Origin of the sequence: Embleya sp. NPDC020886 (genome assembly GCF_044333915.1) — a bacterium.
GTDB lineage: Bacteria > Actinomycetota > Actinomycetes > Streptomycetales > Streptomycetaceae > Embleya.
In genome coordinates this window covers 283,815-338,184 of record NZ_JBIRRX010000008.1, presented here as the reverse complement: position 1 = coordinate 338,184, position 54,370 = coordinate 283,815, and the positions used below count along the sequence as shown (strand labels likewise).

At 69.3% G+C, this 54,370-nt stretch carries 58 protein-coding genes and 1 pseudogene (1 of these 59 running past the window's edge); 27 read left to right on the top strand and 32 right to left on the bottom strand.

Features of this window, described 5'->3' with window-relative positions; translation table 11 throughout:
• Window positions 1-1,116 precede the first annotated feature (1,116 nt).
• Entirely contained in the window at window positions 1,117-2,010 is an 894-nt protein-coding gene (locus tag ACH4U8_RS27760; RefSeq protein ID WP_395780911.1) for an NADP-dependent oxidoreductase, read from the bottom strand.
• Between the two features lie 70 nt (window positions 2,011-2,080).
• Here ACH4U8_RS27760 and ACH4U8_RS27755 point away from each other — a divergent pair, with 70 nt between their 5' ends.
• On the top strand, window positions 2,081-2,713 hold the full coding sequence (locus ACH4U8_RS27755; RefSeq protein ID WP_395780909.1) for a TetR/AcrR family transcriptional regulator: 633 nt from the start codon (window positions 2,081-2,083) through the stop codon (window positions 2,711-2,713).
• A gap of 36 nt (window positions 2,714-2,749) precedes the next feature.
• Here ACH4U8_RS27755 and ACH4U8_RS27750 read toward each other — a convergent pair whose 3' ends face one another.
• Window positions 2,750-3,196: an ATP-binding protein gene (locus ACH4U8_RS27750; RefSeq protein ID WP_395780907.1), complete on the bottom strand. Its 447-nt coding sequence runs from the start codon at window positions 3,194-3,196 to the stop codon at window positions 2,750-2,752.
• Window positions 3,197-3,449: 253 nt separating this feature from the next.
• On the opposite strand from ACH4U8_RS27750, the gene ACH4U8_RS27745 reads away from it, so the two are divergent.
• Together ACH4U8_RS27745 and ACH4U8_RS27740 are read left to right on the top strand one after the other, a co-directional pair.
• Window positions 3,450-4,301 (top strand): helix-turn-helix domain-containing protein, encoded by an 852-nt coding sequence (locus ACH4U8_RS27745; RefSeq protein WP_395781021.1) that lies wholly within the window; start codon window positions 3,450-3,452, stop codon window positions 4,299-4,301.
• Window positions 4,302-4,310: 9 nt separating this feature from the next.
• Entirely contained in the window at window positions 4,311-4,502 is a 192-nt protein-coding gene (locus tag ACH4U8_RS27740) for a hypothetical protein (RefSeq protein WP_395780905.1), read from the top strand.
• A 75-nt stretch (window positions 4,503-4,577) separates the two neighbouring features.
• Here the strand turns inward: ACH4U8_RS27740 and ACH4U8_RS27735 are convergent, their stop codons facing one another.
• The 4 genes from ACH4U8_RS27735 to ACH4U8_RS27720 all read right to left on the bottom strand — a co-directional run bounded on the left by ACH4U8_RS27735 (window position 4,578) and on the right by ACH4U8_RS27720 (window position 7,196).
• Entirely contained in the window at window positions 4,578-5,084 is a 507-nt protein-coding gene (locus ACH4U8_RS27735; protein WP_395780903.1) for a hypothetical protein, read from the bottom strand.
• A 20-nt stretch (window positions 5,085-5,104) separates the two neighbouring features.
• Window positions 5,105-6,349: a hypothetical protein gene (locus ACH4U8_RS27730; protein WP_395780901.1), complete on the bottom strand. Its 1,245-nt coding sequence runs from the start codon at window positions 6,347-6,349 to the stop codon at window positions 5,105-5,107.
• Complete coding sequence (locus ACH4U8_RS27725) at window positions 6,346-6,789, bottom strand: hypothetical protein (RefSeq protein WP_395780899.1); 444 nt, start codon at window positions 6,787-6,789, stop codon at window positions 6,346-6,348. The genes ACH4U8_RS27730 and ACH4U8_RS27725 overlap by 4 nt, the downstream gene beginning before the upstream one ends.
• Before the next feature lie 164 nt (window positions 6,790-6,953).
• Window positions 6,954-7,196, bottom strand: a complete 243-nt coding sequence (locus ACH4U8_RS27720; protein WP_395780897.1) for a hypothetical protein — start codon at window positions 7,194-7,196, stop codon at window positions 6,954-6,956.
• Window positions 7,197-7,313: 117 nt separating this feature from the next.
• Here ACH4U8_RS27720 and ACH4U8_RS27715 point away from each other — a divergent pair, with 117 nt between their 5' ends.
• Window positions 7,314-7,874 carry a zinc-binding dehydrogenase gene (locus ACH4U8_RS27715; RefSeq protein WP_395780895.1) on the top strand — a complete coding sequence of 187 codons (561 nt, stop codon included), beginning with the start codon at window positions 7,314-7,316 and terminating at the stop codon, window positions 7,872-7,874.
• Here the strand turns inward: ACH4U8_RS27715 and ACH4U8_RS27710 are convergent.
• The 5 genes and pseudogenes from ACH4U8_RS27710 to ACH4U8_RS27690 form a co-directional block, all read right to left on the bottom strand.
• On the bottom strand, window positions 7,796-8,863 hold the full coding sequence (locus ACH4U8_RS27710) for a Zn-dependent alcohol dehydrogenase (protein WP_360322824.1): 1,068 nt from the start codon (window positions 8,861-8,863) through the stop codon (window positions 7,796-7,798). The genes ACH4U8_RS27715 and ACH4U8_RS27710 overlap by 79 nt on opposite strands.
• 241 nt (window positions 8,864-9,104) lie before the next feature.
• Complete coding sequence (locus tag ACH4U8_RS27705) at window positions 9,105-10,385, bottom strand: hypothetical protein (protein ID WP_395780893.1); 1,281 nt, start codon at window positions 10,383-10,385, stop codon at window positions 9,105-9,107.
• A gap of 153 nt (window positions 10,386-10,538) precedes the next feature.
• Window positions 10,539-10,871: a helix-turn-helix transcriptional regulator gene (locus ACH4U8_RS27700; protein ID WP_360322820.1), complete on the bottom strand. Its 333-nt coding sequence runs from the start codon at window positions 10,869-10,871 to the stop codon at window positions 10,539-10,541.
• Window positions 10,868-11,253: pseudogene (locus tag ACH4U8_RS27695) on the bottom strand (type II toxin-antitoxin system RelE/ParE family toxin). The gene ACH4U8_RS27700 and the pseudogene ACH4U8_RS27695 overlap by 4 nt, the downstream one beginning before the upstream one ends.
• 332 nt (window positions 11,254-11,585) lie before the next feature.
• Window positions 11,586-12,512, bottom strand: a complete 927-nt coding sequence (locus ACH4U8_RS27690) for a cyclase family protein (RefSeq protein WP_395780891.1) — start codon at window positions 12,510-12,512, stop codon at window positions 11,586-11,588.
• Between the two features lie 344 nt (window positions 12,513-12,856).
• Between ACH4U8_RS27690 and ACH4U8_RS27685 the strand changes: the two genes are divergently transcribed.
• From ACH4U8_RS27685 to ACH4U8_RS27675, 3 genes are all read left to right on the top strand, one after another.
• Complete coding sequence (locus ACH4U8_RS27685) at window positions 12,857-13,783, top strand: SDR family oxidoreductase (RefSeq protein WP_360322814.1); 927 nt, start codon at window positions 12,857-12,859, stop codon at window positions 13,781-13,783.
• 123 nt (window positions 13,784-13,906) lie between these two features.
• Complete coding sequence (locus tag ACH4U8_RS27680) at window positions 13,907-15,091, top strand: acyl-CoA dehydrogenase family protein (protein ID WP_395780889.1); 1,185 nt, start codon at window positions 13,907-13,909, stop codon at window positions 15,089-15,091.
• Window positions 15,088-15,873 (top strand): SDR family oxidoreductase, encoded by a 786-nt coding sequence (locus ACH4U8_RS27675; protein WP_395780887.1) that lies wholly within the window; start codon window positions 15,088-15,090, stop codon window positions 15,871-15,873. The genes ACH4U8_RS27680 and ACH4U8_RS27675 overlap by 4 nt, the downstream gene beginning before the upstream one ends.
• A gap of 16 nt (window positions 15,874-15,889) precedes the next feature.
• Here ACH4U8_RS27675 and ACH4U8_RS27670 read toward each other — a convergent pair whose 3' ends face one another.
• The gene (locus tag ACH4U8_RS27670) at window positions 15,890-16,192 is read right to left on the bottom strand and encodes a hypothetical protein (protein WP_360322808.1); all 303 of its coding nucleotides are present in this window, start codon (window positions 16,190-16,192) and stop codon (window positions 15,890-15,892) included.
• A 276-nt stretch (window positions 16,193-16,468) separates the two neighbouring features.
• Between ACH4U8_RS27670 and ACH4U8_RS27665 the strand changes: the two genes are divergently transcribed.
• The 6 genes from ACH4U8_RS27665 to ACH4U8_RS27640 all read left to right on the top strand — a co-directional run bounded on the left by ACH4U8_RS27665 (window position 16,469) and on the right by ACH4U8_RS27640 (window position 22,955).
• Window positions 16,469-17,650 carry an acyl-CoA dehydrogenase family protein gene (locus tag ACH4U8_RS27665; RefSeq protein WP_360322806.1) on the top strand — a complete coding sequence of 394 codons (1,182 nt, stop codon included), beginning with the start codon at window positions 16,469-16,471 and terminating at the stop codon, window positions 17,648-17,650.
• Between the two features lie 13 nt (window positions 17,651-17,663).
• Window positions 17,664-18,830 (top strand): CaiB/BaiF CoA-transferase family protein, encoded by a 1,167-nt coding sequence (locus ACH4U8_RS27660; RefSeq protein WP_360322804.1) that lies wholly within the window; start codon window positions 17,664-17,666, stop codon window positions 18,828-18,830.
• Window positions 18,827-19,354, top strand: coding sequence for a MaoC family dehydratase N-terminal domain-containing protein (locus ACH4U8_RS27655; protein ID WP_360322802.1), 528 nt, complete (start codon window positions 18,827-18,829; stop codon window positions 19,352-19,354). The genes ACH4U8_RS27660 and ACH4U8_RS27655 overlap by 4 nt, the downstream gene beginning before the upstream one ends.
• Window positions 19,351-19,824 (top strand): MaoC/PaaZ C-terminal domain-containing protein, encoded by a 474-nt coding sequence (locus ACH4U8_RS27650; protein WP_020549685.1) that lies wholly within the window; start codon window positions 19,351-19,353, stop codon window positions 19,822-19,824. The genes ACH4U8_RS27655 and ACH4U8_RS27650 overlap by 4 nt, the downstream gene beginning before the upstream one ends.
• Window positions 19,825-19,836: 12 nt before the next feature.
• Window positions 19,837-20,976 carry an acyl-CoA dehydrogenase family protein gene (locus ACH4U8_RS27645; protein WP_395780885.1) on the top strand — a complete coding sequence of 380 codons (1,140 nt, stop codon included), beginning with the start codon at window positions 19,837-19,839 and terminating at the stop codon, window positions 20,974-20,976.
• A gap of 884 nt (window positions 20,977-21,860) precedes the next feature.
• Window positions 21,861-22,955 (top strand): protein kinase family protein, encoded by a 1,095-nt coding sequence (locus tag ACH4U8_RS27640; RefSeq protein WP_395781019.1) that lies wholly within the window; start codon window positions 21,861-21,863, stop codon window positions 22,953-22,955.
• 179 nt (window positions 22,956-23,134) lie between these two features.
• Here the strand turns inward: ACH4U8_RS27640 and ACH4U8_RS27635 are convergent, their stop codons facing one another.
• The 3 genes from ACH4U8_RS27635 to ACH4U8_RS27625 all read right to left on the bottom strand — a co-directional run bounded on the left by ACH4U8_RS27635 (window position 23,135) and on the right by ACH4U8_RS27625 (window position 24,623).
• Window positions 23,135-23,326, bottom strand: a complete 192-nt coding sequence (locus tag ACH4U8_RS27635) for a DUF397 domain-containing protein (protein WP_395780883.1) — start codon at window positions 23,324-23,326, stop codon at window positions 23,135-23,137.
• 260 nt (window positions 23,327-23,586) lie between these two features.
• Window positions 23,587-23,763: a DUF397 domain-containing protein gene (locus ACH4U8_RS27630; RefSeq protein WP_395781017.1), complete on the bottom strand. Its 177-nt coding sequence runs from the start codon at window positions 23,761-23,763 to the stop codon at window positions 23,587-23,589.
• Between the two features lie 2 nt (window positions 23,764-23,765).
• Complete coding sequence (locus ACH4U8_RS27625) at window positions 23,766-24,623, bottom strand: helix-turn-helix domain-containing protein (RefSeq protein ID WP_395780881.1); 858 nt, start codon at window positions 24,621-24,623, stop codon at window positions 23,766-23,768.
• Window positions 24,624-24,920: 297 nt separating this feature from the next.
• Here ACH4U8_RS27625 and ACH4U8_RS27620 point away from each other — a divergent pair, with 297 nt between their 5' ends.
• Together ACH4U8_RS27620 and ACH4U8_RS27615 are read left to right on the top strand one after the other, a co-directional pair.
• Window positions 24,921-25,376 carry an ATP-binding protein gene (locus ACH4U8_RS27620; protein ID WP_395780879.1) on the top strand — a complete coding sequence of 152 codons (456 nt, stop codon included), beginning with the start codon at window positions 24,921-24,923 and terminating at the stop codon, window positions 25,374-25,376.
• A 148-nt stretch (window positions 25,377-25,524) separates the two neighbouring features.
• Window positions 25,525-25,956 carry a hypothetical protein gene (locus ACH4U8_RS27615; protein ID WP_395780877.1) on the top strand — a complete coding sequence of 144 codons (432 nt, stop codon included), beginning with the start codon at window positions 25,525-25,527 and terminating at the stop codon, window positions 25,954-25,956.
• Window positions 25,957-26,159: 203 nt separating this feature from the next.
• On the opposite strand, the gene ACH4U8_RS27610 is transcribed toward ACH4U8_RS27615, so the two are convergent.
• The gene (locus ACH4U8_RS27610) at window positions 26,160-26,543 is read right to left on the bottom strand and encodes a hypothetical protein (protein ID WP_360322788.1); all 384 of its coding nucleotides are present in this window, start codon (window positions 26,541-26,543) and stop codon (window positions 26,160-26,162) included.
• 747 nt (window positions 26,544-27,290) lie between these two features.
• On the opposite strand from ACH4U8_RS27610, the gene ACH4U8_RS27605 reads away from it, so the two are divergent.
• The 3 genes from ACH4U8_RS27605 to ACH4U8_RS27595 all read left to right on the top strand — a co-directional run bounded on the left by ACH4U8_RS27605 (window position 27,291) and on the right by ACH4U8_RS27595 (window position 29,311).
• The gene (locus ACH4U8_RS27605; protein WP_395780875.1) at window positions 27,291-27,884 is read left to right on the top strand and encodes a hypothetical protein; all 594 of its coding nucleotides are present in this window, start codon (window positions 27,291-27,293) and stop codon (window positions 27,882-27,884) included.
• On the top strand, window positions 27,881-28,627 hold the full coding sequence (locus tag ACH4U8_RS27600) for a hypothetical protein (protein WP_395780873.1): 747 nt from the start codon (window positions 27,881-27,883) through the stop codon (window positions 28,625-28,627). The genes ACH4U8_RS27605 and ACH4U8_RS27600 overlap by 4 nt, the downstream gene beginning before the upstream one ends.
• A 237-nt stretch (window positions 28,628-28,864) precedes the next feature.
• Window positions 28,865-29,311, top strand: coding sequence for a hypothetical protein (locus ACH4U8_RS27595; protein WP_395780871.1), 447 nt, complete (start codon window positions 28,865-28,867; stop codon window positions 29,309-29,311).
• 196 nt (window positions 29,312-29,507) lie between these two features.
• Here the strand turns inward: ACH4U8_RS27595 and ACH4U8_RS27590 are convergent, their stop codons facing one another.
• A complete protein-coding gene (locus tag ACH4U8_RS27590) occupies window positions 29,508-29,864 on the bottom strand; it encodes a winged helix-turn-helix transcriptional regulator (protein WP_395780869.1) in 357 nt (118 codons plus the stop codon).
• A 154-nt stretch (window positions 29,865-30,018) separates the two neighbouring features.
• Between ACH4U8_RS27590 and ACH4U8_RS27585 the strand changes: the two genes are divergently transcribed.
• Entirely contained in the window at window positions 30,019-30,687 is a 669-nt protein-coding gene (locus tag ACH4U8_RS27585; RefSeq protein ID WP_395780867.1) for an NADPH-dependent F420 reductase, read from the top strand.
• A 68-nt stretch (window positions 30,688-30,755) separates the two neighbouring features.
• Here ACH4U8_RS27585 and ACH4U8_RS27580 read toward each other — a convergent pair whose 3' ends face one another.
• A complete protein-coding gene (locus ACH4U8_RS27580; protein ID WP_395780865.1) occupies window positions 30,756-31,406 on the bottom strand; it encodes an HD domain-containing protein in 651 nt (216 codons plus the stop codon).
• A 70-nt stretch (window positions 31,407-31,476) separates the two neighbouring features.
• Here ACH4U8_RS27580 and ACH4U8_RS27575 point away from each other — a divergent pair, with 70 nt between their 5' ends.
• Window positions 31,477-32,460: a GlxA family transcriptional regulator gene (locus ACH4U8_RS27575; protein ID WP_395780863.1), complete on the top strand. Its 984-nt coding sequence runs from the start codon at window positions 31,477-31,479 to the stop codon at window positions 32,458-32,460.
• Between the two features lie 114 nt (window positions 32,461-32,574).
• Here the strand turns inward: ACH4U8_RS27575 and ACH4U8_RS27570 are convergent, their stop codons facing one another.
• The 3 genes from ACH4U8_RS27570 to ACH4U8_RS27560 all read right to left on the bottom strand — a co-directional run bounded on the left by ACH4U8_RS27570 (window position 32,575) and on the right by ACH4U8_RS27560 (window position 34,761).
• Complete coding sequence (locus ACH4U8_RS27570; RefSeq protein WP_395780861.1) at window positions 32,575-33,198, bottom strand: histidine phosphatase family protein; 624 nt, start codon at window positions 33,196-33,198, stop codon at window positions 32,575-32,577.
• Window positions 33,199-33,332: 134 nt separating this feature from the next.
• A complete protein-coding gene (locus tag ACH4U8_RS27565) occupies window positions 33,333-33,941 on the bottom strand; it encodes a TetR family transcriptional regulator (RefSeq protein ID WP_360322771.1) in 609 nt (202 codons plus the stop codon).
• A gap of 109 nt (window positions 33,942-34,050) precedes the next feature.
• Window positions 34,051-34,761: a DUF4232 domain-containing protein gene (locus ACH4U8_RS27560; protein ID WP_395780859.1), complete on the bottom strand. Its 711-nt coding sequence runs from the start codon at window positions 34,759-34,761 to the stop codon at window positions 34,051-34,053.
• 798 nt (window positions 34,762-35,559) lie between these two features.
• On the opposite strand from ACH4U8_RS27560, the gene ACH4U8_RS27555 reads away from it, so the two are divergent.
• The gene (locus tag ACH4U8_RS27555; RefSeq protein WP_360322768.1) at window positions 35,560-36,474 is read left to right on the top strand and encodes an MBL fold metallo-hydrolase; all 915 of its coding nucleotides are present in this window, start codon (window positions 35,560-35,562) and stop codon (window positions 36,472-36,474) included.
• A gap of 553 nt (window positions 36,475-37,027) precedes the next feature.
• On the opposite strand, the gene ACH4U8_RS27550 is transcribed toward ACH4U8_RS27555, so the two are convergent.
• Window positions 37,028-37,378: a hypothetical protein gene (locus ACH4U8_RS27550; protein ID WP_395780857.1), complete on the bottom strand. Its 351-nt coding sequence runs from the start codon at window positions 37,376-37,378 to the stop codon at window positions 37,028-37,030.
• Between the two features lie 1,373 nt (window positions 37,379-38,751).
• Between ACH4U8_RS27550 and ACH4U8_RS27545 the strand changes: the two genes are divergently transcribed.
• On the top strand, window positions 38,752-39,735 hold the full coding sequence (locus tag ACH4U8_RS27545; RefSeq protein ID WP_395780855.1) for a glutamate ABC transporter substrate-binding protein: 984 nt from the start codon (window positions 38,752-38,754) through the stop codon (window positions 39,733-39,735).
• Between the two features lie 439 nt (window positions 39,736-40,174).
• Here the strand turns inward: ACH4U8_RS27545 and ACH4U8_RS27540 are convergent, their stop codons facing one another.
• On the bottom strand, window positions 40,175-40,804 hold the full coding sequence (locus ACH4U8_RS27540) for a hypothetical protein (RefSeq protein ID WP_395780853.1): 630 nt from the start codon (window positions 40,802-40,804) through the stop codon (window positions 40,175-40,177).
• A gap of 177 nt (window positions 40,805-40,981) precedes the next feature.
• Window positions 40,982-41,542: a dihydrofolate reductase family protein gene (locus tag ACH4U8_RS27535; RefSeq protein WP_379989862.1), complete on the bottom strand. Its 561-nt coding sequence runs from the start codon at window positions 41,540-41,542 to the stop codon at window positions 40,982-40,984.
• Window positions 41,543-41,788: 246 nt separating this feature from the next.
• Here ACH4U8_RS27535 and ACH4U8_RS27530 point away from each other — a divergent pair, with 246 nt between their 5' ends.
• The gene (locus tag ACH4U8_RS27530) at window positions 41,789-42,718 is read left to right on the top strand and encodes a helix-turn-helix domain-containing protein (protein WP_395780851.1); all 930 of its coding nucleotides are present in this window, start codon (window positions 41,789-41,791) and stop codon (window positions 42,716-42,718) included.
• Window positions 42,719-42,760: 42 nt separating this feature from the next.
• On the opposite strand, the gene ACH4U8_RS27525 is transcribed toward ACH4U8_RS27530, so the two are convergent.
• The 3 genes from ACH4U8_RS27525 to ACH4U8_RS27515 form a co-directional block, all read right to left on the bottom strand.
• Window positions 42,761-43,906, bottom strand: coding sequence for an RNA polymerase sigma factor (locus tag ACH4U8_RS27525; protein ID WP_395781015.1), 1,146 nt, complete (start codon window positions 43,904-43,906; stop codon window positions 42,761-42,763).
• An 8-nt stretch (window positions 43,907-43,914) separates the two neighbouring features.
• Window positions 43,915-44,322, bottom strand: a complete 408-nt coding sequence (locus tag ACH4U8_RS27520; RefSeq protein WP_360313196.1) for a YciI family protein — start codon at window positions 44,320-44,322, stop codon at window positions 43,915-43,917.
• A gap of 175 nt (window positions 44,323-44,497) precedes the next feature.
• Window positions 44,498-45,277 carry an SDR family oxidoreductase gene (locus ACH4U8_RS27515; protein ID WP_360313194.1) on the bottom strand — a complete coding sequence of 260 codons (780 nt, stop codon included), beginning with the start codon at window positions 45,275-45,277 and terminating at the stop codon, window positions 44,498-44,500.
• Between the two features lie 356 nt (window positions 45,278-45,633).
• Here ACH4U8_RS27515 and ACH4U8_RS27510 point away from each other — a divergent pair, with 356 nt between their 5' ends.
• The 3 genes from ACH4U8_RS27510 (at window position 45,634) to ACH4U8_RS27500 (ending at window position 47,274) form a co-directional block, all read left to right on the top strand.
• A complete protein-coding gene (locus ACH4U8_RS27510; protein ID WP_395780849.1) occupies window positions 45,634-45,876 on the top strand; it encodes a hypothetical protein in 243 nt (80 codons plus the stop codon).
• Complete coding sequence (locus ACH4U8_RS27505) at window positions 45,834-46,307, top strand: MMPL family transporter (protein WP_395780847.1); 474 nt, start codon at window positions 45,834-45,836, stop codon at window positions 46,305-46,307. The genes ACH4U8_RS27510 and ACH4U8_RS27505 overlap by 43 nt, the downstream gene beginning before the upstream one ends.
• A 163-nt stretch (window positions 46,308-46,470) precedes the next feature.
• On the top strand, window positions 46,471-47,274 hold the full coding sequence (locus tag ACH4U8_RS27500; protein ID WP_395780845.1) for a class I SAM-dependent methyltransferase: 804 nt from the start codon (window positions 46,471-46,473) through the stop codon (window positions 47,272-47,274).
• 91 nt (window positions 47,275-47,365) lie between these two features.
• Here ACH4U8_RS27500 and ACH4U8_RS27495 read toward each other — a convergent pair whose 3' ends face one another.
• The 4 genes from ACH4U8_RS27495 to ACH4U8_RS27480 all read right to left on the bottom strand — a co-directional run bounded on the left by ACH4U8_RS27495 (window position 47,366) and on the right by ACH4U8_RS27480 (window position 52,016).
• Window positions 47,366-48,352, bottom strand: a complete 987-nt coding sequence (locus ACH4U8_RS27495; protein ID WP_360313186.1) for an acyl-CoA dehydrogenase family protein — start codon at window positions 48,350-48,352, stop codon at window positions 47,366-47,368.
• Between the two features lie 6 nt (window positions 48,353-48,358).
• The gene (locus ACH4U8_RS27490) at window positions 48,359-49,546 is read right to left on the bottom strand and encodes an acyl-CoA dehydrogenase (RefSeq protein WP_360313184.1); all 1,188 of its coding nucleotides are present in this window, start codon (window positions 49,544-49,546) and stop codon (window positions 48,359-48,361) included.
• 110 nt (window positions 49,547-49,656) lie between these two features.
• Entirely contained in the window at window positions 49,657-50,565 is a 909-nt protein-coding gene (locus tag ACH4U8_RS27485) for an SDR family oxidoreductase (protein WP_360313182.1), read from the bottom strand.
• A 182-nt stretch (window positions 50,566-50,747) separates the two neighbouring features.
• Window positions 50,748-52,016 (bottom strand): amidohydrolase family protein, encoded by a 1,269-nt coding sequence (locus tag ACH4U8_RS27480; protein ID WP_395780843.1) that lies wholly within the window; start codon window positions 52,014-52,016, stop codon window positions 50,748-50,750.
• Window positions 52,017-52,115: 99 nt separating this feature from the next.
• Between ACH4U8_RS27480 and ACH4U8_RS27475 the strand changes: the two genes are divergently transcribed.
• Complete coding sequence (locus tag ACH4U8_RS27475; RefSeq protein WP_395780841.1) at window positions 52,116-52,730, top strand: cysteine hydrolase; 615 nt, start codon at window positions 52,116-52,118, stop codon at window positions 52,728-52,730.
• A 90-nt stretch (window positions 52,731-52,820) separates the two neighbouring features.
• On the opposite strand, the gene ACH4U8_RS27470 is transcribed toward ACH4U8_RS27475, so the two are convergent.
• A protein-coding gene (locus ACH4U8_RS27470) for an AMP-binding protein (protein ID WP_360313176.1) crosses the window boundary here: on the bottom strand, window positions 52,821-54,370 show its 3' portion. It continues 13 nt past the right edge of the window; only the last 1,550 of its 1,563 coding nucleotides appear in the window; the start codon falls outside the window, past its right edge — the gene reads right to left on this strand; its stop codon occupies window positions 52,821-52,823.

The window sequence follows — 54,370 nt, the reverse complement described above, 5'->3', positions numbered from 1 at the left end:
AATGGGAGAGGCACTGGTTACGCGGATAAACCACGAATTCCTGCCGCCTGCAAGATTGATCGAAATTGTTATCGTAATTTCCACGGCCGACCGAACCACCGTCGAATTCGCCCACCGAAGCCCACGTCGATCGATTCGAGTCACACCCGAACCACATCGATCATCCCCATCCCGAAGCTCCCGCCCGGCCCCAGACATCGGCAACCCCAGTCTCTCCGAGGGGACTTGGCGAATCGGGCAACCCTGCTCGACCTCGCACCCGACCGCCGGCGAAACGTCCGAATGAAACCGCTATGTGACCACCTCTCCGACCCGGCGCGAAAACCGCGCCCTAGCGGCGGATCTTCCCCGTACCTCCGCAATCCCGGCATTTATGCCAGGTCGACGGACGCCCCATGATCTGGGACCCCGGCTCGTTGAACCCACCCCGCCCCCGACACGTTCGGCACTCGTTGGGTCCGAGTTTCCGAAAGCGCTCGATCAGTCCCAGCACAACGGCGATGACGATGATTGTCGGCCACCAGTCCGGCGGCCCGGTGCCTGCCATACCACCATGCTCACCCACACAGCGGACCTGTGATACGAAAACCCCCGAAACCCCCGAACAAGACCGCCCATCCCCAACGCCGAAGCTCCGGGCTCTGCTTGCCGGATGGCCGCCGGGCGCGACGGAGTGGGTGCGGCCTCGAACAGGGCTCGGAGGTGTTCCGGGGGTCGGCCGCCCGGGGTCGGGGCCGCCGTCGATCACCGGGGGCGGAGCGCTCGTGATGGCCGATGCGGCGAAGCGCGCGTCGTCCGCTCGTACTTCGCTCGCGTACTCGGCGCCGTGCAACAGGGCGCGCACCTCGGCCCGTTGCAGTCCGGCGCCGGCACCCACCGACTCCGGGGCCGTGGGTCCCGGCGATGTTCCGCCCCTTCGCGTGATACGCCCGGAGCAGGTCCTCCGGGACGACATCCGCCAGTTCGCGCCTCGCCGCCGAGGGCACCGGTTCGGCGTGCGTCGAACGTGCTCACCGGCCGCGCCGGGTGCAGGTTCAACTCCGGCCCCTCGCAGGCCCCTTCGGCCCGGAGCCGTTCGGGCGCCCGGGCGACGGCCTCGGGCGCCCGTGCGACGGCTCAGACGAGGATGACCCGGCGTCCGCGCGTGTGACCGGCCTGGCTGTCGATGTGTGCCACCGCGGCATCGGCGAGCGGGTACGACTTCTCGACCGGGATGTGCAGCCTTCCCCGCGCGATGAGCTCGACCGCCTCGGCAAGCGCGTCCGGCACGCTCCCGGCCACGCCGGAGAAGCGCACGCCGGCCTCGGGCGCGTCGAGGTCGGCGATGGAGATCACCTTCTGCGGATCCCCGGTCAGCTCGACCAGTTCGCGGATCACGCCCGTGCCGGCCAGATCGAGCGCCGCGTCGACCCGGCCGAGCCGACGGACCCGCTCGACCCAGCCCTCGCCGTACGTCGTGGCGAGGGCGCCCAGGCCACGCAGATAATCCTGGTTCGCCGCCCCGCCCGTGCCGATCACCGTGATGCCTCGGTCGCGGGCGATCTGCAACACCGCCGAGCCGACTCCCCCGGACGCACCGCTGACCAACAGCGTCTCCCCCGGTTCCACGCCGACCTCGCGGATGATGCGCAACGCGGTCTCCACCACCGACGGGTACCCGGCCGCCTCTTCGAACGTCAGCCCCTCCGGCATCCGGGCCCAAGCCGACAACACGGCGAACTCGGCGTAGGTGCTCGCCCCTTCGCCGAACACGTGGTCCCCGACCTCGACCCCTTCGACGCCCGCGCCGACCTCGTCCACCACCCCGGCGGCGTCCAGCCCGACCCCGGAAGGCAACTCGGTCGGATGGGCGCCCAGAACCTGACCTTCCCGCACCCGCCAGTCGACGGGATTCACTCCCGCCGCCCGCACGGCGATGCGCACCCGGCCGGGGCCCGCGTGCGGCTCCTCGGCGTCTATCAGTTGCAGGACATCCGGACCGCCGAACTCGGCGAAGCTCACTTTCTTCATGCGGCCGACCGTAACACTAACGGTTAGCTTTTCGAAACTGCTACGGCTTCATATCTGCTAGTGTCAACCCATGACCGTGCCCGCGCCGCCCGGCCGCCGTGAGCGAAAGAAGGCCGCGACCCGCCAGAAGATCGCCGACACCGCCCTGCGGCTTTTCCTGGAACGCGGGTACGACGCGGTGGGCATCCGCGAGGTGGCCGCCGAGGCCGACGTGGCCGTCACCACGCTCTTCGCCCACTTCGCCTCGAAAGAGGCCCTGGTGTTCGAGCAGGACGAGGACTTCGAACAACGCCTCGTACGGGCGGTCACCGACCGGGAGCCGCACGAGCCGCTGATTCCGGCCCTGCGCCGCGAGATCCTGGCCCTGGTGCGACATTGCACGGCGGAGGGCACCGCCCCGATCTGGCACATGATCGTCACCTCCCCCGCACTGCGGGAGTACGAGGAGTCGATGCGGCTGCGCCACGCGGAGTCGCTGGCAACCGCCATCGCCACCGATCCGGACCTGTCCCGGTCCGCAACGGCCTGCCGCACGATCGCCAGATTCGTGATCGACGCCTATTCACTGTCCCGCGAGGCGGCCACCCCGGAGGCAGCGGTGGACGAGACCTTCCGAATGGTCGAAGCAGCCTGGGAGGTCACCGGCCCGTCCCCGCGCACACCGGATGCGGATGCCCGCGGAGGCCGGGTCCAGACAGGCTGACAGCGGCGACAAGCGGAAATCGAGCCGCGCGACCGCTCAACGCACGAGCCCGAGCCCCACGACCACCGCCTTGCCGGACCCCGGACGCGGGATCACCGCCCACACTGCGGCCACTTCGTTCACCAACAACAATCCGCGACCACCACAGGTCTGCGGACCGGGATCCGCGATCGTGGGCCACCCCGCTCCGGGGTCGGAGACGGCGAGCCAGTGGTGCCCGTCGCCGGTCCAGAAGGCGACTTCGATCGAGGGATCGCCGCCGGCCTGCCCATCCACCGCATGTCGCACGGCGTTGGTGACGAGCTCCGACGTCAACAACACCAGTTCGTCCCGAAGTTGCGGCCGGCAATCGAACGGCAGCGCCTCGGCCACGGCATACCGCGCCCGCCGGACGGATCGGGGATGCGCGGGGAAGATCCAGTGGCACGGAAGGGCGGGAACGGCAGGCACGGGTTTCTCGGCCGGACAGGAAGGTCCGAACATGCGTCAACTCCTCGGCAACGCGGGCAATTGGGCACAACCCCACGGCGCCGGTGGCCTACCTCCCCGAGCGCGAACACCCCGTCCCGAAACAGGCGGGCATGCTTGCGCGGTGCACTTCCGGCATCGCTTTGCGTGGCTGGTGCAACACTCACGGTAGAGCTTTGGGAGCACATGTGCCACCAAATCCTCGGAGGCCGTTGGACCGTGATCCCAGCGCGCGGCAGACTGAGCCACATGTACGCAGGGGGTGCATGTGGCGCCGAGGAGTAACCCGACTGCCCGTCAGCAACGGTTGGGGGCCGAACTTCGCAAGCTGCGCGAGGGCGCCGGCCTGTCGACAGAGCAAGCAGCAGCGGTGCTGGCAACCAATCGAACGGTGATCACGAGCACCGAGGCAGGACGGCACGGCGTCAGTCCGGAACGGGTGCGCCGGATGGCCTACCACTACGACTGTACGGACCGGGAGTTGGTCGACGTCCTGGCCGGCATGGCCGCAGAACGCACAAAGGGCTGGTGGGAAGAGTTCCGCAACTTCCTGCCACCGACGTTCCTCGACATTGCCGAACTGGAGTGGTTCGCCCAAAGGCTGCGCATGACCACCCTGGCACACATCCCCGGGCCGTTTCAGACCGAGCCGTTCGCCCGCGCCCTCTTCGAGGCGGCCATTCCGCCGCTGCCCGAAGAGGAGTTCGAGGCCCGGGTCTCGCACCGCATCCAGCGCCACCGCGCGCTCGACCGACCGGGCGCTCCCACCTACACGGCCATAGTCCATGAAGCGGCGCTCCGCATCGAGGTCGGAGGCCGCGCCGTTCTGCGCCGACAGTTGGCACACATCCTGGAGATGGCGGCCCGGGAAAACGTCGTCGTCCGAGCGATCCCGTTCTCGGCCGGAGCATTCCCCGGCTCCGGACAGTCCTTCCTCTATGCCCACGGCCGCGTGCCGAGCCTGGACACGATCCAACTGGATCGCACCGGCGTCGCCGACTTCCTGCACACGAACACGCAACTACGCAAGTTCAGCCTTCAACTCGACCAGATGGAACGAATCGCACTGACGGAACCTCGAACCCGCGATTTGATCCACTCGCTCATGCGGCACCTCTAGGGAGAGCACATGTCCGACATCACCTGGGACGAACCCTTCTGCCAAGACTCCGGCAACTGCTTCCGCCTCGGCACCGACGCGGACGGCAACGGCTACATCGCGGTCGCCGGCCACGAGCACGAATACGTCACCGACACCCTGGACGCCCTCCGCACCCTCATCCGCGACATCAAAGCCGGCAAGGCCGACCACCTGCTGTAGCTCCACGTGATCGACGCCGCCGCCGATCACGCCCCACCCGAAGGCCATCCACGGCCCGCCAGGGCACAACGCGTTTCAGTTGAATGCGTCGACATACACGGAACAGTTTCCGGAGGCGAGGGTCTGCACCATGGCCGTCGTGTTCCATACCTGCGTATCGGTAGCGGCGGTCGTAGGGCCCGACTCCGGGCGCCAGCCGTGACTTTCCGCAAATCGACGGACCTTGTTGTCGGTACTGTCCACAGCCACCGGGACAGTGAGTTTCGCAGCCTCCATCATGGCCGGAACAGAATTACAAGGAATTTGATACGAGAGCTTCAACAGCGTCCCCATCGCGTTTCCCTTGACATAGTACCGAACATTGACCGTCCCTTCCGGGAGAGTGACTCCGGTCAACTTCAAGGATTCCTTGAGCGATATCTCGCTGCTCCCGGGATCGGCGCGAGAATCCCGATGAAAGGGCGCCCACGGATGCCGAAGGTAGAGCTGCAGTGCCCCGAATGCCAAGCCACCGAGAATCAGCATGCCGACCAGGAAGGCGCCCACCAGGAAGAAGAGCCTGCGAACGCCTGTCGTTTCCACGCTGCTGGAACCGGGGGAGGTCATGGGGCCGGAGCCGGAGCGGCGTAGAAAGTCGTGCTGCCCACGATGTCGAAATCATGGGCTAATCCCGTCTCATTGAGGCGAGCCAGGTCGTTCTGCGGGACACCTTCGATGTTGCTTCGGTGATCTCCGCCTTCCGGGTTGCCCCAGTTGTATCGTTTGTAGATATCAACCCGAACCTGCCCGACCGGCTGACCATCAACCATCTTGATATCCGATCCGACTATCCGATATTGATAGCCGTTCATGGTGTAATAAAAATCCAGCAACTCGCGCGGGACGGGGCCCTTCGTCATGTCGTCGGCCACCGTATTGCTTTTCCAGCCGGTATCAAAGTTTCCCGCCGGGCCGTTGGCCTTCAAAATTTCGTTCACCTTCTGCTGAAACGCAGGATTGGCGTTCACGAATTCACTTGCATTGAACTGGACATCCCGCCCGTTGCCTTCGAGCCAGTTCTTCATGTAGCTCGCCGCGCGGTCGTTGTCGAAGTACGCGTCCTGTCCGGCCACCATGGCCATGGCGGCCAAGCGTGTCGCCTGGTCCTTCGCGGTGGGGGCGGTCACGTTGAACTCGCGCTTGGGGCCCAGGTCTTCGCGGCTGACCGGCGGCTTCGTGAAGTAGGGCGGAATGAGGTACGAGCCCGCCGGGGTCATCGTGTTGCGGTCCGGCAGGTGATCGGCGAAGTCTCTGATCTGCTTCGCGAACGTCCTTGCGGATGCGTCGTGTTGCTTCTTCAGGCCCTCGGCGGCCTCGATGATCCGGTCGAGTTCGTCCTCGGCCTGGTTCACCGCCTGCTTCGCGATGTCGTGGCGTTTGAAGATGTCTTCCCGCTCCCGATCCGATCGACCGACGATGTCGGTGAACCCGAGGTCCGCCGCCGGGTCGGCCTTTGCCTGCTTCACGCGGGCTCGGGCCGCCACCGCCTGGGCCTCCAGGGCCGTCCGGGAGCGCTGGTACTCCGCCAGGAGAAACGACCATTCGCCGAGTGTGTGCTCGACCCCGGACAGGGCGTCGTGCATGATCCAGACGTCCGGATAGATGTGCTGGACGGCGTCGTGGCACAAACCGCCGGCCGCTCCGGTCCAGGCCCCGGCATCACGCAGCGTCGTCTCCAATTCGGCGCGCACGTTGCCCAGTTGCCCGGCCGCCTGGCGTACCTTCTCGGCGAGCGCACCGAGCGCCGGGACCAGCCCCGGAGCCGGATCGAAGCGCAGCCCCGGAAACTCCTTCGCGGCGGAGCTCATCCGAACACCTCCCCTATCCGGCTCGGCGCCGAAGCCGTGGGCGGAACCACCGTCGGCACCGACGAACCGTCGGGGTCCAGCACCGAGTGGAGCGGGGAGTCGACCGTCGGCGGCGCGGAGGCCGGCCGAGTGGATGCCGGAGCGCTCGGGGTGAGCCGAGCCATGGAGGTGGTCACATGTTGCTCGGTCACGCCGTACGTGGACTTGGACGTCTCCACCACGGCTCGGAACTTGCCGATGTCCCCCCGGAACTCCTTGACCCGCTTCTCCCACTTGCCATTGAAGTGGTCACATGCCCTGTCGAGATCCTTGTGCCCGGTCCGGATCGGTCCGGTCTCGTGCAGTGCGTCGAGCGCCGCGTCCGTGGCGCGGGTCGAGCCGTCGAACGCGGCGATCAACGCGTCCAACCAGCCGAAGTCCACCGAGAACCGTTCAGCCATCACACACCCCCCGGTCAGTGCGAAGAGCCGATTGTATCCCTTCGATTGCAGAGGGCAACGAAATCCGGGCAATCGCACGCGCTTTCGCCCACGGTGATCCGAGCCGACGGAGGTGGCACGGTCCGGGCACCGCTTCCGGCGGCACGCCGAAAGCGACAGGTCGCCTACGAGCCACCCGACGGCAGGCGGAACCCACGCGTGTCCATCGCTGCGGGCGGCGGCGGACGGCCGGGTCGCTGCATCCGGAAAGCCTCGAACAGGTAGCCGAGCAGGCGACGGGAGGTGGCCAGGGCGGCGTCCCGTGGTTGTCCGGCAAGGCGACTGTGCGCCGGCAGCAGCAGGGGGATGTCGGCCGGCTCGAAGTCGGCGCGCAGCCGTCCCCCCTCGCGAGCACGTCGAACCGGCAACGCCAAACGCTCCTCGACACAGGCATGTTCGTGTTCGTGGCAACGCCGCGACCGTGATCGAGAGCCTCGGGGAATCGGTGCACGAACACGGCGGCGAACCCGCGATCGGTCGCCTGCGTGGTGCACACCTTCTCCAGCAGCGTGTACAGACCCCGCCCGGGATCGGGGTCGGCGAGGGCCTCGTCGAAAGCCCGCGACCTGGTCTCGGACGAGGTACTCGACTACCGCACGACACCCCTGTCCGAACCGGGCCGCTTCGACGTGGTCCTGGACACCGTAGGCACCCGACAGCCCCACTTCCGCCGCCTGTTGGCGCCCGGCGGCCGCGTGGTCGCGGTCACCACCGACTTCACCAGGCCGCCCGCCGGCCTCCTCGCCTCGACCGTGAACGGGAGCGGACGCATACGCTTCTTCAGCGGCAACCCCGACACCACGCCGATGACCGAGATCACCCGCTCAGGGCTCACCCGCGCCCCACGCACACCGGCAAGCCTCGGCACACGCAGCCGGCCGCACGCGCGACGCGGCAAAGGCCGCGTCGCACGTGTCGACACGGCGCGCCTCTGGAAGCGCGAGGCGCGCCGTGGCCGGACTCGGGCTCAGAAGACGAAGACGCCTCGGGCGATCTTGCCCGCCTCGGCGTCCTCGACCGCGTGCTGGAAGTCGTCCAAGGCGTAGGTCTGGGTGACCAGTTCGTCGAGCTTGAGAGCGCCCGTTTGGTACAGGTCGGCGTAGCGCGCGATGTCGTACTGCGGGCGCGACGAGCCGTATCGGCAGCCCATGATCGACTTGTCCAGGAACAGCGAGGACACGTGGAAGGCCGCCTCGGCGTCCGACGGCGCGACGCCCAGGATGATCGCCTGGCCGGCCCGCCCGAGCATGTCGATCGCGTTGCGGATCACCTTGACGTGCCCGACGCACTCGAACGCGTGGTCCACGCCGCCCGGCACCAGGGCCTGGACCGCCTTGACCGAGTCCTCGACCGCGCGCGCGTCGACGAAGTCGGTCGCGCCGAACTCGCGCGCCACCGCCTCCTTGGCCGGGTTCGCGTCCACGGCCACGATCCGCACCGCGCCCGCGAGCTTCGCGCCCTGGATCACGTTGAGGCCGATGCCGCCGGTGCCGATCACCGCGACGGTGTCGCCGGGCTGTACCTTCGCCCGGTTCAGCACCGCACCCACGCCGGTCAGCACACCGCAGCCGATCAGCGCGGCGGACGCGAGCGGGATGTCCTTGGGGATCTTGACCGCCTGGACGCCCTTGACCACGATCTTCTCCGCGAAGACCGACAGGCCCGCGAAGTTGTAGACCGGCTTGCCGCCGCGGGTGAACGGCTGGTTGAGCTGGCCGAAGCTCTTGGCACACATGGTCGGCCGGCCGCGGTCACACTCGCGGCACGCGCCACACGAGGCCAGCGTGGACAGCGCCACGTGGTCGCCGGGCTTGACGTGCGTCACCAGCTCGCCGACGGCCTCCACGACGCCCGCGCCCTCGTGCCCGAGCACGACCGGAGGCGGGAAGGGGATGGTGCCGTTGATCACCGAGATGTCGCTGTGGCACAGGCCGGCCGCGCCGATCTTCACCAGGACCTCGTTGGCCCCGGGTGCACGCACCTCGAGGTCGTCTACGACCGAGGCTTCCTTGCCATCGAAAAGAACGCCCTTCACCGGTTCCTCCTCCATCGGAAATGGGCTGACGAGCCGGGGCGCTCGACGGCTTACCGGCCGGACCGGCTCCGGAGCTCAAGCGCGCACGCGTACCCGCGCGGCACTCTAGCCCGGAACTGATGAGCAGTCAGCCGGTTGTGACAGTCCTCTCGTCACACCACGAAACGACCTCTGAGCAGCCCGTCGATCACACACGTGTCGCATCGACATACGGTTCACCGGCCGTGCCACAGCGCCCACTTCACCCCTCGCGCGGCACCCCGGCGACGTCCAAAATCCGGTGCATCACCTCGACCGGCAGCGCCGGATTGCGCGCCGCGTGCGGCCCGAGTTCGGCGTCGTCCAAGAGCGCGACCAGCCGATCCACCGGCACCGCCGGATGCCGCGCGAGCGTGGTCCGCACACACCGCTCCGGATCGGCGAGCAGCCCGACCACCACCGCGGCCGGCGCCTGCGGGTCGAGCACGACCAACTCGCGCATGGCCGGATCCGGGTCATCCGCGAACCGGGCGAGCCCATGCGTGGGAAACCCGGGCCGGTAGGTCAGCCGCCACCGATTGCGACCCCGGAACTCCCGGTACGCGCGCAACAGATCCCCGCCCGGCACACCGGCCTGATGACGGCACGTCAGAACCCGTACGCCCAGGTCCGAATCACCCAGCAGCACATCCCGCAGCCGATCCGCCACCCCGGGAGCACACGCCGCGTACCGCCGCAGAACCGGGTGCCCGGACCGCGCGTGGCCGGCGACCGAGAGGGCCCCGGCCCGGTACGGATGCCAGGCGACCTCATCGAGATCGGTCAACTCCGGCACCCGATAGTCGATCGCGGCCCGCTCCTCCTCCGTCAGCTCCGGCCGGAGCGAGACCGCGTCCCGGACGTCCGGGTCCTCGTCCCGAGCCAGCACGGCCACCAGGTCCGGCGGCAGGTGCGGGTTCCCGGCCAGTGCGCTGCGGTAGTGATCGGGGCAATTCTCCCCTCGAACCACCCGCTCCATCGTCCCCCGTTCCACGAGCCGACCGGAGAAGACCCAACTGTGCCCCCAGTTCTCGGGATTCCAATCGATCTCGGTGTGGACATACACGTCGTCCTCGGCAGCCTTCCGCGCCTCCGCACGCACGTCCGGATCCGGGTCGGCCAGGAGCGCGGCCCGATCCTCGGCCGACAGCCCACCCACGAACCGTGCCGCGAACCGGCGCAGCCCCGGCTGGGGATGCCGGGCGAGGCCCAGCCGCAACCGATGCGGCATGCTCCGGCAACGACCCATCTCGTCCAACAGCGTCATTTCGTCGTACGGTTGATCCTGGCGCGCCGCATTCGCCCATTGCCGCGCGGCGAAGAACGCCTCATAGGCGGCGTCCGGCAGCGGCTTCGGCTCGCCGTCGGGATGTGCCCGGAATCCGAAGAGATTGGCGAGCACGACCCTGCGCCGATCGTGCACCAGCCGCCCTCGCTGCTCGGCATCGACATACGGATTCGCGGCAACGGCGGCCCGCACCCCCTGATCCGGGTGCGCAAGCATCACCTCGACCACATCCCGAGGCAGCCCCGGCGCATACCGAAAGCCCCGCCGCAGCTCCTCGTGCCCGGCAGCCGAAAGAACCCGAAGCAGCACCGCACCCGGCACCGCCGGATTCGCGACCACACCTTCCGCCAGAGATCGCGTCCCAGCCACTCAGGCTGCTCGCGGCGTGAAAACGACCGCCGAAGTCTCCCCGTCCAAGGCGATGTTCAGCGACGCGTCGAGTGCCTTCGCCAGGCGGGCCAGCAGCGGAAGGGTGGGTACGGTGCCGCCCAGTTCGAGCTTGGAGATCTGCGGTTGGGTCATGCTCGCTCGCTTGGCCAACTCGGTCTGCGAGATACCCAATGCCGTGCGCCGGTCGTACACCGCCTGCCCAAGCTCGAATGCCATGCGAATCTCCATACGCATGGCCGCGACCTCGGGCGACTCGGCCTCGCCGGCCACGAGCTTGCGATCACGAGCGAGCTTCCATCGGGCGTGACTCATGAGAATTCTCCTTTCGTGATGTCCCGAGTGAACTCCTGGTGTGCACGCTCGTGCTCGGCCTCGCAGGTCTTCCGCGCGGACCTTGCTCGATCGACCTCACCGTCTTCACGCATTCGCGTCTTGCGGAATACGGTCAACAGGACGATGCGTCGGCCGGGCGCAAGCCAATACGTCAGACGTATGGCGTTGCCGTCGTGGCCCAGGATGAAACGCAACTCGCGGAGTCCGTCGCCAAGGTGGCGGGCGAAGGGCTCCCCGAGGGTCGTGGGGCCGCCGACAAGCGTTCGGCAGCGTGCTCGGCTTGGAGGTAGTCGCGGTCGGACAGGGTGCACAGCCAACGCCGCACCTCCGGCTCGATCTCGATCACCCAGGGCTCGTCCATATACTCAAGTGTATATCGAGGGCATCACCCAGGCGCCGAGGCTGCCAGGTAGACGAATCGTGATCAGGACGGCCAAATCATTGGGCGCAAGGTGTTGACGCCTCGTCCGACACTGATCACCCTGAGTGTGGCGGTCGTTCGCGAGGGGACGACGAGGCACGCGGGCAGTGGCCCGGGGTTCCTCGACGAAGTGGGACCGCCGTCGTTCCGGGCCTCGTCGCGGTGCCCGGAGCGCACGCGGGCCCCGGGACAGGGCGATCCTGTCCGGGGCCCGCATGTCGTGCGGTCTACGCGTGTTCCCGGGCCGAGCCCGACCCGCGCGCCGACGCGAACTACTTGATCGCCACCGGGTTCACCGGCGTGCCGACGCCGCCCACGAAGGGCTCCGGCGAGGCTTCCAGGAAGAACTCGTACACGCCGTCCGCCGCGCAGTCCTCGGACAGCTCCTCCAGGTTCCAGTTCTGCCCCTGGAGCATGCCCATCTCCACCAGGTGCAGCGCGTGCACCGCCATGAAGCAGTCCTCGATCTCCGGCGGGAAGACCTCGAACGTCACGGTGTCGTTGGCCACCGCCGCGACATCGCGTGCGTGGAACCACTCGGGCGTGCGCACCGACAGGCCCGGGCCGTAGAAGTACATGTCCTTCTCGCCCGCGAAGTACTGCCGGATCTGCCCGGTCCGCACCAGCACGATGTCGCCCGCGCGGACCTTCACGTTGCCGAACTCCTCGGCCGCCTCCAGGTCGGCGGGCGTGACCGCGTACTCCGGCGGCAGGATGTCCACGCCCTTGGCCCGCGCCACGTCCAGCAGCACCCCGCGCGAGACCAGCGTCTTCACGTTGTGGATGCCCAGCTTGCACGCGCCGTCCTCGGCGGTGACCGTCTCCTTGGCCGAGTGGCCGTTGTACAGCCGGTCGTCGTAGGTCGCGTGGGTCAGCCCGTCCCAGTGCGTGCCCGCCTGGATGCCCATCACCACCGAGTCGTCGCTGGTGGCCACCGTGCCGGGGCCGAAGACCTCGTGGTTGACCAGGAACGTGGTGCGCTTGGGGTTGTCCCGGCCCGGGATCATCCCGTTCTGGATGCCGTCCTCGCGCAGTTCCACGGCCAGCGAGAAGCGCTTGCCGGTGCGTACGCAGCCCGCCGCGGCCTTGACCACGTCGGCCGTGATCAGGTTGACCGTCCCGATCTCGTCCTCCTGGCCCCACCGGCCCCAGTTGTTCACGCGTGCGGCCAGTTCATGGAACTCGGGGGGCAGCGACATAGGGGGGCCTCCTCCAGGCGGTGGTGACACGTGCCGATGAGCACGAATACCGACAGGCGCACTCTCGGAAGCCGAGGACCACGCTGTCAAGTGGGTGTGCGTGCTGTGTGCTGCGGCACTCTACCCAGGAAAACTAACGGATCGTCAGATAATGTCGAGAGGGCGTTCTCACAGACCGCGCACCTTGCGTCCGCAGGGCTGTGAAGCCTGCGTACGCCCGCACGAAGCGCGACACACCACGTCGAGCGCGGAGCGCGGAGTGCGCCACGACCGACCCGACCTGGGCCTCGGCCCTCGATTTCCGGGGCCTACCGACGAGGCCACCGACAAGGAGCGGACAACACATGGGTGACTTCCTCACGGGCAAGGTAATCGCGGTCACCGGCGCGGGCCGGGGCATCGGCCGCGCCGTCGCCCTCGCCGCCGCCGCGCACGGCGCCAAGGTGGTCGTCAACGACTACGGCGTCGCGATGGACGGCAGCGAACCGACCAGCGAGGTCGCCGACGCCGTGGTGAAGGAGATCGAGGCGCTCGGCGGCGAGGCCGTCGCGGTCGCCGACTCCGTGGCCACGATGGAGGGCGGCGCCCGCATCGTGAACGCCGGCGTCGAGAAGTGGGGCCGGATCGACGGTGTCGTCACCGTCGCGGGCAACCTGCGCGAGCGCATGTTGTTCAACATGACCGAGGACGAGTGGGACAGCGTCATCGCGACCCACCTCAAGGGCACCTTCACCGTCGTGCAGGCCGCGTCCAAGGTGATGAAGACCCAGGGCTTCGGCTCGATCGTCGGCTTCACCTCCGGCGTGTACGCGCTCGGCTCGGTCGCCCAGGCGAACTACGCCGCGGCCAAGGGCGGCATCGTCTCGTTCGTGCGCTCCGCCGCGCTGGGCCTGAACAAGTACGGCGTCAACGCCAACTGCGTCGCGCCGGTGGCCCGGACCCGGATGTCCGAAGGCGTCCCGCAGACGCTCAAGGAGATCGGCGACCCCGAGGACGTCGCCGAGCTGGTGGTCTTCCTGCTCTCCGACCACGCCAAGAACATCACCGGGCAGGTCTACACGACGGCCGGCCCCAAGATCGCACTGTGGGACCAGCCGCACGAGATCAAGACGATGTACGCGGCCGACCGCTGGACGGCCGAGGAGATCGCCGAGAAGCTGCCGACCCAGATCGGCCAGGACCCGATGCCGGTGCTCGCCCAGCTCAAGGAGTACGCGGCCGCCGCGGCGAAGAAGAAGGCCGCCGAGGCCGCTGCCGCCGCCGGCAACTGACGTAGCCCTCCGTGCACGCACCACGCGCGCGGGACGAGCGGTCGCCGATCCCGCGCGCGTGGCCGCCGACCCTCGCAAGGACGCGCTCGCGGGACGAGCTCGGAAGACGAGATTGGACACGCTGTGGATTTCCGGTACAGCGCCGAGGACGAGGAGTTCCGGGCCGAGGTCCGCGAATGGCTCCGGGAGAACCTCTCCGGTGAGTTCGCCGCGGCCGTCGGTACCGGCGGTCCCGGCAGCGAGCACGAGCACTTCGAGATCCGTCGGGCCTGGGAACTGCGGCTGGGCGAGGGCGGCTGGATCGGCCTGGACTGGCCGAAGCGGTACGGGGGCCGCGAGGCGTCCCTGATGCAGCAGGTGATCTTCGGCGAGGAGTACGCCCGCGCCCAGGCCCCCGGCCGGGTCAACCACATGGGCGAGAACCTGCTCGGCCCGACCGTGCTCGCGTTCGGCACCGACGAGCAGAAGGCCCGCTTCCTGCCCGCCATCGCGCGCGGCGAGGAACTGTGGTGCCAGGGCTACTCCGAGCCGGGCGCCGGTTCCGACCTGGCCAACCTGCGCACCACCGCGACGGTGGACCCGCAGACCGGCGACTGGCTGATCAGCGGCCAGAAGGTGTGGACCTCGCTCGCACACGAGGCGAACTGGTGCTTCGTGCTGGCCCGCACCGACCCCGCGTCGCAGCGACACAAGGGCATCACCTTCCTGCTCGCGCCGATGGACCAGCCCGGCATCGAGGTCCGTCCGATCGTCCAGCTCACCGGCACCAGCGAGTTCAACGAGGTGTTCTTCGACAACGCCCGGGCCGGCGCCGAGCACGTGGTCGGCGAGATCGGCGCGGGCTGGGGTGTGGCGATGGGCCTGCTCGCGTTCGAGCGCGGGGTGTCCACGCTGGCCCAGCAGATCGGCTTCGAGATCGAGTTGGACCGGGTGGTCGCCGAGGCCAAGGCCAACGGCGCGATCGAGGACCCGGCCCTGCGCGATCGACTGCTGCAGAGCTGGATGGACCTGAAGGTGCTGCGCTGCAACGCGCTGCGCACGCTCGGCTCGCCCGACCCCGGCGCCGCGTCGGTGGCCAAGCTGGTGTGGGCGGGTTGGCATCAGCGCCTGGGCACGCTCGCGATGGACGTGGCCGGCGCCGAGGCCACGCTGGCCGCCGAGGCCCCGTACGAACTGTCCGCCGCACAGCGCCTGTTCCTGTTCACCAAGTCGGACACCATCTACGGCGGGTCGAACGAGGTACAGCGCAACATCATCGCCGAGCGTGTTCTCGGCATGCCCCGTGAACCGCGAGGAGACGCCAAGTGAGCCCCACCCCCGCCCCCACCTACGTCGAGGGCCACGGCCTGCTGGCCGGCAAGACCGTGCTGATCACCGCCGCGGCGGGCACCGGGATCGGCTTCGCGGCGGCCAAGCGCGCCGCCGAGGAGGGCGCCGTGATCGCGATCAGCGACAAGCACGAGCGCCGACTGGGCGAGGCCGCCGACGAACTCGCCAAGCTGATCGGGTCGCGGCCGCTGGCCGTCCCGTGCGACGTCACCGTCGAGGAGGACGTGCAGAACCTGATCGACACGGCCGCGCGCGAACTCGGCGGCATCGACGTGCTGATCAACAACGCCGGGCTCGGCGGCGAGGCCAACCTGGTCGACATGACCGACGCGCAGTGGGACCTGGTCATGAACGTGACCCTGAACGGCACCTTCCGCTGCACCCGGGCGGCGCTGCGGCACATGCAGCCGCGCGGCAAGGGCGTGATCGTCAACAACGCCTCGGTGCTGGGCTGGCGGGCGCAGAAGGGCCAGGCGCACTACGCGGCGGCCAAGGCCGGCGTGATGGCGCTGACCCGCTGCTCCGCCGTGGAGGCGGCCGAGTTCGGCGTGCGGGTCAACGCGGTCGCGCCGAGCATCGCGATGCACGCGTTCCTGGCCAAGGCGTCCTCCGAGGAACTGCTCGACGAGCTGTCCTCGCGCGAGGCGTTCGGGCGCGCGGCCGAGCCGTGGGAGGTCGCCAACGTGATGGTCTTCCTCGCGTCGGACTACTCCTCGTACATGACCGGCGAGGTCGTTTCGGTCAGTTCGCAACGCGCCTGACCGCGACACCGCCTCGTCAAAAGCGGCGCCTGGGCCCGGGTATCAGTCCTCGCAGGGACCGACCCGGGCTTTCGCGCGCGCCGGCCCGATCCGGCCCACGACTGCCGCTCGCGAGGAAATCGAGAATGTCCGGCAGCAGTTCGCCGACCCGGTACGGCGGGCCCTCGGTGTCCTCACCGACCGGATCCGGCGGGTGGGGAGGGTCCGGATCGTTGTGCGCGAACGCCGACCACTCGACGTCGTGCAGTTCGGACGCCGACCATTCGGCGTCGCACCACGGGTGTTCCCGGCCACATTGCGGACAAGCATTTCCGCTCATGTCCACCCACGATAGGTGGTCGATCGCGGACGCGCCGTAACTTTTCCGGACTTGTCCCAAACCGATCCGTCGGCCGCGCCCCGGCCACGCCCGGCGCACACGCCGGGGCGAGCGTGGGCGAGACGGGGCCCACACCATCTATTGCCGACCGCCACTCGAAATGAACCCAGGCCGGTGTTACTTTGATCTGACTATCCGTCAGGTTCTGTGCCGGCTGCCTCACCTGCACGTACACAGGTGAGGCTGCCGGCATGGGCGCGCCCCGAAAGGCGACCCGTGGACTTCGACTTCTCCCCCGACCAGACCGCGTTCAGCGAGACGGTCGAGCGGTTTCTCGACGCCAATCCCGACTCCGAAGTGTTCGATGTCACCCGGGAGAACATGGCCCAGGTCGTCGACACCCCCGCACGCCGCGCATACATGCGCAAGATGGCCGACCAAGGCTGGCTCGGCATCACCTGGCCCGAGGAATGGGGCGGCCAGGACGGCGACGGGGTCTACGAATACCTGCTCAACGAAGCCCTGGCCGGCCGCGGTGGACCGCAGATCGGCAAGGGCGTCGGCATCATCGGCAAGACCCTGCTCGCGCACGGCAGCGACAAGCTCAAGGCCGAGTTCCTGCCCAAGATCCTGAACAACGAGGTCGAGTTCGCGGTCGGCTACAGCGAGCCGGAAGCCGGCTCCGACGCCGCCTCGATGAAGCTGCGCGCGGTCCGCGACGGCGAGGGCTGGCGACTCAACGGCCAGAAGACCTGGACCACGTCGGCGCACTTCGCCGAGTGGTACTGGGTCGGCGCGCGCACCGACCCCGACGCGCCCAAGCACCACGGCATCACGCTGTTCCTGGTGCCGATGGACCACCCGGGCATCACCGTCCGGGGCATCTGGACGATGGGCGACGAACGCACCAACGACGTCTTCTTCGACGACGTGTGGGTCTCCGACGAATACGTGGTCGGCGAGCTGAACAAGGGCTTCCAGTACATCTCCCAGGCACTGGACCTGGAACGCTTCACGATGTTCTCGTTCGCCCCGATCCAGCAGCGCCTGAACGTGCTCACCGAGTACGTCAAGGAGGCCACCCGCGACGACGAGCCGCTGCGCGAGGACCCGATCGTGCGCAAGCAGTTGGCCACGCTGGTCACCGAGGCCGCCGTCGCCCGCCTGCTCGGGCTGCGCGTGGTGGCCGCCGCCGCCGGTGGCGGGAAACCGCCCACGGTCGAGGCGTCCGGCTACAAGCTGTACGCCACCGAGCTGTCCAAGCGGCTCGCGAACGCGTCGATGGACATCGCCTCGCCGGGCACCCAGTTGCGGGTGGGCACCGAGGACGCACCGATGACCGGTCGCGCCGACTCGACCTACCGCTACACCGTGCTCGACACCATCGGCGGCGGCACCTCCGAGGTGCAGAAGAACATCATCGCCCGCCGCGGTCTCGGCCTTCCCAAGAACTTCTGACGGGGCCGCGGTCATGTCCGGAGAGTTCCTGGAAGGCGTCACGGTGTTGGACCTCGCGAGCGTGGGCCCCGCCGCCCGCGCCTCGCGCTGGTTGGCGGACTACGGCGCCGAGGTGATCAAGGTCGGCCCGGTCCCGGCCAAGAGCGGCGTGCAGATCGCGCCGCCCTACTACTCGTACAGCGCGCATCGGCGGATGAAGCGCGTGCTGGTCGACATGAAGGCGCCCGAGGGCCGCGAGGCGTTCCTGACCCTGGTCGAGGGCGCCGACGTGGTGATCGAGAGCTTCCGTCCGGGTGTGGTGGACCGGCTGGGCATCGGTCCGGAGGCGGTCGCGGCGCGCAATCCACGCATCGTCTACTGCTCGACGTCCGGCTTCGGCCAGGACGGCCCGCACGCCCAGCAGGCCGGACACGACCTGAACTACCTGGGCGTGGGCGGCTTCCTGCACATGTCGGGCCCCGGCACCGACGGCGGCCCGCCGATCCCGGGCGCGACCGTGGCGGACAGCGCGGGCGGCGGCATGCACGCGGTGATCGCGATCATGGGCGCGCTCTTCCGTCGGCAGCGCACCGGCGAGGGCGCCCGGCTGGACGTCTCGGTGGCCGACGGCATGCTCGCGCTGATGGCGCTGGGCGTGGACGAATACCTGGCCACCGGTGTCGAACCGGAGCCCCGGCACGGCATCCTGACCGGCCGTTACGCGTGCTACGACACCTATCGCGCCCGCGATGGCAAGTGGCTGGCGGTGGCCGCGATCGAGGGCCGCTTCTGGGCGAACCTGTGCCGGCTGACCGGGCTGGACAAGTGGGCCCCGCGTCAGCTCGACGACGACGCCCAGGACGCGATCCGGGCCGATCTGGCGGCGGCCTTCGCCACCCGGGACCGGGACGACTGGGTGGCCGAGCTGGCCCCCGCCGACACCTGCGTGTCGGCGGTGTTGTCCGTACCGGAGCTGCTGGAGGACCCGCAGTTCCTGGCCCGCGGCGCGTTCACCACCGCCGAGCACCCGGTCCAGGGCGAGTTCCGCCAGGTGGGCCCGGTCCTGGCCGGCCAGCAGGCGCCCGCGGACCCGTACCCGGTCCGGGAATCCGGGATCACCGACACCGACGAGCTGCTCGCCGCGGCCGGGCTGGGCCCGCACCGCATCGCCGAGCTTCGCGCTTCAGGAGTGGTCGCATGACGGCACAAGACACCACGCTGCCCGAGGACGTGGCGGCGCTGATCGGCAAGGTCCAGTACGAGAAGCGGGGTGACTTCCCCGCCGAACGCGGCTACATCTGGACCTCGTGCGCGTCGGTGCAGAACGGCAACCCGCTGTTCTGGGACGCGGCCGTCGCCGAGGAACTCACCGGCGGTGCGATCGCCCCGCTGAGCCTGCTGTCCGCCTGGGCCCGCCCGCACTACTGGGCGCCCGGCGCGGAGGGCGAGCAACTCTCCCTCCAGGTGCACTTCGACCTCAAGATCCGCTTCGAACTGCCCGAGGCGATCATGACCGACAACACCAACGTGTTCTACGAACCGGTGCGCCTGGGCGACATCGTGACGTCGCGTCAGGTGCTGAAGTCGGTGAGCCCGGAAAAGCGCACCAAGCTCGGGATCGGCCGCTTCTGGGTAATCGACGTCGAGTACCACAACCAGGACGGCGCCCTGTTGGGCACCGAGTCCTACACGGGCTACGGCTACCGGCGGGAGGCCACCGGATGAGCGACCTGACCCTCGATCAGTTGGCCAAGGGCGACGCGCTGCCCACGTTCGGCGTGGACGTGACCGCGACCACGGTCATCCTGGGTGCGCTGGCCAGCCGCGACTGGCGGCCGATGCACCACGACTACAAGTTCGCGGTCGAGCGCCAGGGCGTGCAGGACATCTTCCTGAACACCCCGAACCAGGCCGCCTGGTTCGAGCGCTACCTCAACGACTGGACCGGCCCCAAGGGTCGGATCGGCCGGATGGTGTTCCGGATGACCAAGCCGGTCTTCCCGGGCGACCACATGCTGCTCACCGGCACGGTGGACGACGTCTCGGTGGACGAGGCCGGTTGCGGCTGGGTCCGCGCCGAGATCTCGCTGACCGTGGACGGCGCGGCCCGCACCACGGCCACCGCGCGAATCGCGTTGCCCACCACCCCCGACGACAACCCGTGGGACCGGCGCGGCGAGCGCTGGAAGCCCTAGAGGAGACGCGCGATGGACCTCGATTTCACCCAGGAACAGGACATCCTCCGGGAGACCGTGCGCGGCCTGACGGCCCGGCACGCCGACCTCTCCGTCGTTCGCGAGCTGGAGAACGACCCGGTCGGGTACCCCAAGGACTTCTGGAAGAAGCTCGGCGAGTCCGGTCTGACCGGCCTGACGCTGCCCGAGAAGTGGGGCGGGTCGGAGATGACCACGCTCGACGCGGCCGTGGTCTACGAGGAGTTCGGCCGTTCGCTCGCGCCGACTCCGCACTTCGTCAGCTCGGTGCTGGTCGGCGGCGTACTCGCCGCGGCCGCATCCGACGACCAGCGGCAGCAGTACCTGCCCGGCATCGCCGCCGGCACCACCATCGCGAGCGTGGCGTGGCTGGAGCCGGACCGAGGCTACAGCGGCAAGGGCGTCGCGCTGGCGGCCCGCGCGGACGGTGACGGATACCTGCTGTCCGGCACCAAGCGGCACGTCGCGTACGCGGCGGCGGCCGACGTGCTGCTCGTGCTCGCCCGGACCGGCACCGCGGGCACCCCGGGCGATCCGGCCCAGGGCGTCTCGCTGTTCCTGGTCGACCCGAAGGCGGCCGGGGTCACCCTGACCCAGCAGACCACGATCGCCTCGGACACCCAGTACCGGGTCGACCTGGCGGACGTGCGCGGCGAATTGGTCGGCTCGGCCGGCGCCGGCTGGCCGGTCTGGTCGGACGTGCTGCACGACGGCCTGATCCTGCTCGCGGCCCAGGCCGTGGGCGGCGCCAAGCGCGCCCTGGAGATCACCGTCGAATACGCCAAGCACCGCAAGCAGTTCGACAAGCCGCTCGGCGCGTTCCAGGCGATCGCACACAACCTGGCCGACGCCTCGACCGCCGTGGACGGCGCCGAGACGCTGGTCTGGGAGGCCGCCTGGTCCCGGGACAAGGGCCGCGACACCGCGCGCCTGGCCCCGATGGCCAAGCTCTTCGCGGCGCGCACCTACCGCGAGGTCACCGACCTGGCGGTGCACGTGCACGGCGGCATGGGCTTCACCCTGGAGTGCGACGTACAGCTCTACTTCCGCCGGGCCAAGTCGCTCCAGCTCAACTGGTGGGACGACCGCTACCTGGAGGACCTGATCGCCGCGGACGTGCTCGACAAGGGCTGACGCCCCCGATCCCCGGACGAGGGCGACTCCCGCACCGCGGGGGTCGCCCTCGTCCGTGCGGCGGGACACTGGCGGCGGTCCACGGGCGGCCCGCTCGGGAGCGGGCGCGGGCGGAACCCCGGCGCGGCACGCCGGCCGGGTACATGTGGTGTACCAGCCGGGAGTGGTCACCTCCGTCCGGCTCGGCGACCATGCATCGGTGACCGTGCCTCCCGGATTCGGGTGCCCGACCGCACCACGACCCACCGCCGCCCGACCGCCGGCGCCGAGGGGCCGACGATCTCCGCGACCCCGCCGGGCCCGCCGCCGTCGTCCATCGCCGACCCGCCGGTTTCCGGCGTCAGGCCCGGCACTCGCGCCTGCTCGGCCGCCCTGTCCACCGCCGCGCGAATGGCGTCGGCGACGTCGGCGGTCTCCAGGCTCCACCTCGTAGGTGACGGTCGCGTACGCGGCCGAACCTTCCTTGCTGATCGCCTTCGACTCGAACGGGTCTGCGACAGCGGCCACTTGCGGTCCGTCACGCAGCGACCCACCGCGTTGTCGACGACCTTGCGCAGGTCGCCGGTGGCCACCTTTTGCCCGCCTGGGGCGACGAATACGACCCGGGGGGGGTGGCGCCGTCCGCGGCCGTTCCGGGAAATCGCTCCTCCATGAGATCGAACGCCTTCTGCGACTCGGTCCCCGGGCATCGAGAACTCCTCGTCCGAGGCCCCGACGCCTGCGCGGCACCCACCGCGAGCGCGGCCGGCACCCCCGGCCAGCCAGCAGGACCCGGCCGCGCCGACCGCCTTCGCCCGAGACACCGAGCTGGACGGACCACCTTCCGTGAGACAGCGTGGTGGCTTCGTTGGTCCCGGACGGAGGCAGCGGTGAAATCCCTCGAAATGTCGCGCGATGTACGTCTGACCGCCCACAACGCCGTCTCCACGGCCCTGGCCCGGTGCGATGACCACACCCTGGGCAGCCTTGTGGAGTCGGCCCAGCCGCTCGGTTGCGGTATCGGCGGCAAGTCGGCGCTGCTGGAGATCGACGGAACCCCGGTCTTCGTGAAGCGGGTGCCCCTCACCGATCCGGAGCGGGAACCGGACGGCGTGCGGTCCACGGCCAACGTGTTCGGATTGCCGGTCTTTTGTCAGTACGGCATCGGCGGCCCGGGCTTCGGCGTCTGGCGGGAACTCGCCACACACACCATGACGACGAACTGGGCGCTCGCGGGCGAATACGAGGGCTTTCCGCTGCTGTACCACTGGCGGGTACTGCCGGACTCGACCCCGCTGCCCGAGGAACTGGCGGACGTCGAAGGGGCGGTCGCCTATTGGGGCGGTGGGTCGCAGGTGCGCCACCGCATCGAGGCCCTCCGAGACTCGTCGGCGAGCGTCGCACTGTTCCTGGAGTACATCCCCCGGAACCTGCACCAGTGGCTGGGCCGGCAACTGGACATCGGCGGCGGGACCGCCGACCGGGCCTGCACGATGGTGGAGCGGGAACTGAAGGCCGGAACCTCGTTCATGAACAGCCGCGGCCTCCTGCACTTCGACGCCCACTTCGAGAACATCCTGACCGACGGCCGGCGCCTGTTCTTCACGGACTACGGCCTTGCGCTCTCCTCTCGGTTCGAACTGTCGGGCGAGGAGGTCGACTTCTTCGACCGGCATCAGACCTACGACCGCTGTTACACCACCTCATACCTGGTGAACTGGCTGGTCACCGCCCTGTACGGACACGACCGAGACAAGCGCGAGGCCCGGGTGCGCGCATACGCCGAAGGCGAACGCCCCACGGGGGCACCGAAGGTGGCCACGGCAATCCTCACCCGCGATGCGCCGCTCACCGTTCTGATGGCGGACTTCTTCCGCAAACTCGGAAACGAGAGCAGGGAAACCCCGTACCCGGCCGAGGAGATCGGCCACATCGGCCACCCGGAGAACGAGATCGCTCCCGCAACCATCAGACGACGGCCGAACGAGCCGGCCGAGTAAGCACCTCGCCGAGAACCGGATAGCCCGAACGGACCTGCTCTCTCGCTGCGTTCGCCGCGTGCGCGGCGCCGACGCACCCGACCTCCCACAACCGCCAAGACCGAAGCGCCCCCCAGGGCAACCCACACCCGTGCCTCCGGAGCCCAGAGGACTTTCGGCCTACTCCGGAGAGAACTGCGTCACGCCACTCGCGTCACCGAGCGCACGAAGTCGGTCCACTGTCGTCGGCCGAAGGAAATCACCGGGCTTTCGGCCAACTTGGAGTCCCTGGCCGCGACATCAGCCGCCAGCGGGCAAACTTCAAGACACGAGCCATCGTCCACGCTGTACGAGGACTCATGCCACTGAACCGAGCCGATCCTCGTGATCATGCTTCCTCCAGAAATCCTCTTACCCATGGCCAAATTGACGGGACACGCTGGCACGAGCGAGCAACCGGGTCGCGCGAGTCCGTAGATCCCTCCTGGAAACTGGGGATCACAGCACGTCCGCTCCACTTCATCGTCCCAACGATGGAGCCCCCGAGGCTACGCACAAAGCCCAACTCGGGTCTTTCGGCAAGCTTCGAGGCATGCGCACCCCCCTCCGACCGGAGATACCCCGACGGAGAGGGGTCTCCTCTCGCCATAACCTACTTGAGCACGCTCAGGAAGCTCCTCCAAGACTCTTGCCGAAATCCCAGTTCAGGACTTCCGGTGAGCTTCGAGTCACGTGCGAATGCTCTGGTTGCATTAACGGCTACCTCCACGCAGGCACCGTCCTGTGAGCTTCGTGAGGACTTTCGCCAGTGCAGCGCGCGCAAATCCATCTTCACCGTTTCGCCCACCATGCTTTTTGATCCTCGATCATTCGGATTGAATTCTCCTCGTCGAGACCTGCCTGAAGCAACCTGCGAAGGAGGCCACGCGCACGATTCACATAAGCAGTTTCTTCCGTGGCAATCGATGAAGCCACCGACGCACTGTCGCACACGACACTTCGATCGCGTGCACCCGAATATTCGAAGAGCGTGAATCCGCTTTGCATGGCTGCCCGCGCACCAGTACTGAAGGGAACCACGCAGACCGTGATGTTGGGCCGCGCGGCAAGATCTGCCACGTGCCGAAGTTGCTCCTGCATCACGTGCGGACCTCCGACATCGACGCGCAGACAAGCTTCGGTAATGATCCACGTCACCGAAGGTGGCGGCTCCTCGGCAAGTCGCCACTGCCGACGCATACGGATCTCGACAAGCATTTCGACCAGCTCGTCACCGCCCCCGAATGAGCTTTCGGTCACGGCACGAGCGTACTTTTCGGTCTGAGCGAGCCCTGGAAACACGAGTGAGTTGTACTCGGTGATGCCAGTTGCAAGCGATTCAAGGCGAGCGTATTCGGCGTACTCTCCATTCATTCTCCCCACGTACGGCTCCAGCCACGCCAAGACGTCCCGCTCCGAGGACGCGAGCAGCGCGAGCGCCGTCTCCCTGTCCTCAGGACTTGCTCCATAGAGAGCGAGGAGGGCTTCCACCTCGTCAAGCTCCAGCGTGCGCTTCGCCGTTTCGGCGCGGCTCATCGTGGACTCGGACATGCCGATCCGGGCTCCGGCCGAGCGCATCGTCATCTGCGTCGCTTCACGCAAGCACCTCAGCAGTCTCGCGAGTTCACGCTGCGACTCCTCAGCGATCATCACACCTCCTTCGCACACAGTCTGCTCCCTGACACCGACCGCAGGGTGATCACTTGCAGAAATCCCATACAACTTGACGACTTGCATGGGAGCGAGGAAGGTAGCACTCAAGACACGAACAGCAATCGCTTGATTGCTGCAAGTGGTCGTGATGCGTGCGGCTACACGCCCAGGCGCCGCCTCCCCACCTACGGGAGGCCGCGTACGGCCTCTTGCCGCCACTGTCGTCCAGCAGTACGCGTCTCTACGCGGAGCGAAGCAAGTCGCTATATCCCGCGGCAACATTCGGGAGCTGCCATGCCTTCAAGCACCCTCAAACAGGATTTCCCCATCTCGGCCACGTCAGTGAAGCATGTGCGCGACTGCGTACGGAGCTTCTGTGTCGACCTCGGGTTCCCCTCGCCGATCGTCGACTCGGCACCGCTCATAGCCAGCGAGTTGGCCACCAACGCGGTGCGGCACGCCAAAGGGCATGCCGTCCGGGCGGAGTTCACGCTTGTCCTGACCCTGAGCGGCGGGCGGCTCGACATCGCCGTCTGGGACTACCACCCCTCACCCTGCCCACCCCTGTCCAACCTGGCGGACATCCCCCCGGACGCACAACACGGCCGCGGACTGGCCCTGGTCTGCCTCGACGCAGCCGGATTCACCTGGACCCGCACGCCCACCGGCAAGCTCGTGTCCGCCTGGATCCAGGTCGGCGAAGCACCCGCCCGCCGCCGCCCACAACCAACACAGGCCGGACTCTTCTGACAACGGGCGTCCACCCCGACCCACAACGCCGTCTCGCATCACCCATGCGCGGCACACGCACGTCCCGGGGCCGGGCTCACTCCCGTCACAGCGGGAGAAGGGCAGCCCTCAAGAACAGTAACTCAACAATAAACAAAGGCAGTTCGTCATGAGCCCACTACTGAAACCCGTCCGGGTGGAGCCCCACACATTCCCGAACCGCAACCCCCACGCCCCCTACCTGGTCGCCGCCGGCGAGACGTTCGACGTCATCGAGGTGGGCGAATCCCTCGGCCGGGCCACCCTCGACGTCCTGCGCACCCGACAGGTCACCCCGGGCCCGATCATCCTGGACCGCCGCTACCGCCGTATCGGCTTCCTGATCCCGCCCGAACCCACCCACACGCTGCCGCCCCGCGAACAAAGATCCGGCCCACGCCACCACGGCCGAGGCTGCTGGATCACCATCCCGCACCCGAACACCCGAAGCACCGACGCCCTCATCTGGCTCGTCGCGCCCGTGGATCACGAACAGCCCTCCTGCACGCTGCGCGACGTCCGCAGCGCGATCAGAGCGGCAGCCCAAACCCTCGGGTCCTGAACCGAACCAGCAGACCGCCCCGCTCGGAGCCATCCCCCTTGATCATCACCGCCGCACGGCAGTCACCCACGCACCACATCACGCACATCGCACTCGAACTCACCAACCCGTGCCGGCCCCCGTGCCCGGCCGGCCACTCGCCCTCCACGCCCCCGGATTCCTGGTGCCGACTCCTCACCGAAGCGACCGAACTCGGGGCCGAATCAGTGCGCTTCGCCGGTGGCGAGCCCACCACCCATCCCGCCTTCGGCGAAATCCTGTGCCACGCGATCCGCGCCCGCCTGGACATCGAGGTCGTCACCGACCTCGTCCACATCAACCGCTGCCAATGGACCCTGTTCACCCACGAACGCGTCCGCCTCGCCACCCGGTGGTACTCCGACGACCCCGTTCAACACGAGGCCATCACCCATCACCCCGGCAGCCACCTCCGCACCCGAACCAACATCGCCACCGCACTCGGACTGCACATCCCCCTGCGGGTCGACATCGTGGAAACAATCCCCGACCAACGCATCGGCGCCGCCCGAGCCGAACTCCTCCTCCTCGGCATCCGCCCGGACCGCATCGACATCGACCGACTCCAAGCCCCGCCCGAGACAACCAACTCCCTTACACAGTCGCCGACTTCCCCCACCATCCTGGCCAATGGCGACGTCGCAACCGGCCCGAGCCACCGCCGACTCGTCGTCGGCAACGTCCTACGCCGACCCCTCACCGAAATCCTCGCCACCCCCACGTGGGCACCGGCCCCTCCCACGAAACCCGCCCCACCGACCATCCCCACCCCGAACGAGGCCACCGTCCCGAAACCCACCACACCTGCGCGCCCACACCCTTCCCCCCGCCCGACCGACCCGCCATCCACCACCCTCTGCCTCCTCGGCCGGAGCAACTGCGGCCAACCCCCGTTCCCGGCCCCCCGACCACCACTCACCCCGGACCAAAAGCACACAGCACACGACCCGCCCACACCCCCGTCACCGTCACCGTGACCAATCCCGCCGCACGCACAGCAGCGAAGACGAACGCAGGTCCGCCCGCACCCACCGGGCACCATCGGTCGGCTCCGCCGGTGCCGGCCGGGCGTGCTGCACGGGCCGACGCCCCGCGCGACGACACCCGAAGGCGGCTCCCGGCTCAGGCCGGGGCTGCCTTTTCGGTGCCCGGCCCGATCCGACCACCCTGCGGCCGATCACTCGAAAGGGGGGTTTCGAGGCATTCGTCCGAGCGAATGGGCCCGTCGTCGTCACCCTGATGTCATGGGCAACCCTCGGCGTGCAGCGCGGAATGCGGCTCGATGCACGGCTCGACACGCGTCTCGGTGTCTGTTGGTGGCGGCGCTGGGCCTGCCGGTCCTGGGCGCGTGCGGCGAAGCCTTCGCCGACGAACGCATCACGGTGACGGTGGAGACCGGACCGGCCGGGCCGGTCGGCCCACGCACGGAGGTGGACACCGGCCGGGTGCATGTGGTGCACCACCCCGGGGTGCTCACCTCGGTCCGGATCGGCGACCACGTCGCGGTGACCGTGCGGCCCGGCTGCGGCTGCTCGCCCGGGGCGCCGCCGACGCCACCCGCCGCCCGGCCGCCGCGACCCCGGCCGCCGGCTCCCACGCCGCCGGTGACCAAGACGACGGAGCCGGCCGCCGTCGCCCCACCCGCACCCCGGCCGCCGCGGGCCGCGGCCGCCCGGCCGTACACCTTCGCGGTCCTGGACGCGCTGCCCGCACCGCCGACGGCCCCCGCGTCGGCAGCCGAACGGCCGCCCGCCCCACGGCCGTTGCGCATCGCCGGCGCCCCACCCGAGGACGACGCGGCGCACCCGGGCTTCGCCGACGGGATCGGGCCGGCCCTGATCGTGTCGATCCTGCCCGCCGCGCTAGCGGCGCTGCTGCCCCATCCCGCCCGGCGAGGAGCGCGCCCGTGATCATCTGGATTCTCGGCGCCCTGCTCGGCGCCGGCATCGCGGCCGGCGCCCTCGTCCTGCTCAGTCGCGGCGAGAACACCAAGACCGGCGGCTTCGACGGGCAACTGTTGTCCTTCTGCGGCGGCGCGGTGTTGTCCTCCTTCGTGTTGCTGACCAGCTTCCAGATCGTCGGCGCGTGGGAACTCCAGTCCACGGTCCGCCAACACGCGAGCGACGAGGCCCGGGTGCTGACCAGGACCTACGCGGCGGCCGGAGGGCTGGCGGCGCCCGACCGGGAGGCGGTGCGCGCCGGGCTGCGCGACTACACCCGCACGGTGATCGACAAGGAATGGTCGGCGATGGCCGACAAGCGCGACTCCCCGCTCGCGTGGCGCCAACTCGACCTGATCACGGCCCGCGTCGCCGCCGCCTCGGTCACGGCGCGCGACCAGGCCGCCGACACCCGGGCGGCGATGGCCGACCTCTACGTCAAACGCCACGTACGCCTCGCCGACCCGGCCTCCATGACCCCGATCGTGCTACCGGTGGCGATGATCGTCGCCGGCATCTTCGCCATCGTCTTCCCAGCCCTGGTCGGCCCCACCACGGACGTCCGCCACATCGTCGCCCTGGCCTTCGTCGGCGCGATCGTCGCCTTCGGCATCCTCTTCGTCATCCAACTACGCAACCCCTACACCGACCCCTTGGCCGTCCACCCCACCGCCTTCCACACCTCCCTCACCCGCTACACCCAACTGGGCTGAGCCACCCGGGCACCGGGCCGAACACGACCCTGGTGCGCGCGGTCGGCGCCCCGATCGCCCCACGCACCGAACGACAAGCCGGGCCCGACAAGATCCGATTGCGCCGGCAAATGGCCGGTTACTCGCTTCAACCAACTCCTTGGCTGCGCTTTGATCTTCTTGCACGTGATCTTCCGGACGTCGCGACGGCCCCGAGGCGCCGCAGTGACGTCATGGCCCGGCCATAGAGGAGAAACGATGAAGACCAGCATTCGCGCGCTCACGGCAACGGTGGTCGCAGCCACCGCGTTGGTCGCCGGTTCGGGTGGAGTATCCGCTGCGGGCGCCGCCGGAGGTGTTCACGCGGACGGTGTCATCGTCGAGTTGGGTCCTGCGCCGGCGACCGATACCGAATTCGCCGACTGTCACGGGGTGGTGGTCGTAGGACAGGACCAGAGCCTGGGCTCCCTGTACGTGCGGGGCTCGTTCTTCCTGCCCACGAGCACTCGGGGGCTGCCCTGCAAGGGATGGCTGGAGCGCAGCGTGAACAACGGTCCCTGGACCCGGATCGGCGATGTGCACACGAATCCCTCGAACTCGACGGGCTGGTACTACAACGGCGATGGGTACCGCGGTCGTGTGTGCGTCGGCGACCTTCTCTACTCCAACTCGTATTCCTGCGTCGGTACATACCCGGCAAGCTGACCGGCAGCCAAGTATCCGCAACGTCCCGACGGAGCGGCGCGCGCGCCAGGGCACGGACGCTCGACCGGGGGTTCCCGGTCGAGCGTTTCGCCTGGGCGGCCCGCGAGTCCGGGCGTTCTGCTCGTCCGGCAACCGGGCAACCCGTACACCGGCCCCTCGGCCCGGTACCCGGCCGCGTTCCACACCGCCCTCACCGCTACAGCCCGAGCGTGCCGCCGGCCCGCGCGGCCCGTACCTCGGTGAGGTTGGTCTCGGCCCATCGGCACAGCTCGGTCAGCAGTGGGGACAAGGACTGGCCGAGGGTGGTGAGCGAGTACTCGACGTGTGGCGGTACGACGGGGAGCGCGACGCGTCGGACGAGGCCGTCGGCCTCCAGGGAGCGCAGGGTCTGGGTGAGCATCTTCTGGCTGATCCCGCCGATGGCGCGGTGCAGTTCGGCGTGTCGGAGGGTGCCGCCGCGCAGTGCGTACAGGATCAGCGCGCTCCACTTGTCGGCGATCAGGCCGAGTACCTCCCGTGAGCCGCAGTTCGGGTCGAACACGTCCGGTTCCATCGGGCCCCCCGGTACAGGTACCAAATAGTGCGTACTTCCGCCCGGGACCGTACCGACCTACGGTCACGTACATCAATCGGTCGAGCGAAACCGGCCGACCACCACACCGGCTGCGGTGGACGTTCGGTGTTTTTGGTACGAGGGGGAACAGCACATGAGGATCGGCGTACTGGGCACGGGTGAGGTCGGGCGACGGCTCGCCGGCAAGCTCGCCGCGCTGGGTCATCAGGTCACGCTCGGCTCCAGGACGGCGGACAACGCCGAGGCCAAGCAGTGGGCCGCGGACAACGGCGGCGCCCACGGCACCTTCGCCGACGCGGCCGGCGCCGCCGAACTCGTGGTGAACGCGACCGGCGGCCTGGTCTCACTGGCCGTGTTGGAGGCGGCGGGTGCCGACAACCTGCGCGGCAAGGTGCTCGTCGACGTGTCCAACGCGCTGGACTTCTCCCAGGGGTTCCCGCCCAAGGTCCTCACTCCGGACGGCGGCAGCCTCGCCGAACAACTGCAAAAGGCGTTCCCCGAGACCCGGGTCGTCAAGACCCTCAACACGATGAACAACACGGTCATGGTCGAACCCGGCCTGGTCCCCGGCCATCACAACGTCTTCCTCAGCGGCAACGACGACGCCGCCAAGGCCGAGGTGGCGACCCTGCTGGGCTCCTTCGGCTGGACGTCCGACCGGATCATCGACCTCGGCGACCTGTCCAGCGCCCGCGCGACGGAACAGCTGATGCCGCTGTGGCTGCGCCTGTACGGGGTCCTGGGCCCGGTGGACTTCAACATCTCGATCGCCATCGCCCCCGCCGGCCGGACCCACTCGTAGCCCGGGTCGGACGCAACGACCGACCGGCCACCCGCCGTCACCCGGGCGGCGGGCCCGGCCGGGACCGGTCACTCGCCCCACCGGGCCGCCGCCGCCTGCCGCTCCATGTCGGTCAGCCCCGTCTCCCGGCGTTCGCGGACCAGTTCCCCGGCAAGGGTGTAGCGCGGGGCGTTCCCGGCTCCGCGCTCGGCATGGCGGACGATCTCGTCGGTCAACGTGGCGGCCATCCGCAGCCGCGGGTATCGCGCGTGGATGGCCTGCCCCTGCGCATCGGTGACGAACTCGGCGTCGCGTCCGAAGTCCAGGCCGATACCCCGCCTGGTCAGGTGGGTGAGGACGCCCCGGCGCTCGGCGATGCCGGCCGAGGTGTGCAGCGCGATCGCCTCCCACACCGAGTCCACGTGCGCGGCGGCGACCCCGTGTCCGCTCAGGAACTCGGCCGCCAGGTCGGCCCCTTCGACCTCGAACCGCTGCTTCCCGGGCGCGCCGGGCGAGGTGCCGAGATCGTGCAGGACGCAGGCGAGGAACAGCAGTTCCGGATCGAAGTCCACCTGCGGACGCAGCCCCTCGTGCTCGGCGAACAGAGCCGCGAAGAGATAGCTGCGGACACTGTGGTTGGCCACCGACTCGCTCTCGCAGGCATGCACGTACTCGATGGCGCGAACGGCCGTCGACGTGGTCGGAAGGTCGGGATGCGGGTGCGGAATCGCTGTCGTCATGGCGCCACCGTAGAAAGCCCGCCGGCCTTTCGACAGTGGCACGAACGCCATCACTCGATAGGTTTGTGCCATGTCTGCTTCGCCCCGCCCGCACCACGTCGCCGTGCTCGCACTGCCGGACGTGCTCGCCCTGGACTTCGGCATTCCGCTCCAGGTCTTCGGTAGCTGGCAGGACGGCCCGTACGCCACGACGGTGTGCACCGAGACGCCCGGCCCCGTGCCGGTGCACGGCGGCGCCGCACTGCTCGTCGAGCACGGCCTGGAAGCACTCGCCCATGCCGACACCATCGTCGTGCCCGGCCAGGCCGGGTCCGGACCGCCCTCGCGGCGGGTGTGCGACGCCGTGGCCGCGGCCTCGCGCCGCGGCAGCCGGATGGTGTCCATCTGCACCGGGGCCTTCGTACTCGCGGCCGCCGGTCTGCTCGACGGTCTGCGCGCGACCACCCATTGGGAGTTCGCCGCCGCGCTGGCCCGGGACTACCCGGCGGTGACCGTGGAACCGCACATGCTCTACGTCGACGAGGGCGACATCCTCACCTCGGCCGGCGTGGCCGCAGGCATCGACCTGTGCCTGCACATCGTCCGCCGCGACTTCGGCGCCGCCGCCGCGAACCGGCGGGCCCGAGAGCTGGTCGCGGCACCGCATCGCAGCGGCGGCCAGGCCCAGTTCATCCAGCGCCCCGCCCTGCCCCGGCCGAGTGGGCCGCTCGACGGCCTACGTGCCTGGGCCCTGGGCCGGCTCGACGAACCGCTGACCGTCGACACCCTGGCCCGCCGGGCGGGCCTGTCCCGCCGCACGCTCATTCGACGGTTCCACGAGGAGACCGGGCAACCTCCCATGCAGTGGTTGCTCACGGCCCGCCTCGACCGGGCCCGGGAAATCCTCGAATCCACCGACGAGTCGGTCGAGTTCGTGGCCCGCCGCTCCGGCCTGGGCACCGCGGTGAACCTGCGCACCCTGTTCAAACGCCACCTCGGCGTCCCACCCACCACCTACCGCGCCACCTTCCGCACCCACGAGTCCGGAAGCCGGGTCACCACCGACCGACGGTGAATGTTGCCGATCTCGATCCAGCCGCCGGACGGCACGCGGTACTTCACCCGGGTGCCGTCCTCCGCCCACGACCGGGCATCGGCCCGGGTGCGGCACTTTCGGATGTGGACGCTTTCAGATGTGCAGCTCGGGGGCGAAGCCCGTCCAGCGCAGTTCGGGCGGCAGGTGACGCATGTCGTTGGCCATGAGGACGGAAGCGGGCCGACCGGGCGCGTAGCGGACGACCGTGAGTGCGGCGTTGCCGTGGTCGAGGCCGATCCAACGCCACTTCGGCGCGTGCATGGCATCCCGGACCAGCCAGGCGATCAGGAAGTTGTGCGTGACGACCAGTTCGTGCCGATCCACCGCGCCGGCCACCGGCCCGGTGAACAGATCCAACGCCCGACGGCCCAGCGCGAACCCGTGCTCCCGTTCCTCGTCGGTGGTATCGGCGAGAAAGCGGAGGCAGGAGTCGGCGGCCTTCGCCGGGAGCTCTTCCCGTCCCGGCACGTACGGCACGAAGTCACCGGCAACTTCCGAGGCATGCAGCGGCACGTTCGGGAGGTGCCCACCGATCAGGCGGGCAGTCTGCTCGGCCCGTGCCAACGGACCGTGGTGAACGACAGCCAAGGGAATGCGCCGAAGGCGCTCCCCCAAGAGCACGGCCTGCCGACACCCACCCTCGGTCAACCCACTCTCGTCCGGCAACGCCTCGCCGTGCCGAACCAGGTAGAGGTATCGGGTCGCCACACCGGTCATCACACGCTCCTCCGTGTCCATGGGGACCCGGCCGCATCGACGAGTGCTGTCGCCGCGCGACGACTCGCCGGCCGGGCGCTTGCGACGACCGTGCGCAGTGGTGGCTGTAGCGCGGTGGCTGTGGCGCGTTCCCCTCAGGAGGCCCGGTCCGGCCGGTCCTGGTGGGGGTGCTCGATCACGATGCGCTCGACCGCTGCGGTGACCAGTTCTTCCCGCTCGGCCTCGGTGAAGACGTCCGGGAGGGTGAGCTGCTCGACGATCAGCCAGTTGAGGGTCAGCATCAGCAGCTTGACGGCCATGGTGTCGCCGGGGAGGCCGGAGGCTTCGTGGTACTCGATGTTGGCGTCGACGTCGGCCCGGACCCGCTCGGTGAGCACCCTGCGCAGTTCGGGGCGACGGGTGGCCTCCAGGCGCAGTTCGAGAAGCGCGAGGTAGCCGGTGCGGAAGGCGGCGACACGGCCGACGAGTTCACGCATCAGCACCGCGTAGGTTTCCCGGTCGCGGCCGGCCGCCCGTTGGCGGGCGATCAGGGCTTCGTCGGGCTGGAGGCGCTCATAGACGCGGGCGCCGGCTTGGGTGAGCAGATCGTCACGGCTCACGAAGTAGTTGGACACGGTCCCGACGGGCACGGCGGCCTCGTTGTCCACCGCCCGGAAGGTCAGTCCCCGTGCACCTTCCCTGGCCAGCACCTCGATCGCCGCATCGACGAGCGCGGCACGCCGCTGGTCGTTTCGCCTCACCATTGTCACCGCTCCATGTGCAGTACTCCGTCCAGACTACTTCAGGCAGAGTACTTCATGAAGCTCCGGCGCCGGCCGCGTGATGACGCCTGGGCTGCCGTCGTACCGAGGGTCAGCCGCCCTGGCCGGCGCTGCCGATCGGGCCGACCTTCACCGGGGAGCCGGCGCCGTCCGTGACGGGCAGCGTGGCGGCGCCCGGCCACTGGAGGGTGACCGTCTTCGTCTCACCGGGCGGGGTCACCTGGAGACCGGTGATGCCGACGCCGGAGCCACCCGACTCATTGGCCGGGTAGTTGATGCCGAAGGACACCGACGTCCCGCTCTTGAGGACGATCGAGGGGGCCTCCTCGCCGGTGCGCTTCGCGGACAGCGGCCCCGCGCTGGTCTTCAGGTCGACGCCCGCGTACCCGGTCATCGCGCAGTCCCGGCCGTTGTTCTTGAACGTCACCGCGACGGTCTTGTCACGGTCGCCACCGATGGTGCCGTCGATCGCGGTGATCTTCAGGTCGTCGGTGCGGCACTTGGCGGTCTTGCCGCCGTCGGCGGAGCCGCCCCCGCCGGTCGTACCGGTCGCGGCCTGCCCGCCGGAGCCGGAGGTCTGTCCGGCGGAGGACTTCCCGCCGCCCTGGCTGCCCCCCGTGGTCGGCGAGCCGGGCGGGGTGGCCGCGTTGCCGGCCGAGGTGACGGGCGAGGAACCCTGCACCGCCGGAGCTCCCTTCGCGGCGTCCGAGTCCGAGTCCGAGCCCTGACACGCCGTCATCAACGAGGCGCCGACAACGAGGGCTGCGGAAACGAGAACGGCCTTGCGACGGTTGCCGAACATGAAATTCCCCTTGGTCTCCGACAGTTGAAGCCGAATCGGTTCCGGCTCCTCGGTGCTTGCGTGATCACTATGGCGAGGCCGTGAAGCGAGCGGCCAGGGGCGTCGTCGTTCCACGACATCGCTGTCGCAGACCGGTTACATGGTCACGTAAGGAAACGAGACCTGCTCGATACGCCCTTTTCGGACCCTTATGACCGGCGCAACTCGGCGCACTGGACCGACTTTTGTCCGGCCGTATCAACAGGGCAACAGTCGCTGTGCCCGCTCACCGGCGCGGTGGATCACCATGAGCCGGCCCTCACGCGACCGGGGCCGGACCCATGGCCACCGGGCTCGGAACGGCCGCTGCCCGGCGCCCCTTTCGGTTCTGCCCGTCACACCGGACCCCTGGCGACATGCCGGCGCGCACAGCGGATCGGTGCCGCCCCGTACGCGCCGTTACATTGCCGGCACTTCCCGGAGCGTCCCTCACGGCCCGCACTCCGCCGGAAATCCCCTCCCTTGCCCGCCGGTTCCCGCCCACCAACGGATGCCACCGCCCGACTCCCACCGACACGACGACAGTCGGCCCGCCACCATGCCAGGTAACAGCGGCCCCGAAGCGGCTTCCACCGGCCGTCCCGAAGATCCCCTCGCTCCACACCGGAATCTTCGGCACCGAGCCGGTCGGGTCGCGGTGTCTCGCAACGGCAGTGCTGTCACAGACCGGGCTACTGCCCGGTCATAGGGGGTGACCGAACGGTGTGACCCGTCGCGCCGTCGAGGTCTTCGGTTGACGCTCTTCCAGAGGAGAACAACATGAGCCAGGTCGACATCGCACGCCCCGACGCACCGGGGTTGGACGAATTGGTTCCGTCGCGCTACGCGCTGAAGGTCGGCGACATCGACGTGACGGTGATCAGCGACGGGGTGCTGCCGATCGCCCCCGTAACGTTGGCCACCAACGCCGCCACGGCCGACCTGGAGGGCTGGCTCGGTGACATGTTCCTGCCGCCGCAGGTGATCAACTGGCCGCTGAATGTGGCCGTGGTGCGCAGCGGCGGCCGGACCGTCCTGATCGATTCCGGGCTGGGGACGGAGTTCCCGGGCTTCCCGCGAGCCGGGCAGTTGGCCATGCGACTGGACGCCGCCGGGATCGATCCCGCCTCCGTGACCGATGTGGTGCTCACCCACTTGCACATGGACCACATCGGCGGGCTGCTCGTCGACGGGCTGAGGGGCCGGCTGCGCCCGGACCTGAAGATCCACCTGGCAGCGGCCGAAGCCGAGTTCTGGGCAACACCCGACTTCTCCCGAACCGTCATGCCCGCACCGGTGCCGGACGTGCTTCGAACGACCGCCTCGCGGTTCCTGGACGTGTTCCGCGGCCGGTTGCAGCCGTTCGAAAAGGAGTACGAGGTGGCGCCGGGCGTCATCGTCCGTCGCACCGGCGGTCACACCCCCGGCCACAGCATCGTCCGACTGGAGTCCGGCGGCGACCGGCTGACGTTCGCCGGCGATGCCGTGTTCCAGTGCGGGTCCGACCACCCCGACTGGCAGAACGGCTTCGACCACGACCCCGAGGAATCGACCCGCGTCCGGATCCGTCTCCTGACGGAGCTGGCCGCGAACGGCGAGCTGCTGGTGGCCAGTCACCTGCCGTTCCCGTCCGTCTGCAACGTGGCGGTCGACGGCAACGCCTTCCGTTTCGTACCGGCCGTCTGGGACTACTGACCGCACTTCGGCCACACTTCGATCGACGCCGACGCGTGAGCAGCGCGCGAGCGGCCGGCCCCGACAGGTAGCCATGGTTGTCGGGTGAACGGGGTTGAGCGATGCCCACTCGCCATCGTGGTGGGCATCGCTCCGGGACCGGATGTGTCTGCTTCGGGCCGCCCGAGGATAGGTCCACGCCCCCCGCGCGGGCCCGGTGGGCGTAGGCGGCGGCGAGCTGCGACTTGCCCATCCCGCCCCCGGACAGCACCACCGTCGCGTGATCGGCCCGGGCCCGATCGATCCGCTCCCGCAACCCGGTACGGTCCTGGAACGCCGAGGCCGACGCCGGTACGGGGTCGCGCTGAAGCGGCCACTCCACCGGCCCCGGGACGGGCGCGGCTCGGACGTTCAGGTTGGTGACGTTGCCGGTGATCGCAACGGCGCGGAGTGCCAACGCGATGGCGGGCCCGGATCCATCGATGTGCACCGAACCCGCGCCCGCGTCGGCGCCATCGCACGGTGGCCACCTCGCCTTCCCCGATGCCCCGGCGCCCGATCGTGGCGTGCCCGGTCAGGGACGGCGGTCGATCCCGGTGTCGGCACTGCTGCCGGGACCATCGGCAACCGCATCACCGGTACGTTCCGCCCGCGCCGACCCGCCGCCGGGACCCGCGGGGCCCCGGATACCCGTCCGGGCCTCACCGCCGCCCGTCGCACGGGCACTGCCGGTATCGACGGCCTCCTCGTTCGTCGGAGCCGGAACGGGAGTCGGCTGCGGCCGGAACAGCGCCCACACCAACGCACCCACCCCCGTCGCCCCCTGAACCGACGCCCCCACCAACTGCCCCGCATCCGGACCGTCCAACAACCACAACAACGGCGTCGAGACGATCACCACCACCCCGACCACCACAACCGCCATCTTCCACACCTGCGACACACCCCACCCCCGAACCACCACAGCCACAGCCACAGCCACGACCTGCCCAACGAACCGCCCCCGGAGCCCACTTCCCAGAACTACCAGACAAACCGACCCGCGTCCTCGGACTGGGCACAACAAGCCGATCCACCCTCGGCTCGACAGCCGCAGCCCAAGGATGTCTTGGTGTGCCTTGGGTTGAGATCTCGCTGCATGCCGGCGTTCGTGTTGCCTCGTCCGGCCGTAAGTGGGGCTGTTCGTGCCGGAGTTGCTGTGTACGGCGGTCCGACCGCCCCCGGGCAAGGCCACGCCGTGCTCGTTTCCGGCGCCGGCGTGCCGGCAATCGCCTGCTGCCTCCAGCCGGCACTGGTTGCCGCGGGCCTTCCGACTGTGCCGCAAGGTCAAGACCGTCCCTTGCGGCTCCCTGCACACACAGCGCGACAACCTTCAGGCAAGCCAACAAGCGCTGTGCCGGTGGCGCCCCGGTTCGATTTCCATGTCCGACACCAGTCCGGCTCGAAGCAGGTACAGCCGACGTCGTGTCACCTGACGAGCGCGTCGCTCCTCGACGTAGGCGATGGCGGCCACCGACCCTCCGCGCGTATCACTGCGGGCAAAGGAGTACACGGCAACGGACCGCTGTACCTCTTGCGGCATCGGGCGCCGCCCTTCCAGCGCAGCCGAGCGCAACCGCACGGCGCTATAGCGGAGATCGCGCACCACGACCGCCCGCCACGACCTCCAGGAACGTGAATCCGCCTGCCCGGAGCGGACGGCGTTGCGGCCCATGTGGTGGGCACTTCTTGCCATGTCCCCACTCCTACCGCAGGAATCGGCCGCGCCGCCGGCGGTTTCCCCTCGGCCGATGCGGCAACCTCACCTCGCGAGTCACGGGACAACCTTGAGCCGGCTCCACCGGCGGTCACTCCCCCACACCTACGGCGACGTACGAACGGTTCCGGCACAGATTCCACGACTTCTGCAACTCCCTTGCCAAACAAAGAGCTTCATCCAACCGCGCGCATCAGCACCGACCGCAGGGCAAGGACACGCCGAGTACTTCCCAGCCGGCAACCATTCGATACGCCCGACGACCACTTTGGCGGACGCGAGGCCGAGACCGGTGTCCTGGTCGCCGCAGAAGACGGGCGCACGCCGTACCGCTCGCCGAGTGCCCGCCCCGGCGGCACGCCACAGCGGCATTTTGCCGAGCAGGTAGCGTAGTGCCAGTGGCACAGAAAGTGGCGTAGGGAGATGCCCACACGTGCCCCCCGTCGGGATGCAACGATGGCGCCGATCGAGTCCTGGGCCGTGCGCGGACCGTGCGCGCCGGCACGTCCGGCGGGCACCGTAAGGAGAGGACGTGGCGGACGATGCGCGTACGGCCGGTGAAGCTGATCGCCCGGTGTCTGCTCGTGGTCGTGCTCATGGGGATGGCCGCCGGGTGCGGTGGTTCCCCGCCCACGCACCGCCCGGCGCCCACGGTGGTTGCCGGAGCGCCTGCTGCGACATCGCCCATCACATCGCCCGCCACGCCGTCGGCCGCGCCGGGCGGGTGCGATCCGTGGGCCAGTCTGCGGCCGTCGGACGTCGAGGGGCCGGCGATCGCAGGGATCCGCCGGCGCGGTTTTCTGGTCGCGGGCGTCGACCTCAACAGTTATCTGTGGGGGTCCGCGGACCCGGCAACGGGTGAGATCGTCGGGTTCGACATCGACATCGTGTGGGCGATCGCGCGCGGGATCCTGGGCCCGGGCGCCCGGGTCAAGTTCGTGACCATGTCCCCCGACCAGCGAGTCGCGCGAATCCTGGCCAAAGACGTCGACGTGATGGTGCGGACGATGACCATCACGTGCCAACGCAAGGCCGAAGTGGCCTTCTCCACCGTCTACTTCCGCAGCGGCCAGCAACTCGTGGTGCCCAAGGGGTCGCCCGTGCGGGCCTTCGACGCGGGGCTGCGCGGGCGGCGGGTGTGCGTGGGCGCCGGCACCACGGCCGTGGACGTACTGGCACAGGCGAACCTCGGCGCGATCGTCGACCTGGCCGACAACCATCTCGACTGCCTGGTGCGCCTACAGGAGGGGCAGACCGACGCGATCCTCACACACGGTTCGCTCGCCGCGGGACTGGCCGCGCAGGATCCGATGATCAGCGTTCTGGAGCCACGCCTCGACGAGACGCTGTACGGGGTCGCGATGAATCCGAACGACACCGACCTCGTCCGCCGAGTCAACGGGATCCTGGAGGACTACCGCGCAGGCGGCACGGCCGGCCCGTGGATGGTCTCCTACCGAAAGTGGCTCGCCACGAACCTCTCCGACCCGAACGCGGCCCCGCCACCCGCGCGCTACTCGGACTGAATGGCCATGCAGGCCACCCCAACCGATCCCATCTCCCACTCCCACCCGGCACGCACCACCTCGGAGCACTTCACCCACTCGCCGTCCACTGAACAAGTCACGAACGCCCCCACCCCTCAATGCCGTTGCGTGAAGCCCCTACCGGTGGTTCGTCGACGGCGGCCCCGATCGGCAACATCCCGTGAAGTAGCAGTATTCGACGGCCTGTTCGGGAGACTCACGCAGCGTCGCAGGTTCCGGCAGCATCCCGTCGGCTTGTCGGTGGCTGGGACCGGAACAAGACGCTGACCTGCCCGTCAAGGCGACACCGGCGCCCGGTGCGCAACACCCGGCATAGCGGCGGCAGTTCTTCCTCCGGAGTCGACCCGTGACCACGAACGACTGCGTCACGCCGCCCGTATCGGCGGGCACGCAACACCACCGGATCGAAAGTCGACCCTCATCGGCCGAGCGCGTCGTCCCGGACGTTGCCGCCGTCGGCCCACGTCGACAACCAGCGCCGCAGTGATGTGGTCGCATGGCGCAGGCCGTCGTGGGGACATCCGTCCCAGGTGGGATGCGGCCCGCCGGAGTCGTAGAGCAGCACCGGGTTGTCGACGGCGAGCAACGAGACGTACCACTCCATCGAGCAGCCGCCCGAGGTCAGATGCAGCCATGACGCCGGCATGCCTCGCTCACGTCCGCGTTCGTGGGCGCGGACTGCGGAGGGCCAGTCGCCCGGATCGCTCGGTGTGCGATTGCCGTCGGTCAGAGACGCGAGGCCCGACTCGGGCCCGAAGCCACCGTCGGCGACCTCGGTGTAGACGCGCCGAAGCAACCCGGGCAGGCGGCGCCCGATTCGGCTCTCGGCGAGTTCGACCTCGGCGGGCGAAATCGGCGGGAACAACGGCCCGCAGGGAACATCCGCATAGATCTCGACCATGTGCGCCATGTCGAAGCGCAGCGCGGGATCCCATGCCCGGGCACGGAGCTTCCCGATCAGCGCGTCGTCGTCGGCCTCCTCGACACCGGTCTCGCAGTACGGGCCCCGGTCGCGAGACTCCGCAACAGCGGGCGGATCCGACGTCATGCATCGAGAGCCTACTTCCGGGCCCGGATCACCCTCCCAAGCCATCGGAGGCAGACGATCGAGCAGACCGGTGCACCAAGGCCCAAGCCAAGCCGCAAACCCCGAACCCCGAGCCCCGAGCCGCACGCCCGAACCCCGAACTCCGAACTCCGGTGCACAGCGGCCCACCACCACCCCTCACCGCACCCGATAGACCAACCGGACGACCCCATTCCCGAAAGTCCGATTCTCGACCAGCCGAAGATCCGTAATCCCATCCATCAGCCGGAACATCGGCCTGCCACGCCCGATCAACACCGGATGCACATGGACCGCGTACTCGTCGATCAGACCCATCCGCCGAAACGTATCCGCCAGATCCGGGCCGCCCACCACCAGGTCACCACCCGGCTCCGCCTTGAGCGCCGAGATCTCCTCGGCCACCACCTCCCGCTTGATCGTGGTGTTCCAGTCGGCCCGCTCCAGCGTCCGGGAGTACACGATCTTCGGCATGTCCCGCCAGATGCCCGCGAATTCCGCCATCGGCCCGGCATTCGCCGGGTCCGCGTCCGCCGTCGGCCAGAAGTCCGCCATCAGCTCATGAGTGACCCGACCGGTCAAAAAGCCGCCCATCGTGCGCAACCAGTCGTTGAAATACTGGTGCAGCTCGTCGTCGACCAGATGCCAATCGATCTCCCGATTCGGCCCCTCCATGAAGCCGTCGAGGGACACCTGCAGGGAGTAGATGATCTTTCGCATCGCGTACGTACCTCGTCGTCGAACTCGTCTCGGACCGGGGCTCGACACGGGACCCGGCGCGCTTCCATGTCACGATCGCTCGTTCCCAGGCGCAGATCCCCATCCTCGACACGACCCATGCCAACCGAAAGCCCCCGCCGGTCGTCTGCCACCCGACCGAACCGGGCACAGGATGTCGGGTCCGCCCCACCACACGCTTCCTAACGTGGCGGTGCAAGGAAAGGAAGGAAGAAGGAGAGTCCACAAGTGCTGGAGCAGTTGAACCGAGCCCTCGACCACATCGAGTCGCATCTCGACCACGAGATCGACGCAGCCGAATTGGCGCGGATCGCCATGACGTCGGAGTACCACCTCCGCCGCGTATTCTCCGCGTTGGCCGGGATGCCGCTGTCGGAGTACATCCGACGCCGACGGCTAACCCTGGCCGCTGCCGAGGTGCTGGCCGACGAGCGCACCCTGCTGGAAGTCGCCGTACGCCACGGCTACTCCTCGGGTGAGGCGTTCGCCAGGGCGTTCCGCGCCATGCACGGCGTGGGGCCCGGCGAGGCCCGGCGTACCGGTGCGGTGCTCAGCTCACAGCCGCGGATGTCCTTCCGACTCGTCATCGAGGGGAGCAGCAGCATGCGATATCGAATCGTGCACAAGAACGCGTTCCACGTGGTCGGCAAAAAGGCCCGGGTCCCGCTCGTCCACGAGGGCGTGAACCCGGCGATCGCCGCCTTCGTACAGGGCATCGACCGGGAGACGACCGACCGGATCAAGACCCTGTCCGACCAGGACCCGGACGGGATCGTCGCGGTCACCGACGACCTCGACCCCGGTCGCGCCGAAGGAACCGAACTCGACTACTGGCACGGCGTCGTGACGAGCACTCGGATCCCGAACGACAACCGAGAAGACCGCAACGACCGCAACAACAGCGACGACCACCACGACACCCACGACCTCGACACACTCGCCGTCCCACCCGGCACATGGGCGGTCTTCGAGAACACCGGCCCCTACCCACAGGCACTCCAATACCTGTGGCGCGACATCTTCACCGAGTGGTTCCCCGCCAACCCGTACCGAAGCCGCCCCGGCCCGGAGATCCTCCGGGTCCGCCCCTTCGAGGACGAGAACGGTACCCAGGCGCACGCGGCCCTGTGGATCCCGGTGGAACCGACCACGTCCTGACCCGGGGCGAAACGCCGGGCCGGGGCACTCGCCGAGGACCGGTCAGCGCCCCCGCCCGGCATTGATCCGCGCGGCCCGACGGGTCAGGTAGTCCCGCTCCGCAAGGTTGGACGCCTTCCCGGCCGCCTCCGCGTACAACCGTGCCGCCGTCGTCGGATCGCCGTCGCGCTCGTGCAGGTACGCCGCCACCGCGGTGTACCGGGGCAGCGCGTCGTCCAGATCCGCGAGCGCCGCCAGCCCGGCGCGCGCCCCGTCGGCCTCACCGACGGCCACCGCACGGTTGAGCCGGACGATCGGGCTGTCGGTGAGGCGGGCCAGCTCGTCGTACCACTCGACGATCTGCACCCAGTCGGTCTCCTCGGCGGTGGGCGCGTCGGCGTGCAGTGCCGCGATGGCGGCCTGGGCCTGGAACTCGCCCAGCCGGTCCCGGGCCAGGGCCGCCTGGAGGATCCCGATGCCCTTGGCGATCGCCGCGGTGTCCCAAAGGCCGCGGTCCTGCTCGGCGAGGGGCACCAGGCTGCCGTCGGGCGCGGTACGGGAGGCCCGCCGGGCGTGGTGGAGCAGCATCAGGGCGAGCAGCCCCGCCACCTCGGGGTGATCGATCATGGCCGCGAGCTGCCGGGTGAGCCGGATCGACTCGGCGACGAGGTCGACATCGCCGGAGTAGCCCTCGTTGAAGACCAGGTACAGGACGCGCAACACGGTGGCGACGTCGCCGGGTTGCTCGAACCGTACGCCGGAAACGGTGCGCTTGGCCCGGCTGATGCGCTGCGCCATGGTGGCCTCGGGCACCAGGTACGCCTGGGCGATCTGGCGGGTGGTCAACCCGCCGACGGCGCGCAGCGTGAGCGCGACCGCGGAGGACGGCGTCAACGATGGGTGGGCGCACAGGAAGTAGAGCTGGAGCGTGTCGTCCTGCACAGGTGCGGGTCCGGGTGCCGGTTCCTCGTCGACGAGGTCCTCCCGCCGACGGCGCGCGGCATCCGCCCGGGTCGCGTCGAGGAACTTGCGCCAGGCCACGGTGACCAGCCAGCCCTTGGGGTCCCGGGGCGGGTCGGCCGGCCACAAGCGGATCGCCTCGATCAGCGCGTCCTGTACGGCATCCTCGGCCGCCGCGAAGTCGGCTCCGCGGCGGACGAGGATCCCGAGCACCTTCGGGGTGAGGCTCCGAAGCAGGGCCTCGTTCACGGAAGCGGTCACTCCGTGACGGTCGGCGAGGAGCCCAGGAACGGGCGCACCTCGAGCCACTCGTGAATCGGCTTGCCATCCGCCCCGGGGGCGGCCGACAGTTCCCCGGCCAGCTCGACGGCCCGCTCGTAGGTGTCGACGTCGATCACCATCCAGCCGGCGATGAGGTCCTTGGTCTCGGCGAACGGTCCGTCGGTGACCGGCGGGCGGCCCTCGCCGTCGTAACGGACCCACGCGCCCTGGGGGGCGAGCGCCTGGGCGTCGACGAACTCGCCGGTCTCCTTCAGCCGGTCCGCGAAGTCGTTCATGTACTGCACGTGGGCCGAGACCTCCTCCGGCGTCCACCGGTCCATCGGCACGCAGTTGACCGCGTCCGGGGCGCCTCGGTAGTGCTTGAGCAGCAAGTACTTGGCCATGGTGTTCTCCTGGTACCGGGGCGACCCATTCTGGTCACCTTCGCCCCTGGGACGGAGCAGGCCACGCGTTCTCGACATCCACAACGGAAAACTTTTGCGCGGCGTCGTCGGACACCGTGGCCACCGCTCCGCGCGGCGTCGTCAGACGCCATGGCCACCGCTCCGCGCGGCGTCGTCAGACGCCGTAACCACCGTCCACATCCAGCTTCTGACCGCTGATGAAGCCCGCCCGGTCCGAGGCCAGGAAGCAGACCGCCTCGGCGATGTCCGCCGCCCGCCCGAAGCGCCGCAGCGGGATGTTGCCCCGCGCGACGTCCAGCGCGCGCTCGTCCAGGTCGCCGCTGTCGATCAGCCGCGCGGCCATGCCGTCGGTGAGCATGCCCGGGCCGACGCTGTTCGCCCGCACCCCGAATCGGCCCTCCTCGGCCGCGATGCCGCGCACGATCGCCTCGACCGCGCTCTTGGTACAGGAGGACAGCCCGTCCCGAACCGGGAATCGGCTCGTCGCCGCCGTGGTGACCGCGACCAGGCTGCCGTTGCCCGCCGCGCGCAGGTGCGGCAGCGACGGGTGCACCAGGTTGAAAAACGCGGCCGCATCGCCGTCGAGCTGCTCGCGGTACTGGGCCGGGGTGACCCGACTCAGGTGCACCATCGGCACGTGCGGCCCGGACGCGTACACCACCGTGTGCACCCCGCCGAACTCCTTCGCCGCCGCGTCCACGAAGGTCGCCACCGCGTCCGCGTCGGTCAGATCGACCTGCCACGCCCGGGCCCGCCGGCCGTGCTCGGACCTGGCCTGCTCGGCCACGGCCTCGGTCGCGGCGGCCCCGTTGCGATAGGTGACCGCCAGATCCGCGCCGCGCTCGGCGAACATCCGACAGATCGCAGCACCGATCCCGCCGCCCGCGCCGACCACCACGACCGCTCCGGTCCGGCTCTCGAAGTCGCGCTCCATGACTGGCTCCCTGCTGCTGCCCACGCTGATCTGACGACCAGTCAGAAATATCCGCAGACCCGAGAACTGTCAATGGACCCCCAACCGGCACGATCCACCTCACCGGGCCCGAAGCCTCCCGGCACCCCACCACCACCCGCCCCCCGAGGCCCGCACCGTCCTGACCCGCTTCTTCGCGTTCCCCGAACCCCCGGCGGGCTCGCCCACCGAAACCTGAGCCCCGGCCCGCACCCGGCCCCGAACAACTCCGGGCCGTCGAGTTGCAGCTCGACGGCCCGGATCACGGAGACCGCACCCCACGTCCGCGAGGACGTGTCTTCACGAGCGCGTTCATCCACCCACGAGGAGAACATCCCGTGTTCCGCACAGGCAAGTCGGCCTCCCCTGCCCGAAACCGGTCCACCGCCCCCGCCGAGGGCAGGCGTCACGTCCGACTCGTGCTGCTCGCCTGGCTGATCCTGATCGCCGGCGCCATCACCCTGACCACCGCCGCACCGTCCCCAAGCGCGAACGGCACCCACGACGACGCCGCCCTCGAATGGCCCCGCTGTTGCCGATGGCGACCGTGCTGCTGTCCTACGCCGCCGCCCTGGGCCTGAACCGGCAACTGTTCCGGCACGTCCTGGACTTCCCGGCGATAGACGTACAGGTCATGCTGGTCGGCTTCCCGGTCGCGTTGGGCGCGGACTACAACATCTTCCTGATCTCCCGGATCCGCGAGGAATCCGAACATCGCGCCCACGAATCGGCCGTACCGACCGGCCTGACCGCCACCGGCGGCGTGATCACCGGCGCCGGCGCGGTCCTGGCCGCCACCTTCGCCACGCCGACTACGGCACCCCAGGTCGCCTTCATCCAGATCGGCACCCCGGTCGCCCTCGGCGTCCTGATCGACACCTTCCTGGTCCGCTCGATCCTGGTGCCGGCGCCCGCCCTCGACACCGGCCGGACCTTCTGGTGGCCCGGCCGCCCGCACGTCCCGAACACGCCCACGACCACGACCCGCACGAAGGTCCCGGCATCCGGCTGACCCGGGCGGGCATCCCGTAGCGTGCTGCGCAACGCACCCCACCCGCCCGGCGCACCGCGATTCACCCGGCGCATCGCGGCCCACCCGTGCACCATCACCCGCCCAGCGCCCCCCGACCCGCCCACAACCAGCGAAGTCTTCCTCGCCAGGAGGCCGAACCGACATGGCGTTGCCCCCGACCGAAGCCGATCCGTCCGACCCGATCCGCATCCTGGACGTCGCCGGGGACGACTACCGCCGAGCCTTCGAACTCTTCCTCGCGGGGTCGGACGAGAAGGCCGTGACCCACGCCCACCTGAGCGCCCTGGTCGAACAACTGCCCCACCGTTCGGTGTTCCTCGACATCGGCGCCGGGTCCGGGACGACCACCCGGCATGTGGGCGGCTATTTCGAACACACGATCGCCATCGAACCCGGCAGCTACATGCGCGACGCCCTCCGCCGGGCCTGCCCGAACGCCCGGGTGCTGCCCGATCCCGTCGAGACGGCGAACCCGGGCACTCTCGCCGACTTCGCGCTGTGCTCGCACATGCTCTACTACCTGCCGCAGTCGCAGTGGTTGCCCACCGTCCGACGGTTCCTGGGCTGGGTCCGGCCGGGCGGCGAACTCGTCCTGGCGCTCCAGAATCCGAACAGCGAGTGCATGCGCCTGGTCCGGCACTTCTTCGGCATCCGCTTCGACCTGGCGGCGACCACCGACGCGCTGCGCACGGGCCACGAGGACCTCGTCGAGTCCTGCACCGTCGAGACCCTGCCCGTGCGCTTTCACTCCGACAACCGGGCCGACACCCTCGCGGTGGCAGAGTTCATGGCGAACGTCCCGAATCTGGCCGAGCTGGACGCCCGCCCGACCCACGAGGACCTCGAACGGTACGTGCTGACCCACTTCGCCGACCCGGACGGCGCCGGCTTCTCCATCGGCCACGACCACGACATCGTGCGCATCCGGCGATCCGCCCGCCCGTGAGCCGGCGCGGGCGGCCTCCGATCCGGAAAGCCGCCCGCGCCCGGCGCGACGCCGCCGGGTGAGCCGAAGCCCGACCCGGCCGACGCGGGTCCTACAGCGTCCCCGCCAACGCCTCCTCGTTCTCCTCCGCCCCGCCGAACTGCGTCGCGTGCACCCAGGCCCGCTTCAGGTACAGATGCACGTCCACCTCCCAGGTGAACCCCATCCCGCCGTGCACCTGCGTGGCGTCCTTGCCGTTGCGCGTCGCCGCGTCGTCGCCCATCACCTTGGCCGTGAGCACCGCGATCTCCGCGTCGCCCACCGCCGGGTCGTCCAACGTCACAGCCGCCGCGTACACCGCCGCCCGCGCCAACTCGGTGCGCACCAGCATGTCCGCGCACAGGTGCTTGACCGCCTGGAACCCGCCGATCACCCGGCCGAACTGCTCGCGCTCCTTGGCATACTGCGTGGCCAACTCGGTCAGCCGTCCCGCGATCCCGAGCTGGAGCGCCGCCGTGAGCACCGCGCCGATCCGGCGCCACTGCTCCGCGACCGCGGCGTCGGCCACCAATTCGCCCGCCGGCAGCGCGTCCACCGCGGTCACCGGCGTGAACGGATCCACCGGATGCGCCACCGCCGTGCCCCGCACCACCCGCGGGTCAACCAGTCGAATGCCCTCGTCCGTCAGCACCAACAAACAATCCAGCGCGTCCAGATGCTCGATCAGCAGCGGCCAGGAATCACCCTCGACCACCCCGACCACCGCGTCGCCGGCCGCCGCGTCCGTGCCCAGATCCCCCGGCAGCGAAGCCGCCAGGTGCGTGGCCACCAGCGGCCCGGGCAGCAACACCCGACCCGCCTCCTCGTACACCAACGCCGCCTCGGCCATCCCGAGCCCGACGCCACCCGCCTCCTCCGCGATCCGCAGCGAGAAGAACCCGGTCTCGGCCAACTCCCGCCACAACGCCCGGTCCACCATCCCGGGCACCGGCGCGGTGTCCACCAGCGCCCGCATCCGCTCCCGGCCGAACCGGCCCTCGCAGAACTCCCGTACGCCGGACCGCAGATCGCGCTGGTCCTCGCTCAGTTGGAAATCCATGCCCGATCACCGTTCCTTCGGCAGGCCGAGGATGCGCTCGCCCACGATGTTGCGCTGGATCTGCGACGTGCCCGCCGCGATCGTGTACGACAGCGACGACAGCCGCTCGTCCATCAACGAGCCGCTGGGCAGCCCCGCGACGTCGTCCACGGCCAGCGCCGCGCGGCCGAGCAGCCGGTGCGCCAGGTCGTAGACCTTCTGCTTCGTCTCGGAGAACCGCAGCTTGAACACCGAACCGCCGACCCCCGGCACCCCGGAGCGCTGCGCCTCGGACACGTTCCACTTGGTCAAGGCCCACAGCGCCTCGAACTCGGCGGTCAGGTGCCCGAGTTCGCGCCGAAGCGCGAGGTCGTCCCAGGCACTTGCCTGACGCCGCGTCACCTTCTTGGCCAGCGCCGCGAGTTCACGCAGCAACCGCTGACAGGCGACCACCTCGCTGACGAACGCGGTACCCCGCTCGAACGACAGCGTGACCATGGTGACCCGCCAGCCGTCGTTCTCCTCGCCGACCCGGTTCGCCACCGGCACCCGTACGTCGTCGAAGAACACCTCGGCGAACTCCGAGGTACCCATCACCGTCTCCAGCGGACGGATGGTGATGCCCGGCGTGTCCATCGGCACGATCAGCCAGGTGATCCCCTTGTGCTTCGGGGCGTCCGGGTCGGTGCGTACCAACATCTCGCAGTAGTCCGCGACTTCCGCGTGCGAGGTCCAGATCTTCGAGCCGTTGACGACGTAGTCGTCACCGTCGCGGACCGCCCGGGTGCGCAGCGAGGCGAGGTCGCTGCCCGCGCCGGGTTCGGAGAAGCCCTGGCACCACACGTCGTCGCCGCGCAGGATACCCGGCAGATACCGGCGCCGCTGCTCGTCGGTACCGGCCGCGTCGATGGTCGGTCCGGCGTGCAGCAGGCCGACGAAGTTCGCGCCCACGTACGGCGCGCCGGCCCGCTCGGTCTCCTCCAGGAAGATCAGGTGCTCGGTCGGCGTGGCCCCCTTGCCGCCCGCCTCGACCGACCAGTGCAGACCCGCGTAGCCGGCCTCGAACAACAACCGCTGCCAGGCCGTGTCGTAGGCCCGCCGACCCGGCCAGTCGTTGCGGTCGGGCTTGGCCGGCAGCAACGGAATGGCCCGGTCGAGCCACGCGCGCAATTCCGCGCGAAAACTCTCCTCGGCCTCGGTATACCGGAGGTCCATGGTTCTCGACTCCCTGTCGGACGAAAGGTCGAATGCTCGGGCAACCGCACGGCCCACCGGCCACAGGACCGAAAAGCCGAAAGCCGGATGACCGGATGAGAAGGCGGAACTCAGGCCCCGTACACGGGCGTCGGCGTCGGCGCCTCGTCGAGCAGCTTCGCCACCACCGGACCGAGCTCGGCCGGCTCCCACCGACGGCCCGCACTCGCCTCCGGACCGTGCTGCCAACCGGTCGCCACCGAGACCTTGTCGCCCTCGACCTCGAACACCCGCCCGGTCACCTCGCGCGACTGCGCCGAACCGAGCCAGACCACCAGCGGCGAGATGTTCGCCGGGTCATAGAAGTCGAAGCTGCCGTCCTCGGGCTTGCGCACCATGTCCGGCATCGCCTCCTCGGTCATCCGGGTCCGCGCGGCGGGCGCGATCGCGTTGGCGGTCACGCCGTATCGGCCCATCTCCACCGCCGCGATCTGGGTCAGACAGGTGATGCCGGCCTTGGCCGCCGCGTAGTTGCCCTGCCCGACCGAGCCCATCAGGCCCGCGCCGGAGGTGGTGTTGATCAGCCGCGCGTCGATCGTCGCGCCCGCCTTGGCCTGCGCGCGCCAGTACGCGCCCGCGTGGCGCATCACCGCGAAGTGGCCCTTGAGGTGCACCCGGACCACCGCGTCGAACTCGTCCTCGCCGAGCGAGACCAACATCCGGTCGCGCAGGAAGCCCGCGTTGTTGACCACCACGTCCAATCGACCGAACGTGTCGATGGCGGTCTGCACCAGCCGCTCCGCGCCCGCCCAGTCGGCGACGTCGTCCGCGTTGATGACCGCCTTGCCGCCCAGCGCCTCGATGTCGGCCACGACCTGCTGGGCCGGACCGAGCGAACGCCCGTCGCCCTGGCGCGAGGCGCCGATGTCGTTGACCACCACGTGCGCGCCCTCACGGGCGAACGCCAGCGCGTGCTCGCGCCCGATGCCGCCGCCGGCACCGGTGACGATGACGACGCGCCCCTCGCAGATCCCACTCATTCCAGGCCCCTCCGGTGTGCTGACGACGTGTGCCGACGCGAGTCGGAATACCTCGGAAGCGGCCCGCCGGGATCCGACGAGCCGCCCCTTACCGCTGAACCGATGAACACCCGGGCGCCGAGTCGCCGCACCGCACTCGACCGCGGCAAGGCCACGACGGCGCCGGGTGTTCACCCGCCGAATCAGACCGCCGCGACCGCAGCCACCCGGTCCTTGTCGAAGTCGAGGTCGAGCATCCGGATCGCGTTGCCCCGGATGATCTTGTAGACCGTCTCCGCACCCAGCCCGGCCAGGTGCTCCTCGGCGATCTTCTTGGTGTGCGGCCACGTGGAGTCGACGTGCGGGTAGTCGGTCTCGAACGTGACGTTGTCCTCGCCGATCACGTCGAGCGAGTTCACCCCGTGCCGGTCCCGGAAGAAGCACGCGAACATGTTCCGCCGGAAGTAGTACGACGGCGCCTCGGGCAACACCTCACCGGTGACCGCCCACGCGCGGTGCTCCAGCCAGACGTCGTCCATCCGCTCCAGGGCGTACGGGATCCAGCCCATCTGACCCTCGGAGTAGGCCAGTTTGATCTTCGGGAAGCGCGCCGGGACGCCCGCGAAGATGAAGTCGGCCATCGAGGCCATCGCGTTGTTGAAGCTGAGCGACGCCTGCACCGCCGCGGGGGCGTCCGGCGACGCGGCCGGCATCGTCGAGGACGAGCCGATGTGCATGTTGATCGTCACGCCCAGGTCCGCGCAGACCTCGAAGAACGGGTCCCAGTAACCGGTGTGGATGCTGGGCAGACCGAGGAACGCGGGAATCTCGCTGAAGCACACCGCGGTGACGCCCCGGGCACGATTGCGCTTGATCTCCTCGACCGCGAGCTGCACGTCCCACAGCGGGATGATGATCAGCGGGATCAGCCGACCGCCGGAGTCGCCGCACCACTCCTCGACCATCCAGTCGTTGTAGGCACGCACACACGCGAGCGCGACCTCCTTGTCCGCGGCCTCCGAGAAGGTCTGGCCGCAGAACCGCGGGAAGGTCGGGAAGCACAACGAGGCTTCGACATGGTTGACGTCCATGTCCTTGAGCCGCTCGGCCGGGTCGTACAACCCGGGGCGCATCTCGCCGCGGGTGATGCCTTCGAGGGTCATCTCGTCGCGGCTGAAGCCGACGGCGGCGATGTTGCGCTTGTACGGAAAGCGCAGGTCCTCGTAGAACCACCAGTCGGCAAGCGGACCGTTCGGGTCGGTGGTGATCTTGTAGCTCGCGCCGGTGTACTCGAGCGTGCCGATGCCGGTGGTGACCGGCTTGGGTCCACGCTCGTGGTACTTCTTCGGCAACCAGCGCTCGAACAGGTGTGCCGGCTCGATGACATGGTCATCGACGCTGATGATCTTCGGCAGTTCACCGAAGGAGTTTCCGGACTGCGTGGCAGCCTGTCCGGGCTGGTTGGTGCTCATCGGCCCCTCCCGCTCACTGAAATCTGATGGACCGTCAGATTTAGCGTAATCTCTGGGCCGAGGGAACCACAAGCTGACTCAACGTCAGGAGAATCACGGATGGCCCTGCATCTCGAAGAACTGATCGCCCCCGCGCACACCGCGCTGGTCACCCAGGAATGCCAGAACGGGGTGATCGGCAGCCACGCGGTATTCCCCGCGCTCACCGCACACACCCGGGAGCTGATTCCGACCGTCGACCGCCTCGCCAAGGCCGCCCGTCGAGCCGAACTCCCGGTCGTGCACTGCCTGGCGGTCCGCCGCCCGGACGGTCTGGGCGCGAACGCCAACGCCCGGATGTTCGGCGCCGCGGCCAAGTCGCCGATCCTCCTGGAACCGGGCTCACCCGCCGCCGCGGTGGCCGACGGCATCACCGTCGCCCCCTCCGACCTGGTGCTTTCCCGCTATCACGGGCTCGGCCCGATGGCCGACACCGGACTCGCCGCCATCCTGCGCAACCTGGGCGTGCGCACGATCGTGGGGGTCGGCGTCTCGCTCAACGTCGGCATGCTCAACTTCGCGATGGACGCGGTCAACGCCGGCTTCCAGTTCGTCGTACCCCGCGAGGCGGTGGCCGGATTCCCGCCCGAATACGCCGAGGCCGTGCTCGCGAACACCTTCAACGCGATCGCCACGATCACCACGGTGGACGCCGTACTGGCCGCCTGGAAGTAAAGACCTGATGCCCCGTCACCGCATGGATGACGGGGCATCAGCCAAAGCAGAAATTCCCGAGCGCCTACCGACCGACCATCTGATCGACCGTCAGCGAGCGGGCGTCCAAGGCTTCTTGTCGTACTCCTCGCGAAGCTTGAACTTCAACACCTTGCGCAGCGTCTCGTTCCGAGGCAGCGCGTCGACCAGCTCCAACTGCTCCGGGATCTTCTGCGTCATCAGACCCGACTCGCGCAGGTAGGCGACCATCTCGGCGAAGGTCAGGTCCGCCTCGTCCGGTTGCCGCTCGATCACGGCGCAGACCCGCTCGCCACGCTCGCGGTCGACCAGGCCGATCACCGCCGCGTCGGCGACCTTGGGGTGGGCGAAGAGCAGGTCCTCGATCTCCCGCGCCGAAATGTTCTCACCCTTTCGGATGATCACGTCCTTGAGCCGTCCGGTGAGCGAGAGGTGCCCGTCGGCCCGCACCCGCCCCAGGTCGCCGGTCCGGAAGAAGCCGTCCTCGTCGAACGCTTCGGCGGTCAGCGCGGGGTCGGTGTACCCCTTGAACACCATCGGCCCGCGCAGCCGGACCTCGCCCTCCTCGCCGGTGTCCGCGACCGTCCCGTCGGCCCGCGCGATGCGCACCTCGATCCCGCTCACCGGCTTGCCCTCGGTGTAGGAACGCTGGTCCTCGGAGTCGTGCGGGCCGCCCTGGGCGATCATCGGGACCTCGGTCATCCCGTACCCGTGGCACAGGATCGCCCGCATCTCGTCGCGCACCTCGGCGACCAGCTCCGGCGGCTTGGGCGCGCCACCACCCGAGACGATCCGCAGGGTCGGAATGATCTTCTCGCCCGGCTGCTTGCGCTGCTCGTTCAGGAACGCGACATAGAACGCGGTCGAGCCGCCCACCATGGTGACGCCGAGCCGCTTGTACACGGGCACCACGCCGGCCGGGTCGAAGTTCTCCACGATCACGGCCGGGAAGCCGGAGGCGAGCACCGTGACGATGTAGTCCGGGCCGGCGATGTGCGCGTACGGGAAGGCGATCGAGCCGACGTCGCTCTGCGACATGTCGAGCGCGACGGCCAGGCCCTTGCCGCCCGCGAGCAGCGTCGAGTCGCTGTGCTGGACGCCCTTCGGGTCGGAGGTGGTCCCGGACGTGTAGTAGAGCCAGCGCACCTCGTCGCCGTCGGTCGGCGCGGGCGGCAGGTCCGCCGGGTCGCCCTCGGGCAGTTCGTCGTAGGCCACCAGCACCAGCGGCGGCTTCGCCAGGTCCTTCGCGAGCGCCTCGCCCATCGCGAGGAACTCGAAGCCCTTCCAACTGCGCGGACACAGGAAGAATTCGGCGTCGGTCTGCCGCAGACAGAACCCGACCTCCTTCTCCCGGTAGAACGGGATGATCGGATTCTGCACCGCGCCGAGCCGGGCCAGCGCGAACGAGACCACGATGGACTCGATCCGGGTGGTCAACTGCCAGGTCACGCGGGTGCCGGCGGTGACGCCGAGCGCGTGATAGCCCGCGGCCACGCGCTCCGCCCACGCCTTGAACTCACCGAAGGTGACCTTGCGGTCCTCCGGGTCGAGCAACATGGGCACATCGGGAGTCGCCGCCGCGCGGCGCTCCACCAGCTCCCAGAGAGTGGTGGCGTCGTAGA

Excerpts from the sequence above, each read along its gene's own strand:
- ACH4U8_RS27640 (WP_395781019.1), top strand. The coding sequence starts at position 21,861 with ATGTCGCGCGATGTACGTCTGACCGCCCACAACGCCGTCTCCACGGCC.
- ACH4U8_RS27520 (WP_360313196.1), bottom strand. The coding sequence starts at position 44,322 with ATGGCCAAGTACTTGCTGCTCAAGCACTACCGAGGCGCCCCGGACGCG.
- ACH4U8_RS27490 (WP_360313184.1), bottom strand. The coding sequence starts at position 49,546 with ATGGACCTCCGGTATACCGAGGCCGAGGAGAGTTTTCGCGCGGAATTG.
- ACH4U8_RS27540 (WP_395780853.1), bottom strand. The coding sequence starts at position 40,804 with ATGACGTCGGATCCGCCCGCTGTTGCGGAGTCTCGCGACCGGGGCCCG.
- ACH4U8_RS27625 (WP_395780881.1), bottom strand. The coding sequence starts at position 24,623 with ATGATCGCTGAGGAGTCGCAGCGTGAACTCGCGAGACTGCTGAGGTGC.
- ACH4U8_RS27725 (WP_395780899.1), bottom strand. The coding sequence starts at position 6,789 with ATGGCTGAACGGTTCTCGGTGGACTTCGGCTGGTTGGACGCGTTGATC.
- ACH4U8_RS27535 (WP_379989862.1), bottom strand. The coding sequence starts at position 41,542 with ATGCGAAAGATCATCTACTCCCTGCAGGTGTCCCTCGACGGCTTCATG.
- ACH4U8_RS27545 (WP_395780855.1), top strand. The coding sequence starts at position 38,752 with ATGCGCGTACGGCCGGTGAAGCTGATCGCCCGGTGTCTGCTCGTGGTC.
- ACH4U8_RS27595 (WP_395780871.1), top strand. The coding sequence starts at position 28,865 with ATGAAGACCAGCATTCGCGCGCTCACGGCAACGGTGGTCGCAGCCACC.
- ACH4U8_RS27700 (WP_360322820.1), bottom strand. The coding sequence starts at position 10,871 with ATGAGTCACGCCCGATGGAAGCTCGCTCGTGATCGCAAGCTCGTGGCC.
- ACH4U8_RS27560 (WP_395780859.1), bottom strand. The coding sequence starts at position 34,761 with ATGTTCGGCAACCGTCGCAAGGCCGTTCTCGTTTCCGCAGCCCTCGTT.
- ACH4U8_RS27515 (WP_360313194.1), bottom strand. The coding sequence starts at position 45,277 with ATGGAGCGCGACTTCGAGAGCCGGACCGGAGCGGTCGTGGTGGTCGGC.
- ACH4U8_RS27685 (WP_360322814.1), top strand. The coding sequence starts at position 12,857 with ATGGGTGACTTCCTCACGGGCAAGGTAATCGCGGTCACCGGCGCGGGC.
- ACH4U8_RS27660 (WP_360322804.1), top strand. The coding sequence starts at position 17,664 with ATGTCCGGAGAGTTCCTGGAAGGCGTCACGGTGTTGGACCTCGCGAGC.
- ACH4U8_RS27475 (WP_395780841.1), top strand. The coding sequence starts at position 52,116 with ATGGCCCTGCATCTCGAAGAACTGATCGCCCCCGCGCACACCGCGCTG.
- ACH4U8_RS27550 (WP_395780857.1), bottom strand. The coding sequence starts at position 37,378 with ATGGCGGTTGTGGTGGTCGGGGTGGTGGTGATCGTCTCGACGCCGTTG.
- ACH4U8_RS27570 (WP_395780861.1), bottom strand. The coding sequence starts at position 33,198 with ATGACCGGTGTGGCGACCCGATACCTCTACCTGGTTCGGCACGGCGAG.
- ACH4U8_RS27615 (WP_395780877.1), top strand. The coding sequence starts at position 25,525 with ATGAGCCCACTACTGAAACCCGTCCGGGTGGAGCCCCACACATTCCCG.
- ACH4U8_RS27480 (WP_395780843.1), bottom strand. The coding sequence starts at position 52,016 with ATGAGCACCAACCAGCCCGGACAGGCTGCCACGCAGTCCGGAAACTCC.
- ACH4U8_RS27755 (WP_395780909.1), top strand. The coding sequence starts at position 2,081 with ATGACCGTGCCCGCGCCGCCCGGCCGCCGTGAGCGAAAGAAGGCCGCG.
- ACH4U8_RS27670 (WP_360322808.1), bottom strand. The coding sequence starts at position 16,192 with ATGAGCGGAAATGCTTGTCCGCAATGTGGCCGGGAACACCCGTGGTGC.
- ACH4U8_RS27555 (WP_360322768.1), top strand. The coding sequence starts at position 35,560 with ATGAGCCAGGTCGACATCGCACGCCCCGACGCACCGGGGTTGGACGAA.
- ACH4U8_RS27750 (WP_395780907.1), bottom strand. The coding sequence starts at position 3,196 with ATGTTCGGACCTTCCTGTCCGGCCGAGAAACCCGTGCCTGCCGTTCCC.
- ACH4U8_RS27495 (WP_360313186.1), bottom strand. The coding sequence starts at position 48,352 with ATGGATTTCCAACTGAGCGAGGACCAGCGCGATCTGCGGTCCGGCGTA.
- ACH4U8_RS27585 (WP_395780867.1), top strand. The coding sequence starts at position 30,019 with ATGAGGATCGGCGTACTGGGCACGGGTGAGGTCGGGCGACGGCTCGCC.
- ACH4U8_RS27505 (WP_395780847.1), top strand. The coding sequence starts at position 45,834 with ATGGCGACCGTGCTGCTGTCCTACGCCGCCGCCCTGGGCCTGAACCGG.
- ACH4U8_RS27760 (WP_395780911.1), bottom strand. The coding sequence starts at position 2,010 with ATGAAGAAAGTGAGCTTCGCCGAGTTCGGCGGTCCGGATGTCCTGCAA.
- ACH4U8_RS27590 (WP_395780869.1), bottom strand. The coding sequence starts at position 29,864 with ATGGAACCGGACGTGTTCGACCCGAACTGCGGCTCACGGGAGGTACTC.
- ACH4U8_RS27485 (WP_360313182.1), bottom strand. The coding sequence starts at position 50,565 with ATGAGTGGGATCTGCGAGGGGCGCGTCGTCATCGTCACCGGTGCCGGC.
- ACH4U8_RS27690 (WP_395780891.1), bottom strand. The coding sequence starts at position 12,512 with ATGTCGCTGCCCCCCGAGTTCCATGAACTGGCCGCACGCGTGAACAAC.
- ACH4U8_RS27705 (WP_395780893.1), bottom strand. The coding sequence starts at position 10,385 with ATGCTTGCGCACCCGGATCAGGGGGTGCGGGCCGCCGTTGCCGCGAAT.
- ACH4U8_RS27620 (WP_395780879.1), top strand. The coding sequence starts at position 24,921 with ATGCCTTCAAGCACCCTCAAACAGGATTTCCCCATCTCGGCCACGTCA.
- ACH4U8_RS27500 (WP_395780845.1), top strand. The coding sequence starts at position 46,471 with ATGGCGTTGCCCCCGACCGAAGCCGATCCGTCCGACCCGATCCGCATC.
- ACH4U8_RS27635 (WP_395780883.1), bottom strand. The coding sequence starts at position 23,326 with ATGATCACGAGGATCGGCTCGGTTCAGTGGCATGAGTCCTCGTACAGC.
- ACH4U8_RS27630 (WP_395781017.1), bottom strand. The coding sequence starts at position 23,763 with ATGGATTTGCGCGCGCTGCACTGGCGAAAGTCCTCACGAAGCTCACAG.
- ACH4U8_RS27740 (WP_395780905.1), top strand. The coding sequence starts at position 4,311 with ATGTCCGACATCACCTGGGACGAACCCTTCTGCCAAGACTCCGGCAAC.
- ACH4U8_RS27650 (WP_020549685.1), top strand. The coding sequence starts at position 19,351 with ATGAGCGACCTGACCCTCGATCAGTTGGCCAAGGGCGACGCGCTGCCC.
- ACH4U8_RS27655 (WP_360322802.1), top strand. The coding sequence starts at position 18,827 with ATGACGGCACAAGACACCACGCTGCCCGAGGACGTGGCGGCGCTGATC.
- ACH4U8_RS27575 (WP_395780863.1), top strand. The coding sequence starts at position 31,477 with ATGTCTGCTTCGCCCCGCCCGCACCACGTCGCCGTGCTCGCACTGCCG.
- ACH4U8_RS27645 (WP_395780885.1), top strand. The coding sequence starts at position 19,837 with ATGGACCTCGATTTCACCCAGGAACAGGACATCCTCCGGGAGACCGTG.
- ACH4U8_RS27565 (WP_360322771.1), bottom strand. The coding sequence starts at position 33,941 with ATGGTGAGGCGAAACGACCAGCGGCGTGCCGCGCTCGTCGATGCGGCG.
- ACH4U8_RS27580 (WP_395780865.1), bottom strand. The coding sequence starts at position 31,406 with ATGACGACAGCGATTCCGCACCCGCATCCCGACCTTCCGACCACGTCG.
- ACH4U8_RS27730 (WP_395780901.1), bottom strand. The coding sequence starts at position 6,349 with ATGAGCTCCGCCGCGAAGGAGTTTCCGGGGCTGCGCTTCGATCCGGCT.